The 51,152-nt window shown below is 72.9% G+C and carries 52 protein-coding genes and 1 pseudogene; 29 read left to right on the forward strand and 24 right to left on the reverse strand.

The features are described from left to right. Positions 1–123 precede the first annotated feature (123 nt). A complete protein-coding gene (locus ABZ576_RS32260; protein WP_360748951.1) occupies positions 124–540 on the reverse strand; it encodes a VOC family protein in 417 nt (138 codons plus the stop codon). A gap of 334 nt (positions 541–874) precedes the next feature. On the opposite strand from ABZ576_RS32260, the gene ABZ576_RS32265 reads away from it, so the two are divergent. From ABZ576_RS32265 to ABZ576_RS32280, 4 genes are all read left to right on the forward strand, one after another. Beyond that, entirely contained in the window at positions 875–1,654 is a 780-nt protein-coding gene (locus ABZ576_RS32265; RefSeq protein WP_360748954.1) for a hypothetical protein, read from the forward strand. A gap of 94 nt (positions 1,655–1,748) precedes the next feature. After that, positions 1,749–3,347 carry an ABC-F family ATP-binding cassette domain-containing protein gene (locus ABZ576_RS32270; RefSeq protein ID WP_360748957.1) on the forward strand — a complete coding sequence of 533 codons (1,599 nt, stop codon included), beginning with the start codon at positions 1,749–1,751 and terminating at the stop codon, positions 3,345–3,347. A 336-nt stretch (positions 3,348–3,683) separates the two neighbouring features. After that, entirely contained in the window at positions 3,684–3,905 is a 222-nt protein-coding gene (locus ABZ576_RS32275; protein WP_004002281.1) for a helix-turn-helix domain-containing protein, read from the forward strand. A gap of 117 nt (positions 3,906–4,022) precedes the next feature. After that, positions 4,023–4,826 carry an enoyl-CoA hydratase/isomerase family protein gene (locus ABZ576_RS32280; RefSeq protein ID WP_360748960.1) on the forward strand — a complete coding sequence of 268 codons (804 nt, stop codon included), beginning with the start codon at positions 4,023–4,025 and terminating at the stop codon, positions 4,824–4,826. An 88-nt stretch (positions 4,827–4,914) separates the two neighbouring features. Here the strand turns inward: ABZ576_RS32280 and ABZ576_RS32285 are convergent, their stop codons facing one another. Then, the gene (locus ABZ576_RS32285; RefSeq protein WP_360748963.1) at positions 4,915–5,637 is read right to left on the reverse strand and encodes a nucleopolyhedrovirus P10 family protein; all 723 of its coding nucleotides are present in this window, start codon (positions 5,635–5,637) and stop codon (positions 4,915–4,917) included. Positions 5,638–5,738: 101 nt separating this feature from the next. Between ABZ576_RS32285 and ABZ576_RS32290 the strand changes: the two genes are divergently transcribed. The 5 genes from ABZ576_RS32290 to amaP all read left to right on the forward strand — a co-directional run bounded on the left by ABZ576_RS32290 (position 5,739) and on the right by amaP (position 8,060). Then, complete coding sequence (locus tag ABZ576_RS32290; RefSeq protein ID WP_360748965.1) at positions 5,739–6,209, forward strand: Asp23/Gls24 family envelope stress response protein; 471 nt, start codon at positions 5,739–5,741, stop codon at positions 6,207–6,209. A gap of 110 nt (positions 6,210–6,319) precedes the next feature. Continuing rightward, entirely contained in the window at positions 6,320–6,505 is a 186-nt protein-coding gene (locus tag ABZ576_RS32295) for a hypothetical protein (protein WP_360748968.1), read from the forward strand. A 6-nt stretch (positions 6,506–6,511) separates the two neighbouring features. Further along, positions 6,512–6,874, forward strand: coding sequence for a hypothetical protein (locus ABZ576_RS32300; RefSeq protein WP_360748971.1), 363 nt, complete (start codon positions 6,512–6,514; stop codon positions 6,872–6,874). Further along, positions 6,871–7,476 carry a DUF6286 domain-containing protein gene (locus ABZ576_RS32305; protein WP_360748974.1) on the forward strand — a complete coding sequence of 202 codons (606 nt, stop codon included), beginning with the start codon at positions 6,871–6,873 and terminating at the stop codon, positions 7,474–7,476. Before ABZ576_RS32300 ends, ABZ576_RS32305 begins: the two co-directional genes overlap by 4 nt. Before the next feature lie 5 nt (positions 7,477–7,481). Further along, a complete protein-coding gene (gene amaP / locus ABZ576_RS32310) occupies positions 7,482–8,060 on the forward strand; it encodes an alkaline shock response membrane anchor protein AmaP (protein WP_360748977.1) in 579 nt (192 codons plus the stop codon). 201 nt (positions 8,061–8,261) lie between these two features. Here the strand turns inward: amaP and ABZ576_RS32315 are convergent, their stop codons facing one another. From ABZ576_RS32315 to ABZ576_RS32335, 5 genes are all read right to left on the reverse strand, one after another. Beyond that, on the reverse strand, positions 8,262–9,017 hold the full coding sequence (locus ABZ576_RS32315) for an SDR family oxidoreductase (RefSeq protein ID WP_360748980.1): 756 nt from the start codon (positions 9,015–9,017) through the stop codon (positions 8,262–8,264). A gap of 4 nt (positions 9,018–9,021) precedes the next feature. Continuing rightward, complete coding sequence (locus ABZ576_RS32320; RefSeq protein ID WP_360748982.1) at positions 9,022–10,806, reverse strand: glycoside hydrolase family 15 protein; 1,785 nt, start codon at positions 10,804–10,806, stop codon at positions 9,022–9,024. A gap of 124 nt (positions 10,807–10,930) precedes the next feature. Beyond that, positions 10,931–11,728 carry an SURF1 family protein gene (locus ABZ576_RS32325; protein ID WP_360748985.1) on the reverse strand — a complete coding sequence of 266 codons (798 nt, stop codon included), beginning with the start codon at positions 11,726–11,728 and terminating at the stop codon, positions 10,931–10,933. 96 nt (positions 11,729–11,824) lie between these two features. Then, positions 11,825–12,058 (reverse strand): hypothetical protein, encoded by a 234-nt coding sequence (locus ABZ576_RS32330; protein ID WP_059248576.1) that lies wholly within the window; start codon positions 12,056–12,058, stop codon positions 11,825–11,827. Between the two features lie 112 nt (positions 12,059–12,170). Beyond that, positions 12,171–13,154, reverse strand: coding sequence for a DEDDh family exonuclease (locus tag ABZ576_RS32335; protein WP_360748988.1), 984 nt, complete (start codon positions 13,152–13,154; stop codon positions 12,171–12,173). A 174-nt stretch (positions 13,155–13,328) separates the two neighbouring features. Between ABZ576_RS32335 and ABZ576_RS32340 the strand changes: the two are divergent. Then, positions 13,329–13,604, forward strand: a pseudogene (locus ABZ576_RS32340) (VIT1/CCC1 transporter family protein); the annotation flags it as partial. A 67-nt stretch (positions 13,605–13,671) separates the two neighbouring features. Here ABZ576_RS32340 and ABZ576_RS32345 read toward each other — a convergent pair. Then, positions 13,672–15,240 (reverse strand): CoA transferase, encoded by a 1,569-nt coding sequence (locus ABZ576_RS32345; protein WP_360748991.1) that lies wholly within the window; start codon positions 15,238–15,240, stop codon positions 13,672–13,674. Between the two features lie 164 nt (positions 15,241–15,404). Further along, positions 15,405–16,943 carry a S8 family serine peptidase gene (locus ABZ576_RS32350; RefSeq protein WP_360748994.1) on the reverse strand — a complete coding sequence of 513 codons (1,539 nt, stop codon included), beginning with the start codon at positions 16,941–16,943 and terminating at the stop codon, positions 15,405–15,407. Positions 16,944–17,229: 286 nt separating this feature from the next. On the opposite strand from ABZ576_RS32350, the gene ABZ576_RS32355 reads away from it, so the two are divergent. The 3 genes from ABZ576_RS32355 (at position 17,230) to moaA (ending at position 20,364) form a co-directional block, all read left to right on the forward strand. After that, positions 17,230–17,586, forward strand: a complete 357-nt coding sequence (locus tag ABZ576_RS32355) for a DUF485 domain-containing protein (RefSeq protein ID WP_360748996.1) — start codon at positions 17,230–17,232, stop codon at positions 17,584–17,586. Beyond that, positions 17,583–19,205, forward strand: a complete 1,623-nt coding sequence (locus ABZ576_RS32360) for a cation acetate symporter (protein ID WP_360748998.1) — start codon at positions 17,583–17,585, stop codon at positions 19,203–19,205. The genes ABZ576_RS32355 and ABZ576_RS32360 overlap by 4 nt, the downstream gene beginning before the upstream one ends. A gap of 169 nt (positions 19,206–19,374) precedes the next feature. Continuing rightward, a complete protein-coding gene (gene moaA / locus ABZ576_RS32365; RefSeq protein ID WP_360749001.1) occupies positions 19,375–20,364 on the forward strand; it encodes a GTP 3',8-cyclase MoaA in 990 nt (329 codons plus the stop codon). 5 nt (positions 20,365–20,369) lie between these two features. Here the strand turns inward: moaA and ABZ576_RS32370 are convergent, their stop codons facing one another. Together ABZ576_RS32370 and ABZ576_RS32375 are read right to left on the reverse strand one after the other, a co-directional pair. Continuing rightward, entirely contained in the window at positions 20,370–20,588 is a 219-nt protein-coding gene (locus ABZ576_RS32370) for a hypothetical protein (protein ID WP_360749004.1), read from the reverse strand. Positions 20,589–20,847: 259 nt separating this feature from the next. Continuing rightward, on the reverse strand, positions 20,848–21,372 hold the full coding sequence (locus ABZ576_RS32375) for a DUF3099 domain-containing protein (protein WP_360749007.1): 525 nt from the start codon (positions 21,370–21,372) through the stop codon (positions 20,848–20,850). A gap of 245 nt (positions 21,373–21,617) precedes the next feature. Here ABZ576_RS32375 and ABZ576_RS32380 point away from each other — a divergent pair, with 245 nt between their 5' ends. Next, the gene (locus ABZ576_RS32380; protein ID WP_360749010.1) at positions 21,618–21,899 is read left to right on the forward strand and encodes a GlsB/YeaQ/YmgE family stress response membrane protein; all 282 of its coding nucleotides are present in this window, start codon (positions 21,618–21,620) and stop codon (positions 21,897–21,899) included. Between the two features lie 264 nt (positions 21,900–22,163). Here ABZ576_RS32380 and tyrS read toward each other — a convergent pair whose 3' ends face one another. The 3 genes from tyrS to ABZ576_RS32395 all read right to left on the reverse strand — a co-directional run bounded on the left by tyrS (position 22,164) and on the right by ABZ576_RS32395 (position 26,572). Next, entirely contained in the window at positions 22,164–23,432 is a 1,269-nt protein-coding gene (gene tyrS / locus ABZ576_RS32385; protein WP_360749013.1) for a tyrosine--tRNA ligase, read from the reverse strand. 56 nt (positions 23,433–23,488) lie between these two features. Next, entirely contained in the window at positions 23,489–24,880 is a 1,392-nt protein-coding gene (locus ABZ576_RS32390) for a metallopeptidase TldD-related protein (protein WP_360749015.1), read from the reverse strand. Between the two features lie 168 nt (positions 24,881–25,048). After that, the gene (locus ABZ576_RS32395) at positions 25,049–26,572 is read right to left on the reverse strand and encodes a TldD/PmbA family protein (RefSeq protein WP_360749018.1); all 1,524 of its coding nucleotides are present in this window, start codon (positions 26,570–26,572) and stop codon (positions 25,049–25,051) included. Positions 26,573–26,812: 240 nt separating this feature from the next. Between ABZ576_RS32395 and fabG the strand changes: the two genes are divergently transcribed. From fabG to ABZ576_RS32410, 3 genes are all read left to right on the forward strand, one after another. Beyond that, the gene (fabG, locus tag ABZ576_RS32400; protein ID WP_360749021.1) at positions 26,813–27,517 is read left to right on the forward strand and encodes a 3-oxoacyl-[acyl-carrier-protein] reductase; all 705 of its coding nucleotides are present in this window, start codon (positions 26,813–26,815) and stop codon (positions 27,515–27,517) included. A 5-nt stretch (positions 27,518–27,522) separates the two neighbouring features. Further along, positions 27,523–28,290: an enoyl-ACP reductase FabI gene (gene fabI, locus ABZ576_RS32405; protein WP_360749024.1), complete on the forward strand. Its 768-nt coding sequence runs from the start codon at positions 27,523–27,525 to the stop codon at positions 28,288–28,290. A 328-nt stretch (positions 28,291–28,618) separates the two neighbouring features. After that, positions 28,619–28,969: a hypothetical protein gene (locus ABZ576_RS32410; RefSeq protein WP_360749027.1), complete on the forward strand. Its 351-nt coding sequence runs from the start codon at positions 28,619–28,621 to the stop codon at positions 28,967–28,969. A gap of 88 nt (positions 28,970–29,057) precedes the next feature. On the opposite strand, the gene ABZ576_RS32415 is transcribed toward ABZ576_RS32410, so the two are convergent. After that, positions 29,058–29,750 (reverse strand): FadR/GntR family transcriptional regulator, encoded by a 693-nt coding sequence (locus ABZ576_RS32415; protein WP_360749030.1) that lies wholly within the window; start codon positions 29,748–29,750, stop codon positions 29,058–29,060. Positions 29,751–29,820: 70 nt separating this feature from the next. On the opposite strand from ABZ576_RS32415, the gene ABZ576_RS32420 reads away from it, so the two are divergent. The 4 genes from ABZ576_RS32420 to ABZ576_RS32435 all read left to right on the forward strand — a co-directional run bounded on the left by ABZ576_RS32420 (position 29,821) and on the right by ABZ576_RS32435 (position 32,572). Then, a complete protein-coding gene (locus ABZ576_RS32420) occupies positions 29,821–31,185 on the forward strand; it encodes a CynX/NimT family MFS transporter (RefSeq protein WP_360749033.1) in 1,365 nt (454 codons plus the stop codon). Positions 31,186–31,321: 136 nt separating this feature from the next. Beyond that, positions 31,322–31,441, forward strand: coding sequence for an SGM_5486 family transporter-associated protein (locus ABZ576_RS32425; RefSeq protein WP_360749035.1), 120 nt, complete (start codon positions 31,322–31,324; stop codon positions 31,439–31,441). Positions 31,442–31,768: 327 nt separating this feature from the next. After that, positions 31,769–31,975, forward strand: a complete 207-nt coding sequence (locus ABZ576_RS32430) for a hypothetical protein (protein WP_360749038.1) — start codon at positions 31,769–31,771, stop codon at positions 31,973–31,975. Positions 31,976–32,053: 78 nt separating this feature from the next. Then, the gene (locus ABZ576_RS32435; protein WP_360749041.1) at positions 32,054–32,572 is read left to right on the forward strand and encodes a histidine phosphatase family protein; all 519 of its coding nucleotides are present in this window, start codon (positions 32,054–32,056) and stop codon (positions 32,570–32,572) included. Between the two features lie 119 nt (positions 32,573–32,691). Here ABZ576_RS32435 and serB read toward each other — a convergent pair whose 3' ends face one another. Both serB and ABZ576_RS32445 read right to left on the reverse strand, forming a co-directional pair. Continuing rightward, the gene (gene serB, locus ABZ576_RS32440) at positions 32,692–33,915 is read right to left on the reverse strand and encodes a phosphoserine phosphatase SerB (RefSeq protein ID WP_360749043.1); all 1,224 of its coding nucleotides are present in this window, start codon (positions 33,913–33,915) and stop codon (positions 32,692–32,694) included. 316 nt (positions 33,916–34,231) lie between these two features. Then, positions 34,232–36,235, reverse strand: coding sequence for a streptophobe family protein (locus ABZ576_RS32445; RefSeq protein ID WP_360749046.1), 2,004 nt, complete (start codon positions 36,233–36,235; stop codon positions 34,232–34,234). A gap of 239 nt (positions 36,236–36,474) precedes the next feature. Here ABZ576_RS32445 and ABZ576_RS32450 point away from each other — a divergent pair, with 239 nt between their 5' ends. Then, entirely contained in the window at positions 36,475–39,081 is a 2,607-nt protein-coding gene (locus ABZ576_RS32450; RefSeq protein WP_360749049.1) for an FHA domain-containing protein, read from the forward strand. 84 nt (positions 39,082–39,165) lie between these two features. Here ABZ576_RS32450 and ABZ576_RS32455 read toward each other — a convergent pair whose 3' ends face one another. From ABZ576_RS32455 to ABZ576_RS32465, 3 genes are all read right to left on the reverse strand, one after another. Next, entirely contained in the window at positions 39,166–39,930 is a 765-nt protein-coding gene (locus tag ABZ576_RS32455) for a transglycosylase SLT domain-containing protein (protein WP_360749052.1), read from the reverse strand. Between the two features lie 298 nt (positions 39,931–40,228). Next, positions 40,229–41,398, reverse strand: coding sequence for an S-adenosylmethionine:tRNA ribosyltransferase-isomerase (locus ABZ576_RS32460; protein WP_360749055.1), 1,170 nt, complete (start codon positions 41,396–41,398; stop codon positions 40,229–40,231). Next, positions 41,395–42,090 carry an SDR family oxidoreductase gene (locus ABZ576_RS32465; protein WP_360749058.1) on the reverse strand — a complete coding sequence of 232 codons (696 nt, stop codon included), beginning with the start codon at positions 42,088–42,090 and terminating at the stop codon, positions 41,395–41,397. Before ABZ576_RS32465 ends, ABZ576_RS32460 begins: the two co-directional genes overlap by 4 nt. Before the next feature lie 226 nt (positions 42,091–42,316). On the opposite strand from ABZ576_RS32465, the gene ABZ576_RS32470 reads away from it, so the two are divergent. The 3 genes from ABZ576_RS32470 (at position 42,317) to chpE (ending at position 44,511) form a co-directional block, all read left to right on the forward strand. Beyond that, positions 42,317–43,462, forward strand: a complete 1,146-nt coding sequence (locus ABZ576_RS32470; protein WP_360749061.1) for a GAF domain-containing sensor histidine kinase — start codon at positions 42,317–42,319, stop codon at positions 43,460–43,462. Next, positions 43,455–44,096 carry a response regulator transcription factor gene (locus ABZ576_RS32475; RefSeq protein WP_360749063.1) on the forward strand — a complete coding sequence of 214 codons (642 nt, stop codon included), beginning with the start codon at positions 43,455–43,457 and terminating at the stop codon, positions 44,094–44,096. Before ABZ576_RS32470 ends, ABZ576_RS32475 begins: the two co-directional genes overlap by 8 nt. A 169-nt stretch (positions 44,097–44,265) precedes the next feature. Further along, a complete protein-coding gene (gene chpE, locus ABZ576_RS32480; RefSeq protein ID WP_360749065.1) occupies positions 44,266–44,511 on the forward strand; it encodes a chaplin ChpE in 246 nt (81 codons plus the stop codon). Positions 44,512–44,589: 78 nt separating this feature from the next. Here chpE and ABZ576_RS32485 read toward each other — a convergent pair whose 3' ends face one another. Further along, positions 44,590–45,378 carry a hypothetical protein gene (locus ABZ576_RS32485; protein ID WP_360749068.1) on the reverse strand — a complete coding sequence of 263 codons (789 nt, stop codon included), beginning with the start codon at positions 45,376–45,378 and terminating at the stop codon, positions 44,590–44,592. Positions 45,379–45,529: 151 nt separating this feature from the next. On the opposite strand from ABZ576_RS32485, the gene ABZ576_RS32490 reads away from it, so the two are divergent. From ABZ576_RS32490 to ABZ576_RS32500, 3 genes are all read left to right on the forward strand, one after another. Continuing rightward, a complete protein-coding gene (locus ABZ576_RS32490; protein WP_360749071.1) occupies positions 45,530–46,327 on the forward strand; it encodes an ABC transporter ATP-binding protein in 798 nt (265 codons plus the stop codon). 68 nt (positions 46,328–46,395) lie between these two features. Then, positions 46,396–46,827, forward strand: coding sequence for an NfeD family protein (locus ABZ576_RS32495; RefSeq protein WP_360749074.1), 432 nt, complete (start codon positions 46,396–46,398; stop codon positions 46,825–46,827). Between the two features lie 123 nt (positions 46,828–46,950). Then, entirely contained in the window at positions 46,951–47,913 is a 963-nt protein-coding gene (locus tag ABZ576_RS32500; RefSeq protein WP_360749077.1) for an SPFH domain-containing protein, read from the forward strand. A gap of 106 nt (positions 47,914–48,019) precedes the next feature. Here ABZ576_RS32500 and ABZ576_RS32505 read toward each other — a convergent pair whose 3' ends face one another. The 3 genes from ABZ576_RS32505 to ABZ576_RS32515 all read right to left on the reverse strand — a co-directional run bounded on the left by ABZ576_RS32505 (position 48,020) and on the right by ABZ576_RS32515 (position 50,059). Beyond that, entirely contained in the window at positions 48,020–48,526 is a 507-nt protein-coding gene (locus tag ABZ576_RS32505; protein WP_360749080.1) for an HNH endonuclease, read from the reverse strand. Positions 48,527–48,692: 166 nt separating this feature from the next. Further along, the gene (locus tag ABZ576_RS32510; protein WP_360749083.1) at positions 48,693–49,232 is read right to left on the reverse strand and encodes a YbhB/YbcL family Raf kinase inhibitor-like protein; all 540 of its coding nucleotides are present in this window, start codon (positions 49,230–49,232) and stop codon (positions 48,693–48,695) included. A gap of 44 nt (positions 49,233–49,276) precedes the next feature. Beyond that, positions 49,277–50,059 carry a sporulation protein gene (locus tag ABZ576_RS32515; protein WP_360749086.1) on the reverse strand — a complete coding sequence of 261 codons (783 nt, stop codon included), beginning with the start codon at positions 50,057–50,059 and terminating at the stop codon, positions 49,277–49,279. Between the two features lie 99 nt (positions 50,060–50,158). Here ABZ576_RS32515 and ABZ576_RS32520 point away from each other — a divergent pair, with 99 nt between their 5' ends. Continuing rightward, the gene (locus tag ABZ576_RS32520; RefSeq protein ID WP_360749089.1) at positions 50,159–50,809 is read left to right on the forward strand and encodes a DNA-3-methyladenine glycosylase; all 651 of its coding nucleotides are present in this window, start codon (positions 50,159–50,161) and stop codon (positions 50,807–50,809) included. Positions 50,810–51,152: the final 343 nt, after the last annotated feature.

Below are 51,152 nucleotides of genomic sequence, written 5' to 3' on the forward strand. Positions count from 1 at the left end.
ACCCGCGCACGGTGCAGGTGCTGGTCGCGCTCGCCGCCGCGCATCCGGACCCGGCCCTGGCCAAGGCCGTACGCCGGGCCGCCTTCCAGGTGCACACCGGGGGATGAGCGCGGGGAGGGGAACTCAGGCGCCGATCTCGGGCGCGTACGTACCGAAGCTCCAGATGTTCCCCTCGGCGTCCCGGGCCAGGTAGTCCCGGGAGCCGTAGTCCTGGTCCGTCGGGGGCATCAGGATCTCCACCCCGTGCGCCACGGCCCGCTCGTGGTGGGCGTCCACGTCGTCCACCACGACGTACACCCCGGCGGGCCCCGCGTTCCTCATCGCCGTGTCGAAGAGGCCGCCGCGGCCCTTGGAGCCGATCATCACCGCGCCGCTGCCCTGGACCAGCTCGGCGTGCATCACCCGGCCGTCCTCCGTCTCGTACACCGACAGCTCGGTGAAACCGAGGCCCTCGGTGAGCTGCCTGATGGCCGCCTGCGCGTCCGCGTACAGCAGCGTGGGATAGATGCTCGGCCGTGCGCCGCCACCCGTGCCTGCCATGCCGACCACTCCTTCGCGCATCGGTTCGCCCCGCTTCCCGAGTCTGGCAGCCACCACCGGCAACGCACGGGCGCACCGCGCCGCGCCACCACTGCGCCGCCCCGACCACACCCCCCACCGCCCGCCCCGACCACACCCCCCCCGCCGCCGCGCCCCGACCACGCCCCCCCCGCCGCCGCGCCCCGACCACGCCCCCCGCCGCCGCGCCCCGCCGCCGGCCGCCTCCGAACGGGCGACTTCCCGGGCCGGCCCGCCAAGCCGCTCCACCCGCCCGGCCGACGGTGACTACGCTCGGCCGCCTGATCCGGGACGGTGGCCTACCGAAGGGGGCGAGGTGGAACACCCACCACACGCCTCCCGCCCACGCCGCACCGCCCCGGCGCCGGACCCCGATCCGTCACCCCCGGCCTCGGCCCCGGCTCCCGCCGCGACCACCCCCGGGGCGGGTCCCCGCCGGGTGGCCGTCGCCCTGCTCCTGGCCGTCCTGGTCGCCGGGCTCCTCGGTGCGGCTCACCGGCTGCGGCCCGCGCCCTACGGTGACCGGATCCTCCACGGGCGGGAACCGGACGCGGACCCGCGGGGTGCCGCCGTGGCCGTGCACGGCAGCCGTACCGGTGCGCCCCCGTGGCGCTACGCGCGCGCGGGGCACCGTCCCGTCGCCGTGCTGCACGCGCGCGCGGAGGTGATCGCGCTGTGGGACGACGGGCTGCTCACCGCCACCGACGGCCGCTCCGTGCGCTGGCACCGGGCCCTGCCCGACGCGGCCGAGTGGCTCCCGGCCCAGGGCGGCGCCGGCGTCCTGCGTCCCCTCGGCCGCGGCATCCTCGCGGTCGTCACGCCGCCCCGCGTCACCGCGTACCGCACGGCCGACGGCGACCTGCGCTGGGTGCTGCCCGCCCGCAGGGGCTGCGCGTTCCGGCCCGAGGGCGCCGTACGGCGCGGCACGGCCCTGCTGATCGCGCAGCCGTGCGCCGACGACGCCTGGACCGGGCAGCTCGTTGCCCTGGACGACCTGGGCCGGATCGCCCCGGGCCGCACCCCGCTGAGCAACGATCTCCCCGGCCCGCGCCCGGGACGCCTGGAGGCAGAAAAACCGCTTGCACGCCCCCGTTAGACTGGTTCCCATGGCCATTCTCCTCGCGCATTAGACGGCGGGAACGTCCTCACGCCGCCCACCCGCCAACCCCTGTACGCCCTGGAGTCTGTCCTTGATCTCCGCCTCCGGTATCGAGCTGCGCGCCGGTGCGCGCGTCCTCATCGAGAACGCCAGCTTCCGTGTCGCCAAGGGCGACCGCATCGGCCTCGTCGGCCGCAACGGCGCCGGCAAGACCACGCTCACCAAGTGCCTGGCCGGCGAGGGCATCCCGGCCGCCGGCCAGATCACCCGCTCCGGCGAGGTCGGCTACCTGCCGCAGGACCCCCGCACGGGCGACCTCGACGTCCTCGCCCGCGACCGCATCCTCTCCGCCCGCGGCCTCGACGTACTGATCCGCAAGATGCGCGAGAACGAGCAGCGCATCGCCGGCGGCAAGGGCTCCACCCGCGAGAAGGCCCTGAAGCAGTACGAGCGCCAGGAGACGGAGTTCCTCACCAAGGGCGGGTACGCCGCCGAGGCCGAGGCCGCCACCATCGCCGCCGCCCTGAACCTGCCCGACCGGGTGCTCGGCCAGCCGCTGCACACCCTCTCCGGCGGTCAGCGCCGCCGTATCGAGCTGGCCCGCATCCTCTTCTCCGACGCGGACACCCTGCTCCTCGACGAGCCGACCAACCACCTCGACGCCGACTCGGTCATCTGGCTGCGGGACTACCTGAAGACCTACCGCGGCGGCTTCATCGTGATCTCCCACGACGTCGACCTCGTGGAGACCGTCGTCAACAAGGTGTTCTACCTGGACGCGAACCGGTCCACGATCGACATCTACAACATGGGCTGGAAGCTCTACCAGCAGCAGCGCGAGGCCGACGAGAAGCGCCGCAAGCGGGAGCGCGCCAACGCCGAGAAGAAGGCCGCCGCGCTCAACGCCCAGGCCGACAAGATGCGCGCGAAGGCCACCAAGACGGTCGCCGCGCAGAACATGGCCCGGCGTGCCGAGAAGCTGCTCTCCGGCCTCGAGGACGTCCGGATGTCCGACAAGGTCGCCAAGCTCCGCTTCCCGGAGCCCGCGCCCTGCGGCAAGACCCCGCTGACGGCCGAGGGCCTGTCGAAGTCGTACGGCTCGCTGGAGATCTTCACCGACGTCGACCTCGCCATCGACAAGGGCTCCCGGGTCGTCATCCTCGGCCTCAACGGCGCCGGCAAGACCACCCTGCTGCGTCTGCTCGCGGGTGTGGAGACGCCGGACACCGGCCAGGTCGTCCCCGGTCACGGCCTCAAGCTCGGCTACTACGCGCAGGAGCACGAGACCCTGGACGCCGACCGCACGGTCCTGGAGAACATGCGCTCGGCCGCCCCCGACATGGATCTGGTCGAGGTCCGCAAGGTGCTCGGCTCGTTCCTGTTCTCCGGCGACGACGTCGACAAGCCGGCCGGTGTCCTCTCCGGCGGTGAGAAGACCCGGCTCGCCCTCGCCACGCTCGTCGTCTCCTCGGCGAACGTGCTGCTCCTGGACGAGCCGACCAACAACCTGGACCCGGCGAGCCGCGAGGAGATCCTCGGCGCCCTGCGCACCTACAAGGGCGCGGTCGTCCTCGTCACCCACGACGAGGGTGCCGTCGAGGCGCTCCAGCCGGAGCGGATCATCCTGCTGCCGGACGGTGTCGAGGACCTGTGGGGCGCCGACTACGCGGACCTCGTCGCCCTGGCCTGAGGGAAAAGCCTGATCCACCGCGTCTGGATCATTCGGCCCATCCGTGATCCATCATCTGTGTGAGATCGCCTCGTATCGGGGTGTGTCGTACACGGATTTTCCGGCCGATCCCCGTACTGCCAAGGGATCGGCCGGTCTGCGTCCCTGACCTGGTACTTCGCGAATCCACCCGTTCGGGCCCAAGCTCCCCATCCAGCGGAATGTCGTATTCCGCTTGTGTGGACGCACTCCTGTCGTCACAACGATGTCTCACGGACCTTGCCGAATGGGTGGCCATCACGCCCAAGAGGGGTGATCATGAGGAGACCAGAGCGCACTTCCCATGAGGAGGCACGGGTGGCCGAGACTCTGAAGAAGGGCAGCCGGGTGACCGGCGCCGCGCGCGACAAGCTCGCGGCAGACCTGAAGAAGAAGTACGACTCCGGTGCGAGCATCCGGGCGCTGGCCGAGGAGACCGGCCGCTCGTATGGCTTCGTACACCGGATGCTCAGCGAGTCGGGCGTCACGCTGCGTGGGCGTGGCGGAGCGACCCGGGGTAAGAAGGCCGCTTCGTCCTGACGCCGGGCGGCCCATCGGCTTCGATGGTGGCCACCCGGTCGGCAGACCGACCGGCCGGGTGGTTACTGTGCAGTCACTTAGCTCTGCTCAGCTGACCGCACTCATCGGAGGCGCCCCATGGCTTCGCCCGACCAGGATCTCGCTGCCGTACTCGACAAGGACGGCGTACGGCTCACCGTCGACGACGCGCTCGCCACGGTGACGCTGACCAACCCGGCCAAGCGCAACGCGCAGAGCCCCGCCCTGTGGCGGGCGCTCGCGGAGGCCGGGCGGCTGCTGCCGGGTTCCGTCCGCGTCGTCGTGCTGCGCGGTGAGGGCAAGTCCTTCTCCGCCGGGCTGGACCGTCAGATGTTCACCCCGGAGGGGATTCCGGGCGAGCCGACCTTCATCGACCTCGCGCGCCGTGACGACGCCGGGATCGACGCGACCATCGCCGAGTACCAGGAGGCGTTCACCTGGTGGCGGCGGAACGACATCGTGTCCATCGCCGCCGTGCAGGGCCATGCCATCGGAGCCGGGTTCCAGCTCGCGCTCGGCTGCGACCTGCGGGTCGTCGCCGACGACGTGCAGTTCGCCATGCGCGAGACCAGCCTCGGCCTCGTCCCCGACCTGACCGGCACGCACCCGCTGGTCGGTCTCGTCGGATACGCCCGCGCGCTGGAGATCTGCGTGACCGGGCGGTTCGTCGGGGCCGCCGAGGCGGTGTCGAGCGGACTGGCCAGCCTCGCGGTGCCCGCGGCGGAACTCGACGCGGCCGCGCGGGACCTGGCCGCCGCGGTGCTCGCCGCCCCGCGGGACGCCGTGGTGGAGACCAAGGCGCTGCTGCGCGGCGCCGCGGACCGCACGTACGAGGAGCAGCGCGTGGCCGAACGGGCCGCACAGGCCCGCCGCCTGCGGGACCTGGCCGGCGTCGGCGAGTGAACCCCCCGCCGTCCTGGGGGACGTCTCGCCGATCATCCCGGGCTCCCGGCGTCTGGTCGCTGATCCGGCCTGATCGACGAGACACCCCCTAGCCGACCGCCGTGACCAGCACGGCCACCGTCGGCCGGTCCCGCAGCGCGTCGCTCACGGCCGCGCGGACCTGCCGGGCCACGTCCACGGCCCGGCGGTCCGCGCCCGTCATCAGCTCCACCCGGACGTGACGGCGCGGCAGCGCGCCCTCGGACGCCCGCTCCTCGATGTGCACCGCCCGGCCGAGCCCGCCCAGCACACCGGTCAGCCGGATCACCCCGGGGACGGCGAGGGCCGCCGCGGCCACCGCACTCTCGTCCGGGTCCTCCTGCTCCCGGGCGGCCGGCGGCTGCGGGGCAGTCAGCGCCGTCGCGGCCCGCTCCGCCGCCTCCAGCAGGTCCGTCACCCGCAGGTCGACGTCGGTCACCGCGAGACCGAGGTCCTCCGCCGCCGTCGCCAGGGTCAGCCGCAGCCGGGACGCCGCCGCGGGCAGCGGCTCGGCGGCCGACACCGCGCAGTCCGCCGTCACCCGCAAGGGACCCGGTGGCAAGGCGCTCGGCGGAGCCGGTACGACCGGCTCCCGCGCCTCCTCCGGATCGGCCAGGGTGATCCGCAACGCGTCCAGCCGCACCCCCGGCGCGCCGTCGGCCGCCGCGCGCCCCAGTACCGCGCCGGCCGCCGCCTCCGCGATCCACGCACCGTCGCGCGGCCCGCCGAGCGGCAGCAGCCTGCCCAGTCCCACCTGATGCCGCACCATCCGAGTCCACAGGTCCGCCGTCATTCCACCAGCCTGCCGTATCAAGGGCGCACAGTCGGGCAACCGCGCTTACCGTGGTCGAAGGGGGACGCCGAGCGGTACGACGACCGAAGGGACGTACGGCGATGACCGACACGACCATCACCCCCGAAGGCGACCACGAACCGCAGGTTTCCACCCGCAAGCCCACCCGGCGCGGGGGCGGTGACCCGGCCACCCGAGGCCGCACCACCATCGCCGACGGCGTCGTGGAGAAGATCGCCGGGCTCGCCGCCCGTGACGTGGTCGGTGTCCACGCCATGGGCGGAGGCCTGGCCCGCACCTTCGGCGCCGTGCGCGACCGGGTGCCGGGCGGCGGCAAGTCCGTCTCCCGCGGTGTGAAGGCCGAGGTCGGAGAGGTGCAGACCGCGCTCGACCTGGAGATCGTGGTCGACTACGGCGTGTCGATCGCCGACGTCGCCCGCGCCGTACGGGAGAACGTGATCGCCGCCGTGGAACGCATGACCAGCCTCGAGGTGGTCGAGGTCAACATCGCGGTCAGCGACGTCAAACTGCCCGAGGAGGAGGAAGAGGAACAGGAGCCCCGGATCCAGTGACCCGCATCCGGTGACCTGGGTCCTCCGTCCGGTCCAGCGGGACCTGACGGGCACCGGTCACCCCGGGGACGCACCGTCAACCGCACGCCCGACGAGCTGAGGAGTGCTGCATGAGCATGGCCGTGGTCGGCATGATCGCCGGAATGGCACTGGGTTTCGCCGGGTACTTCGGCGGTTTCGGCGCCTTCCTGCTGGTGGCGGCGCTGGGAGCCGTCGGTTTCGTCGCGGGCCGGTTCGCCGACGGCGACCTCGAACTCGGTGACTTCTTCCGTACCCGCGGCGACCGGCAGCGGTGACCTCCGGTGACCGTCGAGACCGGCACGCCGCGCCCCGCGCCGGCCCTCGTGCCGCCCGCCGAGCGCGGCGCCACCCGCATCGCCGACCGGGTGGTGGCCAAGATCGCCGCGCAGGCCGCCCGGGAGGCACTCGCCCCGCTGCCCGGCGCCGCCGCCGCGCCGCACGCCACGGTCGTCACCGGCCGGCAGACGGCCCGGGTCAGCGTCGACGTCGAACTGGGATACCCGTGCGACATCGGCGCCCGCTGTGCCGCCGTCCGCCGCCGTGTCACCGAGCGCGTGGGCGCGCTGACGGCCATGGCCGTGCCGGAGGTCGCCGTCCGCGTCGAACGGCTGCACCCGGCCGCGGGCCAGGGGAGGACGTCATGAGCCAGGCGCCCACCACGACCGCCGCCCGGCCGCCCGGCACCACGACCGCCGCCGCCACGGGCAGCGGCCGCTTCTGGTCGCCGCGCCGGGTCCCCGCCCTCGTCGTGGCCGTCCTGCTCCTGGCGGGCGCGGGCCTGCTGCTCTACGACATCGCCGCCGTCCGCGCGCACCGCCCCGCGATGCGCTGGCGCCGCGCCCTCGCCGGGCAACTGGCCGAACGGCCGCTGGACGACCCCTGGGTACTGGCCGGCGCCGGCCTCGCCGCCGCCCTCGGCCTGTGGCTGATCGCCCTCGCGGTCACCCCCGGCCTGCGCGCCCTGCTGCCGATGCGGCGCCCGCACCCCGAGGTCCGCGCCGCACTCCGGCGCGACGCGGCGGCACTCGTCCTGCGCGACCGCGCCATGGAGGTGTCCGGCGTCCGCGCGGTACGCGTGCGGGTGCGGCGCCGGACGGCCGGCGTGCGCGTGCTCGCGCACTTCCGTGAGTCGGACGACGTACGCGCCGACGTGCGCACCGTGCTCGCCGAGGCGATCCGGGACCTCGGCCTGACCCGCCCGCCCGCCCTCTCCGTGCGGGTGTCCCGGCCCGGACGGAAGTGGTGAGCGCCATGCGCACCGGTCTCCAGCGCTTCCTGCTGGCCCTCACCGGCCTGCTCCTGCTGGTGCTCGGGGGCGCCGTCCTGGCCGTCGGCCTGGGCGTACGGCCCCCCTCCTGGTGGCTGCACACCGGGCCGCACGACGTCCTGCTCACCCGGGCCGAACGCACCCGCTGGCGCGACGCCGGCTGGTGGTGGCCGGCGGTCATCGCCGCCCTCGCCCTCCTGGTCCTGCTCGCCCTGTGGTGGCTGACGGCGGCCCTGCGCCGCCGCCGGCCGGCCGAGATCCCGGTCGACACCGGCGACGGCGCGGGCGCGCGGCTGCGGGGCAGGGCCCTGGAGAGCGCCCTGACGGCCGAGACGGCCGCCCAGCCGGGCGTGGCCGACGCCCGCGTCCGCCTGGCGGGCCGCCGAACGGCCCCGAAGGTCCGGGCCCGGATCCGGCTGGAGCCGAGCGCTGCTCCCGAGGAGGTCCTGGCCGCCTTCACCGCCGGGACCCTGACCCACGCCCGCGAGTCGGCGGGCCTGGCCTCCCTCCCGGCGGAGGTCCGGCTGACGGAGGTCGGCCACGCGGCACGGAGGGTGACCTGACGGCCGTCCGGCCGCAACCGGTGTGCTCCGGCCGACGCGTCGCGACGGGCTCCCGGCCGGAACCGGCGTGCTCCGGCCGACGTGTCGCGACGGGCTCCCGGCCGGAACCGGTGTGCTCCGGCCGACGTGACCCGACGGGCTCCCGGCCGGAACCGGCGGAGGTACCGACGGCCACCGTGGAACCGGCGCAGGACGCCCCGGTTAGAACCCGTGCCGCATGCCGCCGTCGACGGGCAGCATGACGCCGGTCAGGTAGGACGCGGCCGGGGACAGCAGGAACGCCGCCGCCTTCCCGAACTCCTCCGGCGTCCCGTACCGCCGCAGCGGGATCCGGGACTCGTTCGCGGCCCGGGTGGCCTCCGGGTCCGCGGACAGGCCGTCCAGCTCGCGCACGCGATCCGTGTCGATCCGCGACGGCAGCAGTCCCACCACGCGGATGCCGCGCGGGCCCAGCTCGTCGGCGATCGACTTGGCGAACCCGGCCAGCCCCGGCCGCAGGCCGTTGGAGACGGTCAGCCCCGGGATCGGCTCGTACACCGACGCGGACAGCACGAACCCGATGACCCCGCCCGGCTCCAGCCGGTCCGCCGCCGCGCGGGCGAGCCGTACGGCGCCGAGGAACACCGACTCGAACGCGTCCCTCCACTGCTCGTCGGTGTTGTCGGCGACGAACCCCGGCGCCGGCCCGCCCACGCTCACCAGCACCCCGTGGAAGCCGCCGAAGTGCTCACGGGCGGCGGCGATCAGCCGCTCGGGAGCCCCCGCGTCCGCGTTGTCCACGGCCACCCCGACCGCGTTCGGGCCCAGTTCGGCCGCGGCGTCGGCGACCCGCTTCCCGTCCCGGCCGGTGATCACGACCTTCGCCCCGTCGGCGACGAGTTCCCGCGCGGTGGCGTTGCCCAGTCCCCGGGTGGCTCCGGTGACGACGTACACCCGGTCCTTCAGTCCAAGATCCATGCCCCTATCCTGCCCGGTCCTCCCCGAACAGCGTGAGGGCGGTGTTCACCAGGCCGATGTGACTGAACGCCTGGGGGAAGTTGCCCAGCTGGCAGCCTTTCGCGGGGTCGTACTCCTCGGCCAGCAGACCCACGTCGTTGCACAGGCCCACCAGCCGCTCGAACAGCTCCCGCGCCTCCTTCGTCCGGCCGGTCAGGTGCAGCGCGTCGGCCAGCCAGAAGGAGCAGGCCAGGAAGGCGCCCTCGCCGCCGGGCAGCCCGTCGACCAGCGAGTCGTCGGTGTCGTAACGGCGCAGGAAGCCGCCGTGGCCGAGGTCGTCGCGGATCGCGTCGACCGTGCCGACCACCCGCGGGTCGTCCGGCGGCAGGAACCCGACGCGCGGGATCAGCAGCAGCGCCGCGTCGAGTTCGCGGGAGCCGTAGTACTGGGTGAAGGTGTTGCGCTCGCGGTCGAACCCCTTCTCGCACACCTCCCGGTGGACCTCCTCGCGCAACCTGCGCCAGCCCGCCAGGTCCCCGCGCAGCTCCCGGTGCGTCTCCAGCGTCCGCACGGCCCGGTCGGCGGCCACCCACACCATCACCTTCGAGTGCACGAAGTGGCGCCGGCCGCCGCGCACCTCCCACAGGCCCTCGTCCGGCTGCCGCCACTCGGCCGCCAGGAAGTCCATCAGCGAGCGCTGGATGGCCCACATGTGCGGCTTGGTCGGCAGGCCGGAGGCACGGGCCAGCGACAGCGAGTCCATCACCTCGCCGTACACGTCCAGCTGGAGCTGGTCGACGGCGCCGTTGCCGATGCGCACGGGCGAGGAGGCGACGAAGCCGGGCAGCCAGGGCAGCTCGGTCTCCGGCAGCCGCCGCTCGCCCGCGACGCCGTACATGATCTGGAGGTCGGCCGGGTCCCCGGCCACCGCGCGCAGCAGCCAGTTCCGCCAGGCCTCGGCCTCCTCCTGGTAGCCCGCGGCGAGCAGCGCGCCGAGGGTCAGGGTGGAGTCGCGCAGCCAGCAGTACCGGTAGTCCCAGTTGCGCACCCCGCCCGGCTGCTCGGGCAGCGAGGTGGTCGCCGCGGCGACGATGCCGCCGGTCGGGGCGTAGGTGAGGGCCTTGAGGGTGATGAGCGAGCGGACCACCGCGTCCCGGTACGGGCCGTCGTACCGGCACCGGCGGGCCCAGCGGCGCCAGTCGGTGACGCTGCTCTCCAGCGCCTCGTACGGGTCCACGAGCGGCGGCCGCCGCTCGTGCGAGGGGTGCCAGGTGAGGACGAACGCGACCCGCTCGCCCTCCGCCAGGGTGAACTCCGAGTGGGTGCCGAAGTCCTCGCCCCAGGTGCGCACGGCCGGCTCGGTGCGCAGCCAGACGGAGTCCGGGCCGCCGACGGCCACCCGGTGCCCGTCGGAGCGGCGCATCCACGGTGTGATCGAGCCGTAGTCGAAGCGCAGGCGCAGGGTGCTGCGGACGGTCACCCGGCCGCTGACGCCCTCCACGATCCGTACGACGTCGGGGGCGCGGTCGCGCTGCGGCATCAGGTCGGTGACGCGCACCGCGCCGTCGGCGGTCTCCCACTCGGTGTCCAGGACGAGGGTGTCGGACCGGTAGGCGCGGCGGGTGCAGGTGTCCGCCCCGGCGGGCGCGATCCGCCAGTGGCCGTGGTCCTCGTCGCCCAGCAGGCGGGCGAAGCAGGCCCCGGAGTCGAAGCGCGGCAGGCACAGCCAGTCGATCGAGCCGTCCTTGCCGATCAGGGCCGCGGTCTGCTCGTCTCCGATGACGGCGTAGTCCTCGATGCGCGCGTTCACGGGATGCGGTTTCCCGTCGGACCAGGGGGCCAATCAGGTGGTGCGCCGGGGGAGTGACACGCCTCGCGGGGATCGCGGTGCGAAGTGGTACGCCTGCGCGGGGACCGAGGAGCGGAGCGGGCGCTCAGACCGCGGCCGGTTCGTTCTCCTCGGGCCGCGGCTCGGCCGGGGCCTCCGCCCGGTCGCGGACCTCGCGCCGGACCAGGAACCACCAGCCGACCGGAACGGCCGCGGCGAACAGCCACCACTGGATCATGTACGCGTAGTTCAGCGGGGCGTCCTCGCTGCCCGGGTCGGAGAGCTGCTGCGGGGAGCCGCCCTTGGCCCGGGGCGCCGTCTGCTGGATGTAACCGCCGAGCACCTCGGCGTCGAGCCGGCGTGCCTCCTCGGCGCTGTTGATCAGCATGATCTGCCGGTCGGGCAGGTCCTTGAGGTTCTTGATGCCGCTCGCCGCGGTCGTCTCGTCGGCCATCAGCCGCCCGGTGACGGTGAGCCGGCCGGCCGGCGGGGCGGGGACCTTCGGGTACGCGGTCTGTGTGCTGTTCGCCGGGACCCAGCCGCGGTTGACGAGCAGCACCTTGCCGTCGTCCAGCACGAACGGGGTGAGGACGTGGAAGCCGACCCGGTCGTCGGCGTTGGTCCGGCGCCGGACCACGACCTCCGCGGCGGTGTCGAAGGTGCCGGTCGCGGTGACCGTGCGGTACTTCTCGGCACGGGTCACGGCGTGTCCGGGCGAGGTCAGCTCCTCGACCGGGACCGGCTTGGCGTGCAGCGCGGCGGAGACCAGGTCGTTGCGGGCCGTCCGCTGCTCGTACCGGTGCTGCTGCCAGAAACCCAGCTCGATCATCGTCGGGATCAGCGCGATCGCGACGAGCGTGAGGATCACCCACTGGCGGGACAACAGGAAGCGGTAGCGGTGCACCCCACGACGGTACCTCCGGGCCGTGGGGTGCTGTGCCGTGGGGTGCCCCGCGGTGGGGTGCCCCGCCGTGGGGGCCCCTGGGGCGGGCGCCGGGGGTCACACCCGGTCGACGATCCCGGTCCTCCCCTCCTGGCGGGCGCAGTGCGCGCCGCAGTACCAGTGCCCCTCCACCTCCACGCCCTGGCCGATGATCTGCACCCGGCAGTGCTCGCAGATCGGGGCCATGCGGTGGATCGCACAGGAGAAGCAGTCGAAGACGTGCACCGCGCCCTGCGCGTGCACCTCGAACGTCATTCCATAGTCATTGCCGCACACTTCGCATGTCGCCATGGGCCACAGGGTGGGCCGTGGCCCACCCCCGGGCGAGCGGGCGCCGGGTGAGTCGTGTGGCAATCACCCATTCGTACGATCACTCGGCCCGGTGGGCGGCCGGGCGGCCGGACTACTCGCCGGCGGGCTCGACATCGCCGAGCAGCTGGCCGAACGCGGCCTCGTCCACGATCGGTGTGCCGTACTGCCGGGCCTTGACCGTCTTCGACGTGCCCGACTCCGGGTCGTTGGTCACCAGCAGACTGGTCAGCCGGGAGATGCTGGTCGCGACGTGCAGCCCGGCCTCGACGGCACGGTCCTCCAGCAGCTCGCGCTCGGTCGACGTGTCACCGGAGAAGGCCACCCGCATGCCCTGTTTGAGGCGTTTGCCGTCTTCATAGCGGCCTGGGTTGGGATACGGGCATGCGGGCCTTTTGCGGGAGGGGCGCCAACTGCTCGCGCGGTAGCCGCCGTAGCCGCCCGACGACTGCCGGGGCACGGGCCGGTCCGACCACTCCGTCAGCGGCCGGCACTCCAGCAGCGGCAGCCGCACACCGTCCGCCGCCGCGGCCCGCAGGCTCGGCCGGAACGCCTCCGCCAGCACGCGCGCGTCGTCCAGCGCGTGGTGCGCCCGCTGCTGCACGACCCCGAAGTGCGCCGCCAGCGACTCCAGCTTGTGGTTGGGCAGCGGCAGTCCGAGCTCCTTCGACAGCGCGATGGTGCACAGCCGCTGCCGCACCGGCGGCTCGCGTCGCACGCGCGCGTACTCCCGCGCGATCATCTGCCAGTCGAAGACGGCGTTGTGCGCGACGAGCACCCGGCCGTCCAGGCGGGCGGCGAACTCCTCGGCGACGTCCGCGAACAGCGGGGCCCCGGCGAGCATCTCGCTCGTCAGGCCGTGTATCCACACGGGCCCCGGATCGCGCTCCGGGTTGACGAGCGTGTACCAGTGGTCCTCGACCTCGCCGCGCGCGTCCAGCCGGTAGACGGCCGCCGAGATGATCCGGTCGTCCCGGGCCAGGCCGGTGGTCTCCACGTCAACGACCGCGTATCCCTTCGGATACGCGGCCGGCCACTGGGTGGGGGAGGACACTGCGGTCGCACGGTCTTCGAGCATGGTCACTGAGGATACGGGCCACGACTGACAGCGCTGTCCCACAGGGGGCGGTCACGCGCCTCGCGTTCGCCATCCCGCTCGGCGCACGCACACACGCGCGTACCCGTGACCGGTGCGGCGGGGCGAGGACGCCGGTGCGGCGGGTGTGGGTGCCGGAGTGGGATCCTCCCTGCTGTGACGGAACCCACCCACGACGAGGCCCACGGCGGGGCGCTCGGCTCGCGACTGAACCGGCTCCGGGCGGCCGTGCTGGGCGCGAACGACGGCATCGTCTCCACCGGGGGACCGGTCGTCGGTGTGGCGGGCGCGACCGGGAGCCGGGCCGCCCTGCGCACCGCCGGACTGGCCGGCCTGCTCGCCGGTTCGATGTCGAGGGCGGCCGGCGAGTACGTCTCCGTCTCCGCCCAGCGCGATCCCGAGACGGCCGCGCCGGCCGTGGAGAAACGGGAACCGGGTCAACTCCCCTATCGCTGGCGCTGAGTTGCGCCGGCCCCGGCGAACCGCGTGTGCCGCGAGGTCACGGCACCTCTCCGCGCGGCCCGTCCGGGAGGCGGCGCACCACGGCGGGCACCCGACGCTCCGGTGACACCGGGCGCCACTCGGCCGGATCCGATCCCCACGGCACCGCCGGCCGTGCCCAGCCGGTGGGGCCGCCGGTGAAGGACACGGCCGGCCGGGCGTGCCGTAGCCGGCCCAGGGGACCGTCGGTCTCGGTCAGCCAGGCGTCCGGGTCCGCGTCCGGACCAGACCGGCCGACGTCCGGTACGCCCTCCGCCGCGGCCGGGCGGATGCCGTCCGTCAGCCAGTGGGCGGTCCGGGCCAGCGCCAGCCGCACCAACCGGCTTCCGCCGTCGTACGACTGCTCGGTCACCGCCCGCAGCACGGCCGCCGCCAGCAGGTAGCCGGTGCCGTGGTCCAGGGCCTGCGCGGGCAGCGCGCCGGGCCGCTCCGCCGAGCCCTCGGTGACCGCGATGCCGGTGGCAACCTGCACCAGGCTGTCGAAGCCGCGCCGCCCGCCCCACGGCCCGTACGCGCCCCACGCCGACACCTGCGCCACGACCAGGCCGGGGTGCCGCTCGGCCAGTGCCCGCGGGGAGAGCCCGAACCGGTCGAGGGCGCCCGGCCGGTACCCGGTCACCACCACGTCGGCCGTGCGCAGCAGTTCCTCGAAGGTGTCCCGGCCGGTGGTCAGGTCGAGCGTGGCGGACCGCTTGCCGAAGCCCGTGTCGGCGTGCTGGTCGGGCAGTTCCGGCAGCCAGGGTGCGTCCAGGCGCAGGACGTCCGCGCCCAGCAGGGCCAGGGTGCGGGTGGCGACCGGGCCCGCCAGCACCCGGGTCAGGTCCAGGACCCGCAGCCCGGCGGCGGGCAGCAGGGGAGCGGCGGCCGGGCCCGGGGGCGCCGCCACGCGCGCGGGTGCCGTGTGCGGGAGAGACGGCACACGGGCGGGTGCCGTGTGCGGGAGAGACGGCACACGGGCGGGTGCCGTGTGCGGGGGAGGCAGCACGCGCGCGGGTGCCGTGTCCAGCCGTACGCGCTCGACCAGCGGCCGTGCGGCCACCTCGGCGGACTGCGGGTGCTCCCGCCACTTCGCCTGTGTGCGCAGGGCCACGGCCAGGCCGCCGGCGCCGCAGACGGCCTCTTCGGTTTCGAGGACGGAGCGCTCGGCGAGCCGGCCGGCGACGTCCTCCACCGAGGCGTCCGCCGGCAGGCCCAGCGCGCCGAGGAGCCGGGTGCGGTGGTGCGGGTAGTTGGCGTGGGTGCGCACCCAGCCGTCGGCCGTGCGCCAGAACCGGGACAGCGGCGCGAAGGCCACCGGCGTCCGGCCGTCGACGCGCAGCAGCCGCTCGCTGTGGAAGGCGGCGGCCACCGCTCCGTCGTCCACGGTGACCGCCGGCACCTCGGCGCGGCCGGCCCGCCGCGCCCCCAGCTCCGCGGCGGCGAGCGCGCACGCTCCCACGCACGCGCGCGCCAGCTCCCGCACGGGCAGCCTCGCGGGGAGCACGTCCGGGCGGACGACGGCCGAGACGGCCGGTACCAGACCGGGCTCCCCGCCCAGCGCTTCCCAGGCATCCTTGATCGCAGTCATTACTTCACTATGCAGTATTGATTCGATCAACACTGCATAGTGAAGGGCCGTCGGTATGAACCGGGTTGACCAGGTTGATCAGGATGGCTGGGTTGACCGGGCTGACCGGGCTGACCGGGCTGACCGGGTCGGCCTCCGGGACGGGACCGGCAGGCCGGGGGTCGCTACTCGACCGCGCGCAGTGCGTCGACCACGCCGAAGCCGTAGAAGCCGTTGACCCGCTTGCCGCCGGCGCAGGTCGCGTCCACGACCCCGTCACCGTTGCCGTCGTAGGGCTCGCTCGGGCAGCCCGGGTTGTCCGCCTGCGCCTTCAGCAGCGCCTGGAGCTGCGCCGGAGTGGCGTGCGGATGGGCCGACTTGAGCAGCGCGGCCACCGCGGCGACGTGCGGGGAGGCCATCGAGGTGCCCTGCAGGAAGCCGTACTGGTTGTTCGGCATCGTGGACAGGATGCGGCCGTTCTTGGACGGCGTGTCCGGGATCTGGTACTTGTCGCCGCCCGGTCCCGCCACGTCGACGACGCCCTGGCCGTAGCTGGAGTAGTACGACTTGGCGCCCTTCACGCCCACCGCGCTCACGGTCACCACACCGGGCAGCTGGGTCGGCACGTCGAAGCACTCGTGCGGGTCGACCGTACGGGTCTGGGCGGTCGAGTCGTCGGGGCTGGAGTCGTCCACGATGGCGTCGGCGTCGAGGTCGTCGTTGGAGTTGCCCGCCGAGGCGACGTTGAGCGTGCCCTTGCGCTGGGCGTAGAGCTGGGCCCTGTTGACCGCGTCCACGATGGCGCGCTGGTCGGGGTCGTCCATGCAGTTGTACAGCCACGGATCAACGTAGTAGCTGTTGTTGGTTATCTCGATGCCGTGGTCCGCGGCGAACACGAAGGCGCAGACCACGCTCTCCGGGTAGAACAGCGACTTCTCGTCCGGCTGTGACACCGTGATGCTCGCGACCTTCACGCCCGGCGCCACACCGGCCACGCCTATGCCGTTGCGGGCCGCGGCTATCTCGCCGGCCACATGGGTGCCGTGGTAGTGGTCGGCGTCCACCGGGCGCCACGCGCCATACGTCGTGTCCGCCTTGCCGCTGACGCAGTTCGCCGACTGGGCGGCGGAGAAGTTCGGCGCGATGTCCGGGTGGGTGTCGTCGACGCCCGTGTCGATCACGCCGACGGTCACGTCACCGCTGCCCGGGTTGATCTTCGCGGCCCGGTCGGCGCCGATCGTCCGCAGGTCCCACTGGTCGGCTTCGAGGGGCTCCTCGCCCGCCGCCGCGCCCTGGGCGACCTTCGCGGCCTCCGCCTTCGACAGTACCTGCACCGCGCCCTCGTCGGTGGTGCCCGCCGCCGTCAGCGGAGTGGTGCGGGTGGCACCCGCCGACTGCACACCGCGCACGGCACGCATGCGCGCACCGAAGTCGGGGTTGGCGGAGTGGACGACGATCACGCCGATCCGGTCGTAAGTCTCCACGATGGTGCCGCCGTTGCGCGTTATCTCGCGCCGCACCGACTCGATGGTGCGGTGGTCGGCGCGGGTGTTGACCACGTACGCGAGGCCGGGGCCGTCCGCCGCCCGTGCCGCGGTGGCCGCGGTGCCGGCCGCCGGGGCGGCCGAGGCCGCCGCCGACGGGAGGAAGCCGAGCGAGGCGGTCAGCGACAGCACGACCGGTACGGCGAGCGCGAGCCGACGTCTGGAGCGCAGATGAGCCATGGGATCTCCACATCATCCGGATACCGAACCGCCCGAGGCGCAGCTGCTGATCGGGCAGGTACATGACGGGTGTGCAGGGCGAAGCTATCTGCCGGGGCTGATCTCCGAAAGAGCCAGGCCGACTTGAACCACTGCGCGCGTGGCGCCGTGACCGTGGACGGGGGCCCCATCCGGACCGCGGGCCCCTGCGGTGATCACGGCGGGAAGTCGAAGAGTGACGGCCTGTAATGTGATCTCCGTCCCTGCGAGATCAGAAAAGCGCATGTCCGTGACGCGAGGAGACTCCGTGGCAGCCGAGACACCGCCGCCCGTGAAAAACCCAGCCCAGCTACCCTCCACCGAGGAGTTCACCGAGGTGCAGCAGAGCGCGGAGTTCGGTGAACTGCGCCGCGCCTACCGCTCCTTCGCCTTCCCGCTGACCATCGCCTTCGCCGCCTGGTACCTGCTCTACGTCCTGCTGTCCAACTACGCGGGCGACTTCATGGGCACCAAGGTGGCCGGCAACATCAACGTGGCGCTCGTCCTGGGCCTCGCCCAGTTCCTCACCACCTTCCTCATCGCCTGGTGGTACGCGCGGCACGCCGCCGCCAAGCTCGACCCGAAGGCCGAGGCCATCAAGTCCCGGATGGAGGGCCGCGCATGAGCCCCGCACACACCCTGCTGGCCGCCGGCGAGGCGAGCGAGCACCGGACGCTGATCATCACGCTGTTCGCGGTGTTCGTCGCCGCGACCCTCGTCATCACCGTCTGGGCGGGCCGGCAGACCAAGGACGCCGCCGACTTCTACGCCGGCGGACGCCAGTTCACCGGCTTCCAGAACGGTCTCGCCGTCTCCGGCGACTACATGTCCGCCGCGTCCTTCCTCGGCATCGCGGGCGCCATCGCCCTCTTCGGCTACGACGGCTTCCTCTACTCCATCGGCTTCCTCGTCGCCTGGCTCGTCGCCCTGCTCCTGGTCGCCGAGCCGCTGCGCAACTCCGGCCGCTACACCATGGGCGACGTGCTGGCCTACCGGATGCGCCAGCGTCCCGTCCGCACGGCCGCAGGCACCTCCACGATCGTCGTGTCGATCTTCTACCTGCTGGCCCAGATGGCCGGCGCCGGCGTCCTCGTCTCCCTGCTCCTCGGCATCACCAGCGACGGCGGCAAGATCGGCATCGTCGCCCTGGTCGGCGTCCTGATGATCGTGTACGTCACCATCGGCGGCATGAAGGGCACCACCTGGGTCCAGATGGTCAAGGCGGTCCTGCTGATCCTGGGCGCCCTGCTGCTGACCTTCCTGGTCCTGCTGAAGTTCGACTTCAACATCTCCGACCTGCTCGGCAGCGCCGCCGACAACAGCGGCAAGGGCAGCGCGTTCCTGGAGCCCGGCCTGAAGTACGGCGCCACCGGCACCACCAAGCTGGACTTCATCTCGCTCGGCATCGCCCTGGTCCTGGGCACCGCCGGCCTGCCGCACATCCTGATCCGCTTCTACACGGTGCCCACCGCCAAGGCCGCACGGAAGTCCGTGATCTGGGCGATCGGTCTCATCGGCGCCTTCTACCTGATGACCCTCGCCCTCGGCTTCGGCGCCGCCGCGCTGATCAAACCGGACGAGATCGTCGCCTCCAACAAGGCGGGCAACACCGCGGCCCCGCTCCTCGCACTGCACCTGGGCGGTGTCGACTCCAACTGGGGAGCGGTCCTGCTCGCCACCATCTCGGCCGTCGCCTTCGCCACCATCCTCGCGGTCGTCGCCGGACTCACCCTGGCCTCGTCCTCCTCGTTCGCGCACGACATCTACGCCAACGTGATCAAAAGGGGTCAGGCCACCGAGCGGCAGGAACTGGGCGCGGCCCGCTGGGCGACCGTCGGCATCGGCGCGGTCTCGATCGTCCTCGGCGCCCTCGCCCGCGACCTGAACGTGGCCGGCCTGGTGGCCCTCGCCTTCGCCGTCGCCGCCTCCGCCAACCTGCCGACGATCCTCTACAGCCTGTTCTGGAAGCGGTTCACCACCTCGGGCGCCCTGTGGTCGATCTACGGCGGCCTGGTCACGGCGGTCGGCCTGGTGCTCTTCTCCCCGGTCGTCTCCGGCAAGCCGACGTCCATGTTCCCGGACGTCGACTTCCACTGGTTCCCGCTGGAGAACCCCGGGATCATCTCCATCCCGGTCGGGTTCCTCCTCGGCGTCGTCGGCACCCTGCTGTCCAAGGAGGGCCCGGACACGGGCAAGTACGCGGAACTGGAGGTGCGCTCCCTGACCGGCACCGGAGCGCACTGAGGATCGTACGACGGCCGCGTCGTGCGGGACTGTACGGTCCTACGACGCGGCCGCGTCCCACCTCGTGGGATCGGGCCGCTGTCGATGTCGGTGCGGTCGCGTAGGCTCGCAGTTGACGGTCGGCCCGCAGCCGGCCGGGACGAGTGACCGGGAGAGGGAGGGGGCCCACGTGCTCATCGACACCTACGGCCGAGTGGCCACCGACCTGAGGGTCTCGCTCACGGACCGGTGCAACCTGCGCTGCACCTACTGCATGCCCGAGGAGGGCCTGCAGTGGCTGGCCAAGCCCGACCTGCTCACGGACGACGAGATCGTCCGCCTGATCGACATCGCGGTCCGGACGCTCGGCGTCCGGGAGGTCCGCTTCACCGGCGGTGAGCCCCTGCTGCGCCCCGGACTGGTCGGCATCGTCGAGCGCGTCGCGGCCCTGGCCCCGCGCCCGCAGACGTCCCTCACCACCAACGGCATCGGTCTCAAGCGCACCGCGGCCGCCCTGAAGGCGGCCGGCCTGGACCGGGTCAACGTCTCCCTGGACACCCTCCGTCCGGACGTCTTCAAGACCCTCACCCGCCGCGACCGCCACCACGACGTCCTCGAAGGACTCCGGGCCGCCCGCGAGGCCGGCCTCACCCCGGTGAAGGTCAACTCGGTCCTGATGCCGGGCCTGAACGACGACGAGGCCCCCGACCTGCTGGCCTGGGCGGTGGAGCACGACTACGAGCTGCGCTTCATCGAGCAGATGCCCCTCGACGCCCAGCACGGCTGGAAGCGCGAGGGCATGGTCACCGCCGGGGACATCCTGGCCTCCCTGCGCACCCGCTTCGACCTCACCTCCGAGGGCGCGGACGAGCGCGGCTCGGCACCGGCCGAGCGCTGGCTGGTGAACGGCGGCCCGCACCGGGTCGGCGTGATCGCCTCGGTGACCCGCCCGTTCTGCGCGGCCTGCGACCGCACCCGCCTCACCGCCGACGGCCAGATACGCACCTGCCTGTTCGCCACCGAGGAGACCGACCTGCGGGCGGCCCTGCGCTCCGGCGCCCCGGACGAGGAGATCGCCCGGATCTGGAAGCTCGCGATGTGGGGCAAGAAGGCGGGGGCGGGCCTGGACGACCCGTCGTTCGTGCAGCCGGACCGCCCCATGTCGGCGATCGGCGGCTAGGGCCTTCAGCCCTTCTCGGCCGCCTGCCACGCGTCGAGCGTCACCACGTCCTTCAGGAACCCCCGCACCCCGAGGAACTGCGACAGGTGTTCGCGGTGCTCCTCGCAGGCGAGCCAGGTCTTGCGCCGCTCCGGCGTGTGGATCTTCGGGTTGTTCCACGCCAGCACCCATACGGCGGCGGCACGGCAGCCCTTGGCGGAGCAGATCGGGGTGTCGTCACTCACGGCTTCGTCTCGGTTCGTCTCTGCGAAGGGGCGTCATGGGGGGCGTCATGGGGTGCGTCATGGACTGCGAACAAGGCGACGCCGGGCAGCCACGGGGGGAGCTGCCCGGCGTCGGTCCGTCGCTCCGACGGGGGATGCGGAGCGCGTACGCAGTATGTCACGGGTACCCCACCGCCCGGCACCGGAACAGCAGGATTGATCTGAGCTTTTCTTGAGCTTGTCGCGTGACCGCGTTCCGCTTCGGCCGCGCCCGCCCTGCTCAGGCCGGGTCGGGGCGCTCGGCACGGGCCCCGGCCGCCGGAGCCGCCGGGACGTCGTCCGGCGCCGACCCCGGACGGGAGCCGGGCCCCGGCCGGGAGCCGGCCGTGGTGTCCGGGCCGCTCGCGCCGTCCGGGCCGGTCGTGGTGTCCGGGCCGCTCGCGGTGCCGGAGCCCGACGTGGGGTTCGAGCCGGGTGGCGCTGCCGCCGCCCCGTCGGCCCCCGGCGGGGCGATCATCGGCCGCATCGGCGCGGTGACGAACGTCGACGGCAGGGACGGCGGCTTCTCCCGGCCGGCGTTGGCGATCACCACGGCGACATAGGGGAGCACCGCGCCGAGCACCAGCGCCACGATCGCGACGTACCGCTCGACGTTCCACAGGGAGACCGCGAGGATCACCGACACGGTACGGACCGACATCGAGATGACGTACCGCCGCTGCCGGCCCCGGACGTCCTCGGCCAGGCTCGTCCGGGCACCGGTGATCCGGAAAACCTGGACGTCGCCGCCGTGCCGTTTCCGCATCACATTCCACCATCCGCCCGCATCGGACTCTCCTCGGCCCGCACCCTCGTCCCCCGCCGGCGGGGAGCCGGAACAGGACACCCCCCACGTTACGCCGCGCCCGCGCCGCCTTCGATACCGGGTCGCCCCCGGCCTGCGGCGACGCCCGCCGCCGTGCCCTGCGCGGGGCAGCCCGACGTGCGTCGTACGGCGGACGGAATCACACTGGCCGTAATGCTCACGTCGATCCGTACGAGGAGGCAGCCATGGGCTGGTTGTGGGCGATCATCGTGGGATTCGTGCTGGGCCTCATCGCCAAGGCGATCATCCCGGGCAAGCAGCACAGTCCCCTGTGGCTGACCACCATCTGCGGCATGCTGGGCGCCATCGTGGGCAACGCGCTCGCCCGTGCGGTCGGCGTGGAGGCGACCCGCGGCATCGACTGGAGCCGCCACCTCTTCCAGCTCGTGGCCGCGATCATCATCGTCGCAGCCGTGGACGCCCTGTACATGGCGACGCTGGGCAAGAGGAAGCACCAGCGGGCCTGAGCCCCCGGGACCTGCCCGAGCGCGGACGCCGAGCACGCTCGCGGGGCGCGGGGAGCCGGGCGGGCCACCGGTGACACACCCGGCGGCCCCGCCCGGCACCCGCAGCCCTGCGGTGCCGAGCGGACCCCGGTGCGGAGCGGACCCCGCTGCGGAGCGACGCGGCACGCGGACACCGCTTGCCGCGTCCGGACGGACCGCGCCGCGCTACCCGGACCGCGCCGCGCTACCCGGACCGCGCCGCGCTACCCGGACCGCGCCGCCGCGCTAGGCTGAGACGAGCTCCACGGCGGCCAGGTTCTTCTTCCCCCGCCGCAGCACGAGCCACCGCCCGTGCAGCAGGTCCTCGGCACCGGGGACGTGGTCCTCGGCGGCGACCTTCACGTTGTTGACGTAGGCCCCGCCCTCCTTCACCGTGCGCCGGGCGGCGGACTTGCTCGCCACCAGCCCGACCTCGGCGAGCAGGTCGACCACCGGGCCGAGCTCGGCGACCTGGATGTGGGGCACCTCGGACAGCGCCGCGGCCAGCGTCCTCGCGTCCAGGTCGGCCAGCTCGCCCTGACCGAACAGCGCCTTGGACGCGGCGGTCACCGCGGCCGTCTGCTCGGCGCCGTGCACCAGCGTCGTCAGCTCCTCGGCGAGCGCCCGCTGCGCCGCCCGGGCCTGCGGACGCTCCTGGGTCTGCCGCTCCAGCTCCTCGATCTCCTCACGGGACCGGAAGCTGAAGATGCGCAGGAACTTGGAGACGTCCCGGTCGTCCGCGTTGACCCAGAACTGGTAGAACGCGTACGGCGTGGTCATCTCGGGGTCGAGCCACACCGTGCCGGACTCGGTCTTGCCGAACTTGGTCCCGTCCGCCTTGGTGATCAGCGGGGTGCCCAGCGCGTGCACCACGGCCTCCGGCTCGACCCGGTGGATCAAATCCGTACCCGAGGTGAGGTTGCCCCACTGGTCGCTGCCGCCGGTCTGGAGCGTGCAGCCGTGGCGCCGGTACAGCTCCAGGAAGTCCATGCCCTGCAGGATCTGGTAGCTGAACTCGGTGTAGCTAATGCCCGCGTCGGAGTTCAGCCGCCGGGAGACGGCCTCCTTGGCGATCATCTTGTTGACCCGGAAGTACTTGCCGATGTCCCGCAGGAACTCGATGGCCGACAGGCCCTGGGTCCAGTCCAGGTTGTTGACCATCACCGCGGCGTTCGGCCCGTCGAAGTGGAGCAGCGGCTCGATCTGGGCGCGCAGCCGCTCCACCCAGCCGGCCACGACCTCCGGCGCGTTCAGCGTGCGCTCGGCGGTGGGCTTCGGGTCGCCGATGAGACCCGTGGCACCGCCGACCAGCGCCAGCGGACGGTTCCCCGCCTCCTGGATGCGGCGCATCGTGAGGATCTGCACGAGGTTGCCGAGGTGCAGGCTGGGCGCGGTCGGGTCGAAGCCGCAATAGAACGTGACGGGGCCGTCCGCGAACGCCTTGCGCAGTGCGTCCTCGTCCGTGGAGAGGGCGATGAGCCCACGCCACTTCAGCTCGTCGACGATGTCCGTCACGGTTCTCGTGTCTCCTTGGTGGTCCTCGGGCGGTCGGGTGACAGCCGACTACGAGGTTATACGCCCTGGCTGACAGAGCTCATGTTGAAATCGGGGATGCGCAGCGCGGGCATCGCGGCCCGGGTGAACCAGTCGCCCCACTCGCGCGGCAGCGTCTTCTCCGTCCGCCCGGCCTCCGCGGCCCGGCCCAGCAGGTCCACCGGCGACTCGTTGAACCGGAAGTTGTTCACCTGCCCGGTCACCTCGCCGTTCTCCACCAGGTAGACGCCGTCCCGGGTCAGCCCCGTCAGCAGCAGCGTCGCCGGGTCCACCTCGCGGATGTACCACAGGCAGGTCAGCAGCAGCCCGCGCTCGGTGTCCGCGACCATCTCCTCCAGGGAGCGGTCACTCCCGCCGTCCAGGATCAGGTTGCCGAGCGCCGGGGCGACCGGCAGCCCGGTCAGGGCGGCGCTGTGCCGGGTCGTCGTCAGGTGCCGCAGCACGCCCTCACCGATCCACTCGGTGGCGTGCACGGGCAGGCCGTTGTCGAACACCGACTGGTCGCTGCCGGAGGAGTGGGCGACCACGAACGGCGGGCACTCCAGGCCGGGCTCGTCAGGGTCGCTGCGCAGGGTGAGCGGCAGCCGGGAGAGCTGCTCGCCGATCCGGGTGCCGCCCGGCCTGGAGAACACCGTCCGGCCCTCGGTCGCGTCCCGGCCCGAGGCCGACCACAGCTGGTAGATCAGCAGGTCCGCCACGGCACTGGGCGGCAGCAGGGTCTCGTAGCGGCCCGCGGGCAGCTCCACGCGCCGCTCGGCCCAGCCCAGCCGTACGGCCAGCTCGGCGTCGAGCGCGCCCGGGTCGACGTCCTCGAAGTCCCGGGTCGTCCGGCCGGCCCACGCCGAGCGGGTGTGGTCCGGCGACTTGGCGTTCAGCTCCAGCGTGCCGGTGGGCTGGTCGTGCCGCAGGCGCAGCCCGGTGGACGTCCCCACGTACGTCGACACCAGCTCGTGGTTGGCGAAGCCGTACAGCTCCCGGCCGCCCGCACGCGCGCGGGCGAAGGCCTCGCCGAGCGCGGGGGCGAAGTCGCCGAACACCGCGGAGGAGGTCTCGGCGGGCGCGTCCGTGAAGTGGGGGGACTGCGGCACCCCGCTCACCAGCGGCTGGGCGTCTTCCGCCGGCCCGGCCCCGCGCGCGGCGGCCTCGGCGGCCCGGACCAGCGGCTCCAGCTCCTCGGCCGTGACGGCCGACCGCGACACGACACCGGAGGCCGTGCCCTCCTGGCCGTCCACGGTCGCGATCACCGTGAGGGTGCGTCCCCTCGTGACACCGTTCGTGGTCAGCGCGTTGCCCGCCCAGCGCAGGTTGGCGGTGGAGTGCTCGTCGGCGATGACGACACAGCCGTCGGCCCGTGACAGCGCCAGGGCCTGCTCGACGACCTCGTGCGGCTTGCGGGTACGGACGCTCATCGACCGGCCTCCTGAGCTGTGTCGAGACTGTGCTTTCCCGGGGGGCGACCCCCGGACCCCCAGCCGGTCCCCGTGCTCGCCCTCATCGACCGGCCTCCTGAGCTGTGTTGAGACTGTGCTTTCCCGGGGGGCGACCCCCGGACCCCCAGCCGGTCCCCGTGCTTGCCCTCATCGACCGGCCTCCTGAGCTGTGTTGAGGATGTTGATGCCCCTGAAGAGGGCGGACGGGCAGCCGTGGGACACGGCGGCCACCTGGCCGGGCTGGGCCTTGCCGCAGTTGAAGGCACCACCGAGGACGTACGTCTGCGGCCCGCCCACGGCGGCCATGGAGCCCCAGAAGTCCGTGGTCGTGGCCTGGTAGGCGACGTCCTTCAGCTGTCCGGTGATCCGCCCGTTCTCGATCCTGAAGAACCGCTGGCCGGTGAACTGGAAGTTGTACCGCTGCATGTCGATCGACCAGGACCGGTCGCCGACGACGTAGATGCCCCGGTCGACGCCCCCGATCAGGTCCTCGGTGGACAGCCCGGCCGGGTCCGGCCGGAGGGACACGTTGGCCATGCGCTGCACCGGCACGTGCGCCGGCGAGTCGGCGAAGGCGCACCCGTTGGACCGCTCGAACCCGGTCAGCCGCGCGATCCTGCGGTCCAGCTGGTAGCCGACCAGCGTGCCGTCCTTCACGAGGTCCCAGGACTGCGCCGCCACGCCCTCGTCGTCGTAGCCGACGGTCGCCAGGCCGTGCTCGGCGGTCCGGTCGCCGGTGACGTTCATCAGCTCCGAGCCGTACCTCAGCTTGCCGAGCCGGTCGAAGGTGGCGAACGTGGTGCCGGCGTACGCGGCCTCGTAGCCGAGGGCGCGGTCCAGTTCGGTGGCGTGGCCGATGGACTCGTGGATGGTCAGCCACAGGTTGGAGGGGTCGACCACCAGGTCGTACAGGCCCGGCTCCACACTCGGCGCGCGCATCTTCTCGGCGAGCAGCTCCGGGATCCGCTCCAGCTCGGCGTCCCAGTCCCAGCCGGTCCCGGTCAGGTACTCCCAGCCGCGCCCCACCGGCGGCGCGATGGTGCGCATGGAGTCGAACTCACCGCTCGACTCGTCGACCGACACGGCCGTCAGCTGCGGGTTCAGCCGCACCCGCTGCTGGGTGGTCACGGTCCCGGCGGTGTCGGCGTAGAACTTGTTCTCGTGCACGGTGAGCAGCGAGGCGTCGACATGGCTGACGCCCCGCCCGGCCAGCAGCCGCGCGCTCCACTCGGCGAGCAGCGCGGCCTTCTCCTCGGCCGGCACCGAGAACGGGTCGATCTCGTACGACGAGACCCACGTCTCGTCCGCGTGCACCGGCTCGTCGGCCAGCTCCACCCGCTCGCCGGAGCCCGCGACCCCGATCACCCGAGCGGACAGCTTGGCCATGGCCACCGCCTGCGAGGCGACCCGGGCGGCGGCGTCCATGGTCAGGTCCACGCCGGAGGCGAAACCCCACGTACCGCCGTGCACGACCCGGACGGCGTACCCCAGGTCCGTGGTGTCCGACGATCCGGCCGGCCGGGCGTCCCTGAGCCGCCAGGAGGCGCTGCGCACCCGCTCGAACCGGAAGTCCGCGTGCTCGGCGCCCAGCGCCCGCGCGCGTGCGAGCGCGGCGTCGGCGAGGGCCCGTAGGGGAAGCGCCGTGAAGGCTTCGTCGATGGAATGAGGCACGGAGGTCTCCCTGCTGTCGTGGCCTGTCGATCCGATCATGTCTCCAGAGCCGGGCGGTGGACCACCGGCTTCCGGGCCCGGACCGGCTCGTTTCTGTAGGGACCCGACAGTGACACCTTCGAGCCACTGTCGGTGCCCGCTTGTCCACGGGCATGGCGGTACCGATAGGTTTTCGGTGAAGCCGCCTGTCATCCAGGTGTCCGGGCGGATGTGTCAGACCGCTATGGAAAGGGTGATCCGTTGAGCCGCTCGGTTCTCGTCACCGGAGGTAACCGGGGCATCGGCCTCGCCATCGCCCGCGCTTTCGCCGACGCCGGCGACAAGGTCGCGATCACGTACCGTTCGGGAGAGCCGCCGGCCGGCTTCCTGGCCGTCAAGTGCGACATCACCGACCCGGAGCAGGTGGAGCAGGCCTACAAGGAGATCGAGGACCAGCACGGTCCCGTCGAGGTCCTGATCGCCAACGCCGGCGTCACCAAGGACCAGCTCCTGATGCGCATGTCCGAGGACGACTTCACCTCGGTCATCGACACGAACCTGACGGGGACCTTCCGCGTCGTCAAGCGCGCCAACCGCGGCATGCTGCGCGCCAAGAAGGGCCGCGTCGTCCTCATCTCGTCCGTGGTCGGCCTGCTCGGCTCCGCGGGGCAGGCGAACTACGCCGCCTCCAAGGCCGCCCTGGTCGGCTTCGCGCGTTCCCTCGCCCGGGAGCTGGGCTCGCGCAACATCACCTTCAACGTCGTCGCGCCCGGCTTCGTCGACACCGACATGACCAAGGTGCTCAGCGACGAGCAGCGCCAGGGCATCGTGTCCCAGGTGCCGCTCGGCCGTTATGCGCAGCCGGAGGAGATCGCCGCGACGGTGCGGTTCCTCGCTTCGGACGACGCCTCGTACATCACTGGAGCCGTCATTCCGGTTGACGGCGGACTGGGAATGGGTCACTGATCACCATGAGCGGAATTCTCGAGGGCAAGCGCATCCTGGTCACCGGTGTGCTGATGGAGTCCTCCATCGCCTTCCACGTCGCCAAGCTCGCACAGGAGCAGGGCGCCGAGATCATCCTGACCGCGTTCCCGCGGCCCACGCTGACCGAGCGCATCGCCAAGAAGCTGCCGAAGCCGACCAAGGTCATCGAGCTGGACGTGACGAACGAGGAGCACCTCGCCCGCCTGGCCGACGTGGTCGGCGAGGAGCTGGGCGGCCTCGACGGCCTCGTCCACTCCATCGGCTTCGCGCCGCAGGACGCGCTCGGCGGCAACTTCCTCAACACGCCGTTCGAGTCGGTGTCCACCGCCATGCACGTCTCGGCGTTCTCCCTGAAGTCGCTGACCATGGCCTGCCTGCCGCTGATGCAGAACGGCGGCTCGGTCGTCGGCCTCACCTTCGACGCCCAGTACGCCTGGCCGCAGTACGACTGGATGGGCCCGGCCAAGGCCGCCCTGGAGGCCACCAGCCGCTACATGGCGCGTGACCTGGGCAAGCAGAACATCCGCTGCAACCTCATCTCCGCCGGCCCGATCGGCTCCATGGCCGCCAAGTCCATCCCGGGCTTCAGCGACCTGGCGTCCGTCTGGGACACCCGTTCCCCGCTGGAGTGGGACCTGGCCGACCCCGAGCCGGCCGGCCGCGGTGTGGTCGCCCTGCTGAGCGACTGGTTCCCGAAGACCACGGGCGAGATCATCCACGTCGACGGCGGCCTGCACGCCATCGGCGCCTGATCGCACCGGCGACCCGCCCGGGGCCCGCACCCTTCCTGGGGTGCGGGCCCCCGCGCGTTCCCGGACACGCGCGGGGGTCTCACGCGCGCCGGGGGCGGGGAGCGTGGGGGGAGGCGGGGGCCGGGGCGGGGGTGCGTACGCGGGCGCGTACGGGGGTGCGTACGCGGGCGAGTACACGGTGCGGGCCGGTGGCGGCGGCCCCCCGGGGGTGGTGCGGTGAGCGTCACCCGTTCGGGTCACCGGCCGGGCCGCCGCCGCGCCGACGGCGCACCCTGGATTACGCCGACCCCCGCACGTCCCTCCGCAGCCCGGCCGAGGAGGTCCCCTTGTGCGCCTGTCCCGCAGCCTCGCCCCGGTGACCGTGGCCCTGGCCCTCGTCCTCTCGCTGCCGTACGACGCGCTGCCCCACGCGCGCGTGAGCCACGGCAAGCCGCCCGCGCCGAGCCGCTTCGGCGCCTCCTGCCGTACGGCCGTCCGCGGCTCCCACGTGGTGGTCCACTGCCACAACCCCTACGTCGACACCGACCGCGTGCGTCTGCACATCGAATGCGCCCGCTGGTGGGACATCGACACCGACAGCGCGCCGGTGGACGCCGGACCCGCCATGACCGTACGGCTCGCGGGCCGGTGCTGGAAGGAAGTGCGCTCGGTCTGGATCAGCCACCAGAAGGTGCGCTGAACCGGATCAGCACCCCCGCGCCCGGTGAACCGGATCAGCCCCCCGCGCCCGGTGAACCGGATCAGCCCCCCGCGCCCGGTGAACCGGATCAGCCGCGCGAGGGTGCGGTGAAGCGGCCCGGATCGCACAGGAACGGGTAGCTCGCGGCCTCCAGCGCCGCCGTCTCCGCGTCACCGGCGCGGATGGCGTCCAGCAGCCGGGTGTGGTCCATGTGGCTCTCGGGGGTCAGCTCCGCGCCGACGTCGGCGCGGAGCCAGTCCCGCAGCACCTCGCCGAGGTCGGCGTACATCGCCGTCATCGCGTCGTTGTGCGAGGCGGAGACCACGGCCAGGTGGAAGGTGGCGTCGGCGGTCACGAACGCCTCCGCGTCACCCGTCTCCCACGCCTCCTCGCGCCGGGCCAGCAGCGTGTCCAGCTGCTTGAGGTCCTTCTCGGTGCGCCGCTCGGCCGCCAGCTTGGCCGCCGCCGACTCCAGCGTGGAGCGCAGCTCGGCGATGTGCCGCGGGTCGGCGTCGGCGAACCGCCGCTGCATCACGCCGGCCAGCTCGCTCGTGGCGACGACGTACGTCCCCGAGCCCTGGCGAATGTCCAGCAGACCGTTGTGGGCGAGCGCGCGGACCGCCTCGCGGACGGTGTTGCGGGCGACGCCGAGCTGCTCGACCAGCTCCGGCTCGGTCGGGATGCGCGAGCCCACGGGCCATTCGCCCGACGTGATCTGGTTCCGCAGCGCGGCGATGACCTGCTCGGACAGCGCCGAACGGCGCGGGTGGCTCAAGGGCATGGCCCACCTTCGCACGGAAGACCCGGGCGCGAGCACCCAGGGCATGGACAGACAATCATCCTATGATTCTATGATGGCTCTCATGGCTAGTGAGGAAACCCGGACAGTGGAGACCCGTACGGCGATGTCACCGAGCGATCGCGGTACGACCGCCGCGGCGAGCGCATCCGAGACGACACCCGGCGCGGCCCGCACGCGCGCGTGGGCGACCCGGCTGGTCGTCGTCGGCATCGTGCTGTCCGCGCTGAACCTCCGCCCGGCCATCACCAGCCTCGGCGCCCTTCTGGAGGAGGTCCGCGACGGGCTCGGCATGAGCGGCAGCGTGGCCGGCCTGCTCACCTCCGTGCCCCCGCTGTGCTTCGCCGTCTTCGGCGTCACCGCGCCCCGCCTGGCCCGCCGCTTCGGACCGGCGGCCGTGGTGTGCGCCGGTATGGTGGCGATCACCGCCGGCCTGCTGATACGGCCGTACGCAGGCGGCACGGCCGGGTTCCTGGCCGCCAGCGCGCTCGCCCTGATGGGCATCGCCGTCAGCAACGTCCTGATGCCGGTCATCGTCAAGCGCTGGTTCCCCGACCGGGTCGGCTCCATGACCGGCCTGTACTCGATGGCGCTCGCCTTCGGCACCTCCCTCGCCGCCGCGGTGAGCGTCCCCCTGACCGACGCGATGGGCGGCGGCTGGCAGCCGGGTCTGGCCGTCTGGGCGGTCATCGCCGCGGCCGCCGTGCTGCCCTGGCTGCCGCTCCTGCGGGACCGCGGCGGTGCCGCCGCCCGGCCGCACGAGCCGGCGCGCGAGTCGGCGCGGGAGCCGGTGCGCGAGCCGGTGCGGGAGCCGGCCGGCGGGTACGGGGCGCTGCGCGTCACCCGCAGCCGCACCGCCTGGGCCCTCGCCGTCTTCTTCGGCCTCCAGGCCACCGCCGCGTACATCACCATGGGCTGGATGCCGCAGATCTTCCGGGACGCCGGCGTCCCGGCGGGCACCGCGGGCGTGCTGCTCGCCGTCACGATGGTCATGGGCGTGCCGCTGGCCTTCGTCATCCCGCGGGTCGCCACGCGGCTGCCCCACCAGGGGCCCATCGTGCTGGTCCTGGGCGCCTGCGGCCTCGCCGGGTACGCCGGGCTCTACCTCGCCCCGGCCGGCGGAGCCTGGGTCTGGGCGCTGCTGCTCGGCGTCTCGAACTGCGCCTTCCCGCTGGCGCTGACGATGGTCGGCATGCGCGCCCGCAGCGGTCCGGGCGTGGCCCAGCTGTCCGCGTTCGCGCAGAGCACGGGTTATCTGATCTCCATCCCCGGTCCGCTGCTGGTCGGCGTGCTCTACCAGCAGAGCGGCGGCTGGGGCCTGCCGATCGCCCTGATGGCGGGTCTGATGGTGCCGCAGATGGTGGTCGGCTTCCTGGCCGGCCGGGACCGCACGGTGGAGGACGAGGCGGCGCGCTGACCCGCCGGCGGGTGCCGGCGGGTGCCGGCAGGTGCCGGCGGGTGCCGACAGATGGCGACGTTGGCGACAGGTGCCGGCGGGTGTCGACGGGTGCCCCCGGCGCCGCCGCGCGGGGGCGGGGTGCGAGACTGGGCGCATGCAGCCTGTGCTCGACCCGAACCCGCCGAACGGCCAGAAGAAGATGCTGCTCGTCTTCGGCGCGTTCCTCGCCATCTTCGTGATCATCGCCATCGTGGCGACCATCGCGTCCCCCTGACGGCCGCCCGCCGCCGTCCGTACGCGGCGCTCCCCTGACGGCCGCCGCTGCCTCCGTGGCTGGCGTGCCCCTGACGGTATCCGTCCTGTCCAGGATGGGCGTGCCCTGGCGGCCGTCGCCGCTGTCCGGGCCCGGCCTTCCTGCGACGGCCGTCGCCGCTGCCCGGGCCCGGCGGATGGGGGGGCTGGCCCCACCATCCCCTAGGGGGTCAGGGTCAGGGTGAACTGGGTGGGATGCCGGATGGGTTGGCGGACCCCGGTTCCGTAGCTTCGAGGTGTGACCGCGCAGGGCGGTCACGGACCCGCTCGAGGACCCACGGAGGCGACCATGCCGGCCCGCACCCACTCCCGGCCCCACCCGGCGACCACGGGCGGCGTCGACATCAGGCTGCCCTGGTGGGCGCTCGCCCTGCCCGCCCTCGCCTTCGCCGCGCTCCTCGCGCTGATACTGCACCCGTCGGACGCCCAGGCGGCGAGCGGCGACCCGGCGATCGCGCGCCTGCTGGAGCGCGCCCAGCAGCTCCTCGCGCGCTGAGACCGAGCCCCCTCGCGCGGTGAATCCGCATGTCAACTCCCTGCGCCGGGTGGCGTGTTTCATGCGAAGCTGGGTCCCATGAGCGTCGCTGAACCCCGCAAGATCGTCCTCTTCCGGCATGCGAAAGCCGACTGGCCCCAGGTTGCCGACCACGAGCGCCCGCTCGCCGAGCGCGGCCGCACGGACGCCGCAGTCGCCGGACGCAAGCTGGCCGACACCGGCCTCACCTTCGACCGGGCCCTGTGCTCCACGGCGACCCGGACGCGGGAGACCTGGAAGCTCGCCGTCCACGAGCTGTCGCACCGGCCGAAGACCATCTACGAGGAGCGGATCTACGAGGCCTCGCCCGGCGAGCTGATCGCCGTGCTCAACGAGCTCCCGGACGACGTGCGGAATGTCATCCTGATCGGCCACAACCCGGGCGTGCACGGCCTGGCCGACATCCTGGCCGGTTCGGCCGAGGGTGACGCCCGCGAACGGATGAACCGCCGCGGCTTCCCGGCCGCCGCCTTCGCCCTGCTGTCCTTCGACGGTCCCTGGAAGGGCGTCGAGCCGGGCGCGGCCACGCTCACGGACTACTGGGCCCCCTCCGAGTGACCCGGCACCGCCGCGGCGCGCGGAAGGGTCCGGCGCCCACCGGGGGCCGGGCCCTTCGCGGGCGGATGTGCGCCGCCGGGGGCCGGGCCCCTCTCGGGCGGGCGCGGGCAGTGGCCCGCTCAGTCCTCGTCGTGCATGTCGGCGGCCTCGACCTCTTCCCGGGTGACGCCGAGGAGGTACAGCACGGTGTCGAGGAAGGGGAAGTTCACCGCCGTGTGCGCGGCCTCCCGCACCACCGGCTTGGCGTTGAAGGCCACGCCCAGGCCCGCCGCGTTGAGCATGTCCAGGTCGTTGGCGCCGTCACCGATCGCCACCGTCTGCGACAGCGGCACCCCGGCCTCCGCGGCGAACCGGCGCAGCAGCCGCGCCTTGCCCGCCCGGTCCACGACCTCGCCGATGACCCGGCCGGTCAGCTTCCCGTCGACAATCTCCAGCGTGTTGGCCTGCGCGAAGTCCAGGCCCAGCCGCTCCTTGAGATCGTCCGTGACCTGGGTGAAGCCACCGGAGACGACACCCACCTGATAGCCGAGCCGCTTCAGGGTGCGGATCAGGGTGCGCGCGCCCGGCGTCAGCCGGACCTCCTCGCGCACCTTCTCCACCACCGAGGCGTCCAGCCCCTTCAGCAGCGCCACGCGCGCGTGCAGCGACTGCTCGAAGTCCAGCTCCCCGCGCATCGCCGCCGCCGTCACCTCGGCGACCTGGTCCTCGCAGCCGGCGTGCGCGGCGAACAGCTCGATGACCTCGTCCTGGATCAGGGTCGAGTCCACGTCCATGACCACCAGCCGCTGGGCCCGCCGGTGCAGACCCGCCGAGACCACCGCGATGTCGACACCCAGTGCCGCCGCATCGGAAGCCAGAGCCGTGCGCAGCGGCTCGGTCTCCACACCGGACACCGCGAACTCGACCGCGGTCACCGGGTACTTGGCGAGCCGGAAGATACGGTCGATGTTGCCGCCCGCCTTGGCGATCCGGGCGGCGATCGCGGCCGTCGACTCGGCGGTGAGCGGATGACCGAGGACGGTCACCAGCGAGCGGCCGAGGCCGCGGGGACGGTTGTCGCCGTGCCCCGAGATGATCTCCGCCTGCATCTTCATCGACTCGGCCCAGCTGTGCACGGTGGCCCGCAGGTCACCCTCCAGGCCGGCCGGCGGCTGGGTCACCAGCGCGCACAGCACCAGGCGGCCCCGGGTGACGACCTGCTCGATGTCGACCACGTCGACGAGGTACGCGGCAAGGGTGTCGAACAGGCCGGCCGTGATGCCCGGCCTGTCCTTGCCGAAGATCTTGACGAGGAGGGTGGGGACCTCGAAGGTCTGCGAAGCGGAGGTCTGCGAAGCGCTCATGGTGTCACCACCGTATCCGGCACCCAGTGCCGCTCGCCGCCGAGGTCCGCCTGACGGACACGGAACAATGGGTGTCGCGCCGGTGTAGGGGATCTGGCCGCCGGGAAACGGTGCCGGCCCGTGGGCGCGGTACCGCCTCGGCTCCCTCACGAGGGTGTCACGGCATGCGCCGGACTGCCCGTCGTAGGCCGGTGCGTCCCGGTCCCGGCGGATGCGTGGATCCGCCTAGACACCGGGCCCCGCCTCGACGAGGCCCGGGCCCCGGCCCCGCCCCCGACGGGCCCCGGCCCCGCCCCGCCCCCGACGGGGCCCGGTCTCAGCGGCGCGGCCCCGGTGCGCCGGGCGGGTACGGCGGTGGCGGCGGGAGTGGCGGGGGTGACGGCCCGTCGTCCGGGGTCTTGGGCGCGGGCTCACCCGTCCGCGAGGGCGGTCGCGTCCCGGGCGGCGGGGGAGGAGGGCCGAGCGGTCCCGCGGCGAGGGTCGCGGCGCCGTGCACCTCCTGTCCCGCAGCCGGCGGCCAGACGACCCGCGGCTCCGGCGGCGGCCGCAGATACGGGTTGGTGTCCGGGTCCGGCGGCCGATACGTCCCGACCGGCCCGTACGGCCCCGCCGCGAAGCCGGACCCGGAACCCGCCCCGGACCCGAGGCCCATCCCGATGCCGGAACCCACCCCGCCCCCGCTATCCGCCCCAGACCCAGAGCCCGCCCCGGACCCGGACCCGGAACCCGCCCCGGACCCGGTCCAGGTCCCCGCCCCGGACCCGAAGCCCACCCCGCTTCCAGAGCCCACCCCGAACCCGGAACCCGCCAAGCCCCCCGAGCCCCCGCCGGGCCCCACCGCCTCAGCCCCGCCGGACCCCACCCCCTCAACCCCGCCGGACCTCCCCGCCCCCGCCCCGCCGGAGGCCACCGCCCCCGCCCCGGCCGCCCCCGCCGCCCAGGCCAGCAGTGCGCCCGTCGCGCCGGCGGCCGCGCCCCACGCCGCGCCCAGCAGCACGGCCGCGCCCGGCCGGGCGTGCAGGGTGAGGCCCGCGCCGAAGGCGTCGAAGCCCAGGACGGACAGGCCGGCGTCCACGGACACGTCGCTCAGCCGGGCGAGGAGGGGCAGGGCGAGCGCGGTCGTGCCGCCCATCCGCAGCGCGCACCGGCCGGCGAGGCGCAGGGCGCTGTCCGCGGTGCGCACCACCGGGGTACGGATCGCTGTGAGCACCCCGGCCAGCAGGATCATCAGCACCGCGGCCGGCACGAGCAGCCACACGCGCCCGTCCAGCTCGGCCAGCCGGCCCACCGTCACGGGCTCGTCCGGCCGCCTCCCGAGGAACTCGTCCAGCGGATGCGGCAGCAGCGTGCCGAGGACGCCGGTGGCTCTGCCGTCCCAGGGGACGAACAGGCCGAGAGGGACCCCGAGCCAGACCCCGTTCGGTGCGCCGAGCAGCGCCGCCCCGGCGACACGCGCCGGGTGTTCGTCGCCGGCCGCCGCGTACGCCGCCGCCGCGAGCCCCGCCACGACGGCCAGCAGCGCCACGGTGACCAGGGCCGAGCCCGCCGGGCGCACCACCCGGTGCACGGCGGTCCAGCCGGGCGGCAGGGGAGCGCGGCGGGCGGCGAGCAGCGCGATCAGCAGGACGCCGGCGCACCAGCCCAGGCCGCCGAGGAGCGTGGCCGGGGTGTCCACGGTGAAGCCGACGGCCGCCTCGGCCTCGATCAGGCCGGCGATACGGTCCGGCAGCTCGCCGACCCGGTCCGGCAGGTCGCCGATCCGGTCCGGCAGCAGGCCGCCCAGGTCCCCGAGGCCGGGAACCCTCGATCCGCCGCCGGCCCGGTGCCCGCCGCCCGGCGGGCCGAGCGAACCGCCGTCGATGGTGACGACGTCGTGGCCGGCCCAGGCGAGGCCGCCGAGCAGCGTCACGAAGAGCGCGACCACCGTGCCCGCGCGCGCGAGGAGTTCGGACGGCGCGACGGCAACTCCGGCCGCGCGCAGGGACCGTAGGAAGAACCACGACAGCAGCAGCGCACCGACCAGGCTCACCCCGAGTGGCGTGATCTCGACGGCGGCGCGGGCCTCGGCGCCTTTCAGTCCGAAAGCGGATACATCACCCGCCGGGGAGACCGAACCGCCCGCTCCGAGTGCCACGACGGCCGCAGTCATGGGGCCGAGTGAGCCCGCCGCGTCCGCCCGCAGCAGATGCAGACCGAGCGCGGCCGTGCCCGCCATACCGATCAACGCCCAGCTCACGGTGGCCGTCGCGGACAGCAGAACGTCCGCCCAGGGCACCGGCGGACGGTGCCGCGTGGTCTCGACGCCGGTGACAGAACTCATCGCAGGCCCCCCGATCCACGCCGCGGCGCCGCCGCCCGCACATGTCCCCTCGCTCGAATTACCACTCTCCGGCCCGTTTTCAACCCCCGTCAACGGGCGGGCGGGAGCGCGTGGTGGCGTTCCGGCAAGGCCCGGGTTTCGGTCAGGGGCCGGAGCCTGAAATAGTTCCCCACGATGTTCGACATCCCTAGACTCCCTGCGATGGGGGTAACTCGGGGGACAACTCAGTGGGGCATGGAGTGCCGGAACTCGTACTGGAATCAAATGGACGGACCTGGACGCTCGATCCGTCCAGGCATTACACCCTCGGCCGCGATCCGCAGGGTGACATCGTCTTCGACGACGCCAGGGTCTCCTGGCGACACGCCACGGTCAGCTTCAACGGCCGCAGTTGGGTCATCGAGGACCACGGCAGCACCAACGGCACGTTCGTGCAGGGACAGCGGATCCAGCACGTGGAGATCGGCCCCGGCTCGGCGCTGCATCTCGGCAACGCGACCGACGGACCGCGGCTGAACCTGTCGGGTGCCGCGGCACCGGTCGGCGGCCCGGCCGGACAGCCGCAGGCGGCGGCGCCGTACGCGGCCCAGGGGGCCGGCGCGCCCGGCTGGGCCCAGCAGCAGGGCGCCGCGCAGCAGGCACCCGCACCTCAGCAGGGCGCTCCGCAGCAGGGCGTGCCCCACCAGGCGGCCGCGCACCAGCAGGACCCGCAGGCGGGCTGGCAGCAGCCCCCCGGGTTCCCGCAGCAGCAGGGCGGGCCCGCCGAGCAGTACGCGCAGAAGACGCCCGGTGGTGGCGCGGGGGCGCCGCCGGCGCAAGGAGACCGCAGCCCGACCACGTTCCACCAGTTCGCCCTCGGCCGCGTGATGCGCATCGGCCGTGCGCTGGAGAACGACCTGGTCGTCTCCGACCTCCAGGTCTCGCGCAACCACGCCGAGTTCCACGCCACGCCCGACGGCCGGTTCGAGATCCGCGACCTCGGCTCGCACAACGGCACCTACGTCAACGGCCAGCCGATCGCGAAGGGCGGCTCGGCGCTGCTCGGCCCGAGCGACATCGTCGGCGTCGGCCACTCCACCTTCCGGATCGTCGGCGACCGGCTCGAGGAGTTCGTCGACACCGGTGAGGTCTCCTTCTCCGCCCGCCACCTCACCGTCACGGTGGACGGCGGCAAGCAGATCCTGAAGGACGTCTCCTTCGGCGTGCCGGAGAAGTCGCTGATCGCGGTCATCGGACCGTCGGGTTCCGGCAAGTCGACCCTGCTCAAGGCGCTCACCGGCTACCGGCCGGCGAACCAGGGCGAGGTGCTGTACGACAACCGGAACCTCTACAAGCAGTTCGCCGAGCTGCGCCAGCGCATCGGTCTGGTCCCGCAGGACGACATCCTGCACAAGGAGCTGACCGTCAAGAAGGCCCTGAAGTACGCGGCCAAGCTGCGCTTCCCGGCCGACACCACCGCGCAGGAGCGCGACGCCCGCATCGACGAGGTGCTGCGCGAGCTGAAGCTCGACATCCACAAGGACAAGAAGGTCACCTCGCTCTCCGGTGGCCAGCGCAAGCGCGTGTCGGTCGCCCTGGAGCTGCTCACCAAGCCGTCGCTGATCTTCCTGGACGAGCCGACCTCGGGCCTCGACCCGGGCATGGACCGCGACGTCATGCAGCTGCTGCGCGGCCTCGCCGACGACGGCCGCACGGTCCTCGTCGTCACCCACTCGGTGGCCGAGCTGGCGCTGTGCGACAAGCTGCTGGTGATGGCGCCGGGCGGCGCGGTCGCCTACTTCGGACCGCCGGAGGAGGCGCTGAACTTCTTCGGCTACGACAGCTGGGCCGACGTCTTCTCCGCCTTCGAGAACTACCGCGACTACGACTGGGCGGGCCGCTGGAAGGGCTCGCAGCACTACCAGATGTACGCCGCGGACATCGACGCCGTCGCCCCGCAGTCCGTGGCCATGCCGCCGCCGCAGGCGATCAGGCCCCCCAAGCCGCAGAGCTGGGGCTCGCAGCTGATCACGCTGATCCGGCGCTACGTGGCGGTCATCGCCTCCGACAAGGGCTTCCTGGCGCTGACGGTGATCCTGCCGGCGGTCCTCGGCGCGGTCAGCCTGCTGATCGACCACGAGCGCGGCCTGCTGGTGAACCCGCCGAACCCCAAGACCGGCCTGCCCGTCCCGAACGGCACCGCCACCACCGTCCTGCTGATCCTCGCCGTCGGCGCGTGCTTCGCGGGTGCCGCGAACTCGGTCCGTGAGCTGATCAAGGAGCGGGTGATCTACGAGCGGGAGCGTGCGACCGGCCTGTCCCGCTCGGCGTACCTGATGTCGAAGGTGGTCGTGCTGGGCGCCATCACGGTGCTCCAGGGCCTGATGGTCGGCCTGATCGGTTTCTCCAGCCGGGAGATCCCCGAGGAGGGGCTCGTCCTCGGCGGCTCGACGCTGATCGAGCTGTGTGTGCCGATCATGGCGCTCGGCTTCACCTCGATGATGGTCGGCCTGGTCATCTCCTCGCTGGTGAAGACCGCCGAGAAGACCATGCCGCTGCTGGTGATGTTCGCGATCATCCAGGTCGTCTTCACCGGCTGCCTGTTCACCCTGCACGGCACGCTCGGCGTCAACGAGTTCTCGTACCTGATGCCGTCGCGCTGGGCGGTGGCCGCGGCGGGCACCACGCTGGACTTCAACAAGATCGCCCCGAACACCGACGACCCGACCAGCACGGACCCGCTGTGGGACCACGCCGCCTCGGCCTGGACCCTGGACATGGTCGTGCTGATCGCGCTCGGTGTGCTCTGCGGCTTCTTCGTGGCCCGCTTCCTGCGCCGCCACGAGCCGGAGGTCATGCGGAAGTAACCGCGCCCGTACGACGCCGAAGGGCGGCACCCCGCATCGGGTGCCGCCCTTCGGCGCTGCGTCGCTGAGGTCCCGCGCCGGACCTCAGTACGCGCTGTTGACGTTGTCGATCGAGCCGTACCGGTCGGCCGCGTAGTTGGCGGCGGCGGTGATGTTGGCGACCGGGTCGTAGATGTTCCAGGACGTGCCCGGGACGTGGTACGCGCTGAAGGTCGGCGGGATGACCTGGAGCAGACCCTTGGACGGGATGCCGTTGATCGCGTTGATGTCCCAGTCGTTGATGGCGTTCGGGTTGCCGGAGGACTCCCGCATGATGTTGCGGTGCAGGCCGTCGTAGCTGCCCGGGATGCCCTTGGCCTTCATGATGTCCAGCGCGTGCCGGATCCAGCCGTCGAGGTTGTCGGCGTAGGTCTTGGCGGCGACCGGCTGCATCTGCGGGCGCTGCGCGGAGCGGGCGGCGGCCTGCTCGGCGGCGCGCTCCTGCGCGGCCTTCTTCGCGGCGGCCGCGGCGGCGGCCTTCTGCGCGGCGGCCTTCTTCAGGGCGGCGGCCTCGGCGGCCTTCTTGGCGGCGGCCTCGTCGGCGGCCTTCTTCTGCGCCGCGAGGGTGTCGAGCTTGAGGTTGCCGGCGGCGAGCTGGTCCGTGACCGTGCCCTTGACGTTCTGGAGGGCGACGCCGCCGGCGACCTGAGCGGTCGCGGCCGGGGCGCCGGTGGTGACGGTGTCGGCGCTGCTGGGGGCGGCCGAGAAGGCGAGGGCGGCGGTGCCGAGCGCGGCGACGCCGGCCACGGCGATCTTGTGCTGCTTGATCAGCGTACGACTATAAGCACGGCTCAGGAAGTTCTTGGGCATGGCGTTGGACCTCTTCGGATAGCGCGGAGGTCGCTCGTGCGTCCGCCGGGGGAATCGGCTCCTCCCGCACGAACGCCGCGGGGTCGAACCCGCGGCGCTGAGCGACGGAAGCAATTCTTAGCGGGCGCAAAATGCCCAGGCAAAGGTGTGACGTACGATCCCGGGTAGTGGATCAGGGAAGGGCAAAACGGGACAGACAGGGCTGTCTGTCCCGTTCATGTGGGCGGGTTTATCTCCTATGTTCTTTCGTACGTGATGCAGGCCCTATGCGCGGCGTCACACGGCCCGCCGCGCATACTCACGCCGTGTTGCCGTCGCAACGCACTGGGTGAGTGCTCTCGTCCGGGAGGATGAGATGCACGTCGCCGAACTCGTGCCACAGGTAGAGCGCGCGCAACGCCTCCTCGTAGGCACGGCCGACCGCCGCCCGCCCGGCGACCGCCTCCAGCAGGAGCAGATGGGACGCCTCCGGCTCGTGCAGCCCGGTCAGCAGTCCGTCCACCACCCGCACCCCGCGCTCGGGCGTGACCACCAGATCCGTCCACCCCGCGGCCGCCCGCACCACCCCGTCCGGCCCCGCCGCCGACTCCACGGCCCGCACGGCCGTCGTCCCGACCGCGATCACCCGGCCGCCCGCCCGTCCGCCGCCACCCGTTCCCAGCGGTGCTCCGCCCCCTCCGCCCCGCGCCCGCGCGAGGTTGATCAGCCGCGCCGACGCCTCCGGCACCGCGAACCGCTCCGCGTACGGCGGCTCGTGAGCCTCCGCCGACGAGACCCCCGTGTGCAGCGAGACCGGCGCGAACTGCACCCCCCGGCGCACCAGCTCCGCCACCATCCGCTCGGTGAACGGCCGGGCCGCGCTCGGCATCTCCGCACTGCCCGCCCCGTCCGGCGTCGGCAGCGCGAACACCGTCTGGTACGCGGACAGCGGCTGGTCCCGTTCCGTGTAGGAGTAGCGAATGGGCCGCCCGTGCTCCCGCAGCACCGCCCGTACGTCCGCCCCGGCGGGCCGCGCCCACCGCAGCCGGTCCCCGCGCGCGCTCAGCGGCTCCTCCAGCAGCAGCCGGCCCCCGCCCGGCAGCGACACCTCCCCGGCCGCGGGCGAGCCCGCACGCGCGCGCGTGGTGCCGCGCCCGTCCGGCTCCCGCAGCTCGACCGCCCACCGCCCGTCGTCCCCGCGCGTGGAGAAGTGCACCACCACGCGCGCGTGCCCGATCCGCCCGTCCACCGCGGCGGCCAGCGTCGGCGAGGTGTTCACCACCAGCAGGTCCCCGGCCCGCAGCAGCCGCGGCAGGTCACGGAACGCGTGGTGCGCCACCTGCGTACCGCGCGACACCAGCAGCCGCACGGCGTCCCGGCCCAGCCCCGGCCCACGCTGCTCGGCGGGCACCCGCGCGGACAGCTCCGGCGGCACGCGGCCCCACTCCCGGACGGGCTCCGGCGGGAGCGCCCCCTTCGGCGCGGTCACCGCTCCTCCACCAGAGACGGCGCCGTGTACCGCCCGCTCGCGGGCCGCTCCTCCAGCAGCCGCAGGAACGCCGGTACGACAGCCGCGGGCGCCGGACGCGGATCCTCGTCGTCCGGTACGGCCGCCGCGTACAGCTCCGTCGCCATGTCCCCGGGATCCACCGCCCACACCCGCAGCCCCGGCTCCTCCACGGCGAGCACCGCGGCGAGCTGCTCCAGAGCGGCCTTCGAGGCGCCGTAGCCGCCCCACGTCCCGTACGCCTCCGCCGCCGCGTCCGAGGTGACCGCGATCACCGCGCCCGCCGGCGACGCCTGGAGCAGCGGCAGCGCCTCCTGGACCAGGCCCAGCGCCGCCACCGCGTTCACCTCCAGCGCCCGCCGCAGCCCCTCCAGGGGCAGCTCCGACAGCCGCACCAGCGGCTCGGCACCCAACGCGCTCGCGTTGTTCACCAGCAGGTCCACCCCGCCCAGCCGCCACGCGGCGGCCACCAGCTCCGCCCGGTGCCCGCCGTCCGCGACGTCACCGGGCAGCGCCGTCACCCGCCCGCCGTACCGCGCGACCGCCTCCGCGGCCTCCTCGAGGGCACCGGCACCCCGGGCGTCGAGCACCAGATCCCAGCCGCGCGCGGCCAGCGCCTCCGCGAGCGCCCGCCCCAGGCCCTTCGAGGCCCCCGTGATGATCGCTACCGGCATGACTACCGTCCCCTCGTCGGTCACCGCCCCCGGCGGGCGGTGACCACACGGTAGGAACGGCACCGCCCGCACCGCCTCGGACGCGGGGCCCACGGCGCGGGGGCCCTTCGGCGTACGTCCCACGCCCCGGACCAGGGCCTACGCCGACGGCCCTAGGCCCAGCGGACCCGGTCCCGCGGCCACGGGGCCGATCCGCGCCGTCACACCCCGCCGGTACCGTGAGGGCATGAGTCACGGCCCCCGGTCCGGCCTCGCCGCGGTGAGCTCCGCGCTGCTGGCCATGAGCAGGCACCTGGAGGTGCGCGACGTCCTCAAGACGATCGTCGCCTCCGCCCGCGAGCTGCTCGACGCGCAGTACGCCGCCCTCGGCGTCCCCGACGACCACGGCGGCTTCGCGCAGTTCGTCGTGGACGGCGTCAGCGACGAGCAGTGGCGTGCCATCGGCCCGCTCCCGCGCCAGCACGGCATCCTCGCCGCGATGCTGCACGAGGCCGAGCCCGAGCGCCTCGCCGACGTGCGCGAGGACCCGCGTTTCGAGGGCTGGCCGGCCGCCCACCCCGACCTGGTCGACTTCCTGGGCCTGCCGATCAGGGACGGCGAGGAGGTCCTCGGGGCGCTGTTCCTCGCGAACAAGCGCTGCCCCAGGCCGGAAGGCGGCTGCGGCTTCACCGAGGAGGACGAGGAACTGCTCTCCATCCTCGCCCAGCACGCCGCCATCGCCCTCACCAACGCCCGCCTCTACGAACGCAGCCGCGAACTGACCATCGCCGAGGAGCGCTCCCGGCTCGCCCACGAACTGCACGACGCGGTCAGCCAGAAACTGTTCTCCCTGCGCCTGACCGCCCAGGCGGCCGCCGCGCTGGTCGACCGCGACCCCGCCCGCGCCAAGGGCGAACTGCACCAAGTCGCCGCGCTCGCCGCCGAAGCCGCCGACGAACTGCGCGCCGCCGTCGTGGAGTTGCGGCCCGCCCAGCTGGACGAGGACGGCCTGCTCGCCACCCTGCGCACCCAGATACAGGTCCTCGACCGCGCCCACACCGCCCGCGTGACCTTCACCGCCAACGGCGTCCGCGCCCTGCCCGCGACCCAGGAGGAGGCCCTCCTCAGAGTCGCCCAGGAGGCCCTGCACAACGCCCTGCGCCACTCCGGCGCCGCTCACGTGGACGTGAGCGTGGAGCGGCGCGGAAACGGAGCCGTGCTGCGGGTCACCGACGACGGCCGGGGTTTCGACCCCACGGCCGTCCGCCGCGCCGGACGCCACCTCGGCCTGGTCTCGATGCGGGACCGGGCCAGCGGGGCCGGCGGCAGCCTGAGCGTGGAATCGGCGCCCGGCAAGGGCACCACGATCGAGATGGAGGTCCCCGGTGGGTGAACCGATCAAGGTGCTGCTGGTCGACGACCACCAGGTCGTCCGCCGGGGTCTGCGCACCTTCCTGGAGGTGCAGGACGACATCGAGGTCGTCGGCGAGGCCGCCGACGGCGCCGAGGGAGTCGCCCGGGCCGAGGAGCTGCGGCCCGACATCGTCCTCATGGACGTGAAGATGCCGGGCATGGACGGCATCGCCGCCCTGCGCCGCCTGCGCGAGCTGGGCAACCCCGCCCGCGTGCTGATCGTCACCAGCTTCACCGAGCAGCGCACGGTCGTCCCGGCCCTGCGCGCGGGCGCCGCCGGGTACGTCTACAAGGACGTGGACCCCGACGCCCTGGCCGGCGCCATCCGCTCCGTGCACGCCGGGCATGTCCTGCTCCAGCCGGAGGTCGCCGACGCCCTGCTGTCCCGGGAGGAGGCCAACAGCGGCCCCGGGCGGGGTACTTCGCTCACCGAGCGGGAGCGCGAGGTGCTCGGCCTGATCGCGGACGGCCGCTCCAACCGGGAGATAGCCCGTGCCCTCGTCCTGTCCGAGAAGACCGTCAAGACGCACGTGTCCAACATCCTCATGAAACTCGACCTCGCCGACCGCACCCAGGCCGCGCTGTGGGCCGTACGCCATGGCGTGACCGGCTGAGACGCCCTGACCAACGCCTCACCCGCGGCAACACGGAGGGTCACGGTCCAGGCTGAGATTCATACCGTCGTGGGAATGTCACCCGGATGGCGCATCCTCCGGTGATCTCCGCCGTTCTCCAGTGCGTGCCGCGGTGATCACCGCGGTGAACGCCTAGGAGGGGTTGACAGTGAAGAACCTGAAGAAGGCAGCGGCCGTGACGATGGTGGCCGGCGGTCTGGTGGCCGCGGGCGCCGGCCTCGCCTCAGCCCACGGCGGTGCCCACGCCGCCGGTGAGGCCGTCGGTTCCCCGGGGGTCGGCTCGGGCAACGTCGTCCAGGCCCCGGTCCACGTGCCGGTGAACGCGGTCGGCAACAGCGTGAACGTCATCGGCGTGCTGAACCCGGCCTTCGGCAACCTCGGCGTCAACCAGTGACGTCCCGCCGGCGGTGACCCCCGGCAGGCCCCCCGGAACCCGCCGGGGGGCCTGCCGGGCGTCCACCCGCGGACGCGGTCACCGCCCTCCGCGCTCCCGCTCCTCGACGTACGCGTTGTAGGCCGCCACCTGCGCCCGCCGGGCCGTCCGCTCCACCGGCCGCAGCGCCTCGGCCCGTCCCCTCATCTCCGCGGAGCTCACCGCGCCCCCGTGCCCGCCGCCGTGGGCCAGCGACACCAGCAGCCCCACCCGCTGCGCCAGCTCCAACACCCGCACCGCCCGGGCCGGATACCCCGGAGCCAGCACCTCGCTTCCCCGCTCGGCCCGCGCCCGGTACGCGTCGATCGCCGCCTCCGCCACCGGACCGGACCCGGCGACGTCCAGCTTCGACAGCACCTCGGTCGCCTCCCTGAGCGCCTCTGCCAGCTCCCGCTCGGCCTCGCCCAGCGACGGCACGTCGGCGGGCGGCGCCTGGCGCACGGGCAGCACGTGCCAGACCACCTCGGCGTGCACATCACCCTCGGGCCCGGCCTCGTACACCTGCGGCACCAGCCCGAACGCGGCACCGTGGCAGACCACCGCCTCCTCCGCCTCCAGCGCCCGCGCGTTGAACTCCGGCGGACCGCTCAGCCCCAGCGGGTGCCCCGGCGCCGGCAGCGCCACCCGCAGCCCGGTCACCCCCAGGGCGCGCAGCCGCCCCAGCGCGAGCGTCAGCCCCACCGGCGCGGACTCACCGGGCAGCCCCTCCACCCGGTGCACCGCGTCCTCGCCCACGATGGCGAGAACGGCGTCATCCGGCGAGGCAAGTCCGGCCAAAAGGGCATTTCCCCAAGCGGCGAGGCGTCCTGAACGCGGTTCCGAGATCATGCCCCCACCCTAAGGACAGGACCGATGGAATGGAGCGGGGCACTCGTGGCGTAGATTTCATAAGGGCTGCGCCCACCGGCGCGGCGGACCCGAGCCACAGGCGTACGCGACAGCCGAGACCGGCCACACAGCAAGGGGAGACAACGCGCTCATGAGCGATGTTCTGGAGCTTCAGGACGTATCCGTGGTCCGCGAGGGCCGGGCTCTGGTGGACCAGGTCTCCTGGTCGGTGAAGGAGGGCGAGCGCTGGGTCATCCTCGGCCCCAACGGCGCCGGCAAGACCACCCTCCTGAACGTCGCCTCCAGCTACCTCTACCCCAGCAAGGGCACCGCCACCATCCTCGGCGAGACCCTCGGCAAGCCCGGCACCGACGTCTTCGAGCTGCGCCCCCGCATCGGCATGGCCGGCATCGCCATGGCCGACAAGCTCCCCAAGCGCCAGACCGTCCTCCAGACCGTCCTCACCGCCGCCTACGGCATGACCGCCGGCTGGCAGGAGGAGTACGAGGCCGTCGACGAGCAGCGCGCCCGCGCCTTCCTCGACCGCCTCGGTATGAGCGACTACCTCGACCGGAAGTTCGGCACCCTCTCCGAGGGCGAGCGCAAGCGCACCCTGATCGCCCGCGCCCTGATGACCGACCCCGAGCTGCTCCTGCTGGACGAGCCCGCCGCCGGTCTCGACCTCGGCGGCCGCGAGGACCTGGTCCGCCGCCTCGGCCGGCTCGCCCGCGACCCCATCGCCCCCTCGATGATCATGGTCACCCACCACGTGGAGGAGATCGCCCCGGGCTTCACCCACGTCCTCATGATCCGGCAGGGCAAGGTCCTCGCCGCCGGCCCCATCGAGCTGGAACTGACCTCCCGCAACCTCTCCCTCTGCTTCGGTCTCCCGCTCGTCGTCGAGCAGGTCGGCGACCGCTGGACCGCCCAGGGCCTGCCCCTGTCCTGACCTGCCGCTGCCCGCTCCGCCCCCTCGCGCCCTGTCCGCCACCCGATCGCGGTCCTACCATGACCCATGTGAACGACATCGACGCATGGGTGTGGTGGCTGGTCGGCGCGGCGGCACTCGGAATCCCGCTCGTCGTCACCGCGATGCCGGAGTTCGGCATGCTCGCGGTGGGAGCCGTCGCGGCGGCGGTCGTCTCCGGCCTCGGCTTCGACACCGTGATCCAGGTCCTCACGTTCGTCGTCGTCTCCGTCGCCCTCATCGCCGTAGTCCGGCCCATCGCGGCCCGGCACAGCCGACAGCGACCCCAACTCGCCACCGGTGTCGAGGCATTGAAGGGCCGGCAGGCCGTCGTACTGGAACGGGTCGACGCATCCGGCGGCCGCATCAAGCTCGCCGGGGAAGTCTGGTCGGCCCGCGCCCTCGACACCGGCCGTGCCTACGAGGTGGGCCAGGAGGTGGACGTCGTGGAGATCGAAGGAGCCACCGCGATCGTTCTCTGAGGACAACTCACCGAGAACGACTCACGAGTTGCGCGACGGTCTGTCAGACTCGACCAGCAAGATCTTCAACAGTCGCGAGATCTGCGGAAAGCGCAGAGGCGGAGAAGGGTACGGGGAACGACGATGGAACCGGTCATCATCGTCTTGATCATCCTGGTGGTGTTGGTCTTCATCGCCCTGATCAAGACCATCCAAGTCATCCCACAGGCCAGCGCCGCCATCGTCGAGCGCTTCGGCCGCTACACACGGACCCTGAACGCGGGCCTCAACATCGTGGTCCCGTTCATCGACACCATCCGCAACCGCATCGACCTGCGCGAACAAGTCGTTCCGTTCCCGCCGCAGCCGGTGATCACCCAGGACAACCTGGTCGTCAACATCGACACGGTCATCTACTACCAGGTCACCGACGCCCGGGCCGCCACCTACGAGGTCGCGAGCTACATCCAGGCGATCGAGCAGCTCACCGTCACCACGCTGCGCAACATCATCGGCGGCATGGACCTGGAGCGCACCCTGACCTCCCGCGAGGAGATCAACGCGGCCCTGCGCGGCGTCCTGGACGAGGCCACCGGCAAGTGGGGCATCCGCGTCAACCGCGTCGAACTCAAGGCCATCGAGCCGCCCACCTCCATCCAGGACTCGATGGAGAAGCAGATGCGCGCCGACCGTGACAAGCGCGCCGCCATCCTCACCGCGGAAGGCACGCGCCAGGCCGCCATCCTCACCGCGGAGGGCGAGAAGCAGTCCCAGATCCTGCGCGCCGAGGGCGAGGCCAAGGCCGCCGCCCTGCGCGCCGAGGGCGAGGCCCAGGCCGTCCGCACCGTCTTCGAGGCCATCCACGCCGGCGACCCGGACCAGAAGCTGCTCTCCTACCAGTACCTCCAGATGCTCCCGAAGATCGCCGAGGGCGACGCCAACAAGCTCTGGATCGTCCCCAGCGAGATCGGCGACGCCCTCAAGGGCCTCTCCGGCGCGATGGGCAACTTCGGCCCGCTCGGCGGAGGTTCGGGCGGCAACGGCGGCCCGCAGGGCAACGGCGGCTCCTCCGGCTCCGAGCGCCGGGAGAAGCCGTCGATCGACTGAGGGTCCGGCAGGACCCCGGGTTCCCGCCGCGCCCCTCCGGGGGCGCGGGGAACCACGCGATCAGCGACGAACGGCCCGCCGCCGGCACCGCGAACCCGGCGGACGACTAGGCCGCATCCCGGGCGAGCCACTCGGGAAGCCCGGCGAAGTCCTCCTGCCCCAGGGACAACAGCATCGCATCCGCCGGCGTCGGCTCGAACGGCTCGCGCAGCAACGCCATCCCGGCCTCCTGCGGAGTCCGGTTCGCCTTGCGGTGATTGTCCTCCGCGCACGCGGCCACCGTGTTCAGCCACGTGTCCTGCCCACCCTGCGACCGCGGCACCACATGGTCCACCGTCGTCGCCCGACGCCCGCAGTACGCGCACCGGTGCCGGTCCCGGACCAGCACCCCCCGCCGCGACCACGGGGCTTGTCTTCGGAACGGCACCCGTACGTACCGGCAGAGCCTGATCACCCGAGGCGCGGGGATGTCCACATCGGCACCGCGCATACGCAGTTCGGGATGGGCCTGCTCGACCACGGCCTTGTCCTGGAGCACCAGGACCACGGCTCGGTTCAGGGTCACCGTCGACAGCGGCTCGAAGCTCGCGTTCAGGACCAACGTGTCACGCATCCAGCCCACCTCCCGTGTGCCTGCCCACCCCCCGGCGGGCTCGGATCAACTCTGGACGGGCGCGCCGAGATGGACAACGCAATAAAAAATGCCCGCCTCCGATCACTTCCAAGACCGGAGGCGGGCAAACGTTCAATGAACGCTCGGCTGAAGCGCGGCGGCGCGGTCAGCCCTTCTGCGGGTTCTCGTACTCACCGATGAGCTGGGCGCGCGCGATCGCGTGGAACCGCAGGTTGAAGCCGACGACGGCCGGAGACGCGTCCGCGTCCGGACCCAGCTTCTCCTGGTCCACCGCGTACACCGTGAAGACGTACCGGTGCGGGCCGTCCCCGGGCGGCGGAGCGGCACCGCCGAAGTCCTTCGTCCCGTAGTCGTTCCGCGCGTGGACGGCGCCCGCGGGCAGCCCCTCGAACTTCCCGCCGCCCGCACCCGCCGGCAGCTCCGTCACCGAGGCCGGGATGTCGAACAGGACCCAGTGCCAGAACCCGCTGCCGGTCGGCGCGTCGGGGTCGTAGCAGGTCACGGCGAAGCTCTTCGTCTCGGGCGGGAAGCCCTCCCAGCGCAGCTGCGGCGAGGTGTTGCCCTCCGCCTGGACCTGGGCGCCCTTCAGCGTCGCGCCCTCCTCGATGTCCTCGCTCGTCACCGTGAACGACGGCACGGGCGGATGGAAATCGTGGGGGAGCGGCCGCCGCTTGAGCTCGGTCACCTCGGTACCTCCTGATCGATGATCTGCACCAGCAGTTCCCGAGCCTAGAACCAGTTGCGCTTGCTGCCGACCTCGGACAGCCACTGGTTGAGGTAAGCCGCCCAGTCGGTCCCCTGCCAGTCGTTCAGACCCACCTGGAAGGAGCGGAAGGTGTCGCTGCCCTCGCTGAACAGGCCCGGCTTCTTGTCCATCTCCAGGACGACGTCCATCGCGTGCTCGTCGGCGACGAAGCTCAGCTCCACCTGGTTCAGCCCCCGGTACTGCGACGGCGGGAAGAACTCGATCTCCTGGTAGAACGGCAGCTTCTGCCGCGTACCCCGGATGTGGCCGCGCTCCATGTCCGCGTTCTTGAAGCGGAAGCCCAGCTGGATGAAGGCGTCCAGGATCGCCTTCTGCGCCGGCAGCGGGTGCACGTTGATCGGGTCGAGGTCGCCGGAGTCCACGGCCCGCGCGATCGCCAGCTCGGTCGTCACACCGATGTTCATGCCCCGCAGCGCCTGCCCGTCGATCATCGTGACCGGCGTCTCCCAGGGGATCTCCAGCCCGAACGGCACCGCGTGCACGGCCCCCGCCTGCAGCTCGAAGGCCCCGCCCAGCTGCACCTTGGTGAACTCGATGTCCTGCTTGTACTCCTGGTCGCCGCTCTCCACCTCGACCTTGGCCTGCAGACCGACGGACAGCCCCTCGATGGCCTGGTTCACCGACCCGCCCTGGATCCGCACCTCACCCTGGACGACGCCACCGGGTACGACGTTGACCTCGGTCAGCACCGTCTCGACCGACGCCCCGCCGGCCCCCAGGCTCGCGAGCAGCTTCTTGAACGCCATGACTCTCCCTTTACGAATGGACCCTCGCCCGTACAAACGCGATCGGCCCGCGCCCGGTTCCGCCGGCGCGTTGCCCCGTCTGGACTACCCTCGGAGGGCATGATCGCGCCCCCGGACCGTACGCCATTGCCCCGCACCTTCTTCGACCGCCCGGTTCTGGAGGTCGCTCCGGACCTCCTCGGACGCATCCTGGTCCGGAGCACCCCTGACGGCCCGATCGCACTCCGGCTCACCGAGGTGGAGGCCTACGACGGTCCGAACGACCCCGGTTCGCACGCCTACCGCGGCCGCACGGCCCGCAACGCCGTGATGTTCGGTCCGCCCGGACACGTGTACGTCTACTTCACCTACGGCATGTGGCACTGCATGAACCTCGTGTGCGGGCCCGAGGGCCGGGCGAGCGCCGTGCTGCTGCGCGCGGGCGAAGTGGTGGAGGGCGCGGAGCTGGCCCGGAAGCGACGTGTTTCGGCCCGCAACGACAAGGAACTGGCCAAGGGTCCGGCCCGGCTGGCCACCGCACTGGAGGTCGACCGGGCCCTGGACGGCACGGACGCGTGTGCCGCCGGCGCCACCCCACTGAGGATGCTGACCGGAACGCCGACCCCCTCCGAGCAGGTGCGCAGTGGTCCGCGCACGGGTGTGGCGGGCGAGGGCGGGAACGGCGACCTGCACCCGTGGCGCTTCTGGATCGCCGACGACCCGACGGTCAGTCCTTACCGGGCCCACGTACCGAGGCGCCGCCGCGGTTGACTCGGTCGGCCCGGGTGCGTAATGTGGCCCGAGCCGCTGAACCGGGTACGGCGATCGCCTGCAGCCGGAGCGGCCAACCCACTACCTAGCTCCACCCCCTTGGCGGGGTCGTTTCCGGCGCGCTCGCGTGCCCGAATTCGAACTCGCGAGACTCGATTATGAGTCGCCGAGGGAATCGGCTAAAGTAGTGAATGTCGAAAGGGCGGGCGGCGAAAGCCGAAGGCCCTGAGACAATCCCGCCGACAGGGAATCGGATCGAGAAAAGATCTGATAGAGTCGGAAACGCAAGACCGAAGGGAAGCGCCCGGAGGAAAGCCCGAGAGGGTGAGTACAAAGGAAGCGA

It is taken from the genome of Streptomyces sp. NPDC013455 (assembly GCF_040632975.1).
GTDB lineage: Bacteria > Actinomycetota > Actinomycetes > Streptomycetales > Streptomycetaceae > Streptomyces.

Coding starts and splice junctions, on each gene's coding strand:
- ABZ576_RS32360 (WP_360748998.1), top strand. CDS start 17,583: ATGAGCCCCGCACACACCCTGCTGGCCGCCGGCGAGGCGAGCGAGCAC.
- ABZ576_RS32435 (WP_360749041.1), top strand. CDS start 32,054: ATGAGCGTCGCTGAACCCCGCAAGATCGTCCTCTTCCGGCATGCGAAA.
- ABZ576_RS32490 (WP_360749071.1), top strand. CDS start 45,530: ATGAGCGATGTTCTGGAGCTTCAGGACGTATCCGTGGTCCGCGAGGGC.
- ABZ576_RS32455 (WP_360749052.1), bottom strand. CDS start 39,930: ATGCCCAAGAACTTCCTGAGCCGTGCTTATAGTCGTACGCTGATCAAG.
- ABZ576_RS32515 (WP_360749086.1), bottom strand. CDS start 50,059: ATGGCGTTCAAGAAGCTGCTCGCGAGCCTGGGGGCCGGCGGGGCGTCG.
- fabI (WP_360749024.1), top strand. CDS start 27,523: ATGAGCGGAATTCTCGAGGGCAAGCGCATCCTGGTCACCGGTGTGCTG.
- ABZ576_RS32485 (WP_360749068.1), bottom strand. CDS start 45,378: ATGATCTCGGAACCGCGTTCAGGACGCCTCGCCGCTTGGGGAAATGCC.
- ABZ576_RS32465 (WP_360749058.1), bottom strand. CDS start 42,090: ATGCCGGTAGCGATCATCACGGGGGCCTCGAAGGGCCTGGGGCGGGCG.
- ABZ576_RS32445 (WP_360749046.1), bottom strand. CDS start 36,235: ATGAGTTCTGTCACCGGCGTCGAGACCACGCGGCACCGTCCGCCGGTG.
- ABZ576_RS32350 (WP_360748994.1), bottom strand. CDS start 16,943: ATGGCTCATCTGCGCTCCAGACGTCGGCTCGCGCTCGCCGTACCGGTC.
- ABZ576_RS32295 (WP_360748968.1), top strand. CDS start 6,320: ATGAGCATGGCCGTGGTCGGCATGATCGCCGGAATGGCACTGGGTTTC.
- ABZ576_RS32285 (WP_360748963.1), bottom strand. CDS start 5,637: ATGACGGCGGACCTGTGGACTCGGATGGTGCGGCATCAGGTGGGACTG.
- ABZ576_RS32420 (WP_360749033.1), top strand. CDS start 29,821: ATGATGGCTCTCATGGCTAGTGAGGAAACCCGGACAGTGGAGACCCGT.
- ABZ576_RS32375 (WP_360749007.1), bottom strand. CDS start 21,372: ATGCGGAAACGGCACGGCGGCGACGTCCAGGTTTTCCGGATCACCGGT.
- ABZ576_RS32280 (WP_360748960.1), top strand. CDS start 4,023: ATGGCTTCGCCCGACCAGGATCTCGCTGCCGTACTCGACAAGGACGGC.
- ABZ576_RS32415 (WP_360749030.1), bottom strand. CDS start 29,750: ATGCCCTTGAGCCACCCGCGCCGTTCGGCGCTGTCCGAGCAGGTCATC.
- amaP (WP_360748977.1), top strand. CDS start 7,482: ATGCGCACCGGTCTCCAGCGCTTCCTGCTGGCCCTCACCGGCCTGCTC.
- ABZ576_RS32430 (WP_360749038.1), top strand. CDS start 31,769: ATGCCGGCCCGCACCCACTCCCGGCCCCACCCGGCGACCACGGGCGGC.
- ABZ576_RS32305 (WP_360748974.1), top strand. CDS start 6,871: ATGAGCCAGGCGCCCACCACGACCGCCGCCCGGCCGCCCGGCACCACG.
- ABZ576_RS32335 (WP_360748988.1), bottom strand. CDS start 13,154: ATGCTCGAAGACCGTGCGACCGCAGTGTCCTCCCCCACCCAGTGGCCG.
- ABZ576_RS32500 (WP_360749077.1), top strand. CDS start 46,951: ATGGAACCGGTCATCATCGTCTTGATCATCCTGGTGGTGTTGGTCTTC.
- ABZ576_RS32520 (WP_360749089.1), top strand. CDS start 50,159: ATGATCGCGCCCCCGGACCGTACGCCATTGCCCCGCACCTTCTTCGAC.
- serB (WP_360749043.1), bottom strand. CDS start 33,915: ATGAGCGCTTCGCAGACCTCCGCTTCGCAGACCTTCGAGGTCCCCACC.
- ABZ576_RS32345 (WP_360748991.1), bottom strand. CDS start 15,240: ATGACTGCGATCAAGGATGCCTGGGAAGCGCTGGGCGGGGAGCCCGGT.
- ABZ576_RS32505 (WP_360749080.1), bottom strand. CDS start 48,526: ATGCGTGACACGTTGGTCCTGAACGCGAGCTTCGAGCCGCTGTCGACG.
- ABZ576_RS32260 (WP_360748951.1), bottom strand. CDS start 540: ATGGCAGGCACGGGTGGCGGCGCACGGCCGAGCATCTATCCCACGCTG.
- ABZ576_RS32470 (WP_360749061.1), top strand. CDS start 42,317: ATGAGTCACGGCCCCCGGTCCGGCCTCGCCGCGGTGAGCTCCGCGCTG.
- ABZ576_RS32315 (WP_360748980.1), bottom strand. CDS start 9,017: ATGGATCTTGGACTGAAGGACCGGGTGTACGTCGTCACCGGAGCCACC.
- ABZ576_RS32330 (WP_059248576.1), bottom strand. CDS start 12,058: ATGGCGACATGCGAAGTGTGCGGCAATGACTATGGAATGACGTTCGAG.
- ABZ576_RS32390 (WP_360749015.1), bottom strand. CDS start 24,880: ATGAGCGTCCGTACCCGCAAGCCGCACGAGGTCGTCGAGCAGGCCCTG.
- ABZ576_RS32425 (WP_360749035.1), top strand. CDS start 31,322: ATGCAGCCTGTGCTCGACCCGAACCCGCCGAACGGCCAGAAGAAGATG.
- ABZ576_RS32290 (WP_360748965.1), top strand. CDS start 5,739: ATGACCGACACGACCATCACCCCCGAAGGCGACCACGAACCGCAGGTT.
- ABZ576_RS32380 (WP_360749010.1), top strand. CDS start 21,618: ATGGGCTGGTTGTGGGCGATCATCGTGGGATTCGTGCTGGGCCTCATC.